The following is a 55,013-nucleotide window of genomic DNA, read 5'->3' as shown; positions in this document are numbered from 1 at the left end:
TGACGGTGGGCAGTTGCTGCCCCATGGCCCGGTACATCTTCTCCAGGGTCGGCGTCACATCGTGGGCGTCGCCGACGATGCAGGCGGCCGAGGTCGTCAGCCGGGAGGACAGCCGCACCTCCTTGACCTGCTCGGACAGGGTGGTGGTCAGCCACGGCAGCAGGGCGGCGAAGTCCTGCTCGCGCCGGTTCTTCTCCTCCTCGTCCTCCTCGCCCGCGCCCTCGGATCCGTCGAGGTCGACCTGGCCCTTGGCGATGGACTGCAGGCGGTGGCCGTCGAACTCGGAGACCCGGTCCACCCACACCTCGTCGATGGGGTCGGTCAGGATCAGGACCTCGTACCCCTTGGCCGCGAAGGCCTCCATGTGCGGGGAGTTCTCCACCATCGCCCGGGTCTCCCCGGTCAGGTAGTAGACGGCGTCCTGGCCCTCCTTCATCCGCGCGACGTACTCGGCCAGGGTGGTCGTCTTCTCCGGGTCGTGCGTGGAGGCGGCCGACACCAGCCGCAGCAGGGCCTCGGTGTTGTCCGTGTCCTCCACCAGGCCCTCCTTCAGGGCCCGGCCGAACTGCGCCCACACCTTGGCATAGCGCTCGGCGTCCTTGGACTGCATGTCCTTGACCGCCGCCAGCACCTTCTTGACCAGCCGGCGGCGCACGCCCCGGATCTGGCGGTCGTGCTGGAGGATCTCGCGGGAGACGTTCAGCGACAGGTCGTGCGCGTCCACGACCCCCTTGACGAACCGCAGGTAGTTCGGCATCAGCGCTTCGCAGTCGTCCATGATGAACACGCGCTTCACGTACAGCTGCACACCGCGCCTGGTCTCGCGGGAGAACAGGTCGAAGGGCGCCTGCGAGGGGATGAACAGCAGAGCCTCGTACTCGAAGGTGCCCTCGGCGCGCATGTGGATGGTCTCGGCCGGGGCCAGCCAGTCATGGCTGATCTGCTGGTAGAACTCGTCGTACTCGTCCTGGGCCACCTCGGCGCGCGGCCGGGCCCACAGCGCCTTCATCGAGTTGAGCGTCTCGACGCCCGAGCCGGCCCCGCCGCCCTCACCGCTCCCGTTGTCCTCCGTGGCCCCGCTGCTCCCGGCGGCCCCGGCGGCTTCGGTGGCCATCCGGATGGGCCAGCGGATGAAGTCGGAGTACTGCTTGACGATCTGACGGATCTTCCACTCGGACAGGTAGTCGGAGAGGCCGTCCTCGCTGTCGGCGGGCTTCAGGTGCAGGGTCACCGAGGTGCCGACGGGCAGGCCGTCGACGGGCTGGAGGGTGTAGGCGCCCTCGCCGTCGGACTCCCACCTGGTGCCGGAGTCGGTGCCGGTGCCCACCCGCCGCGTGTCCAGGGTGACCCGGTCGGCCACCATGAACGCCGAGTAGAACCCGACACCGAACTGTCCGATCAGACTCTCGGCGGCTCCGGCGTCCTTGGACTCCTTGAGCTTCTCCAACAGCCCCGCGGTCCCGGACTTGGCGATCGTGCCGATGAGCTCCACGAGATCGTCCCGGCTCATCCCGATCCCGTTGTCACGGACGGTCAGGGTCCGGGCGTCCTTGTCGACCTCCAGCCGGATGTGCGGATCGCCGCTCCCGGCGTCGCCGAGGCTGGAGTCGGTCAGCGATTCGAGCCGCAGCTTGTCCAGGGCGTCGGAGGCGTTCGAGATCAGCTCGCGCAGGAAGATGTCCTTGTTCGAGTAGATCGAGTGAATCACCAGACGGAGCAACTGGCGCGTCTCCGCCTGGAATTCCAGCGTCTCGACACTACTGCTCATGGGTGGGGCCCTCTCTTGGGGAACGTCGTGAACGAAGGGTAAGGAAGGAAGGTACGGACGGTACGGACGGTACGGACGGAAGGGGCGGGTCTCCTCGGGGAGTCAGTCTGCGGTGGCGGCGCGGTCGGCGGCCCTGGCCCGGCGGGTGGCCGTCACGCGCTGCTCCGCGTACTGCCGGCAGCACCGGGGCGACCGCGGAGATAGCGGCGCTCGGCGGCCTGGCGGCTGGCCACGCCCAGGGGAGGCGCGAGATCGACCCAGCTGGCGCCCGCGTCCCGGGCCGCTTCGATCAGCCCGGTCTCCCAGCCGGGAGGCAGGCCGGCTGCGGTCACGGACGCCTCCAACACCCTCTGTCATCCATCGGATGACAGAGTACAAGGGAACACCACCCGCTCGCTGCGGGCGCTCCTCTTCTGGTCCGGCAGGTGCGGGGTGACGTATCCGTACACCGCCTTGGCGTTCCGGGCCGCCGGCACGTCCACGACCACGGTGGCGGCCGCCCGGCCGCCCCGCCGGCCGGACTCCGGCCCTGTCGGAACCGGGCCCGTGGTGGTCGGGAGGTAGCGTCTGAGCCATGGACACTCGCACCCTCGTCGAGCGCGCGCAGCGCTTCCGGAACCTGCACGCGGAGCACCGACCGCTGGTGCTGCCGACCGTCTGGGACGTCTGGTCCGCACGGACTGCGGTCGGTGCCGGTTTCCCCGCGCTGACGATCGGCAGCCATCCGCTCGCCGACTCCCGGGGCGCCGAGGACCAGGAGGGCCAGACCTTCCAGGAGGTCCTCGACGCCGTCAGGCCGATCATCGCGGCGGTCGACGTCCCCGTGTCCGTGGACCTGGAAGCCGGATACGGGCAGGAGCCCGCGGACCTCATCGCCGGGCTCGTCGAGGTCGGCGGCGCCGGTCTCAACGTCGAGGACACCGTCCACTCGGAAGGCGGGCGCGTCCGCAGCACCGAGGAACACGCACGGTACGTCGCCGGCCTGCGGGCAGCGGCCGACGAGGCGGGGATCCCCCTCTGGGTCAACGGCCGCACCGACCTCTTCCTGCACGCCGAGAACCGCCCGGCCGTTCTCGACGAGGCGATCGAGCGACTGCTGGCCCTGGAGCGGGCCGGCGCCGACAGCGTCTACCCGGTGTTCATCCAGGACGACGACGATCTGCTCACGGCGGTGACCGGCGCCGTCACCGTCCCCGTGAACTCCACGGCCCATCCGGTCACACACGATCTGGAACGTTTCCGCCGTCTCGGCGTCGGCCGCATCACCTACGGTCCGCTGCTGCAACGCGCCATGACGGACGCGATGAACGACATGCTCGCACCGTGGGCGCCCTGAGGATCAGGGAATCGGTACGGGTGCGGTATCCGCCTCGTTCGCGGGAGGAGGTCGCACCCTGCACCTGCCCGTCACCGCCCGCACTGAGCCGAGGAGCCCGACCAGCGCACTACCGCGTCGGGTGGGGCGGGTGTGCCCCAAGAGCACAGGGGGAACACCGAGAGTAGGTCCTCGCGGCCTCCGAGGTCTCCGCGACGGGAAGGAGTGAGGAACGGTGAGCGCTCCGGTCCTCGATCGGCCGCTGCCCCGCAGCGGTCACCCCGTAATGTCGGCACGCGACGCCACCCGCCTGTTCCTCGCCCATGCCGCCCGGCTGCGCCCACCTCGCCGGGCGGAGAGTTTCGACGACGTCCTCCTGGTCGTCAGCGAACTGGTCACCAACGTGATGCGGCACACCTCCGGCCCGGCCGTCCTCCATCTCGAACTGGGCGGCGACCGGCTCACCGTCTGCGTCTCCGACACCAGCCCCCGGCAGCCCTGCCCCTGCCCGCCGCACACGGAGGGGACCGGTGGCTGGGGCTGGCAGCTGATCGACCGCCTGGCCGTGGAGACCTCCGTACGCCCCACCCCGGCCGGAGGCAAGACGGTCTGTGTCCGCATGCCGTGGTGACCGACCTGACCTTGCCCGTGGCACGGTCGGAGGCGGTCCCCCGAACGAACCGGGGGCCACGGGGCGAAGACCCGGACCGGTCCCGGGGTGGGATGTCCGCTGCGGGGGTAGCTTGGAGGAGCCGTTGGCGATTCCCGCGCTGCCGCGTCCTCCGGCGGAGGGCGCTTCCGGTACGGATCTCTCTCAGCGTGCGCCGCATCGTCCGCGCACTGCTTCTCCGCCGAGACCGGGAAGCGGAGGGCTCCGACCGACAGGACGGACACCATGGACCACCACATGCCCGCGAAACCGGGACGGGAACCCGCCGGCCCGGGACGACCGGTGCCGAGTCCGGGCCTGCTCATCCGCCATCCGGCCGGGCCCCCGGGAACACGGGTGCTGGCCGTGGCCGGGGAGGTCGACACGGACACCGAACCCGTCCTCGCCCGCGCCCTGCGCGAAGCCCTCGGCGCCCTGCCGCTGCCCCGGGCCGTCGTCGTCGACTGCTCAGGCCTGCGGTTCTGCGGATGCGCGGGCCTCAACGTGTTCCTGAGGTCCCGCAACAGGGCGGCCAAGCTCGGGATCACGTTCGCCCTCGCCGACCTGAGCGCCCGGACCGGGCGCCTCCTGGACCTCACCGACACCCGGGAGGCCTTCGACATCCTGCCCTCCGTGCCGACGCCCGGGCCGGCTCCCGCCCCGGACCGCACCCGCAGGCCGGGCCCGGGCCGCCCGTCCGGACGCAGCCCGCTGCCCCAGCGGGGCGGAGCGTCCGCCCGTCGGCCCGGGACCGCCCCGGCAGCGGCGGGGATGAGCGGACGGGCCGCCCTGCTCGCGGACCAGGCCCGCGGGCCGGCCGCCGGCGGGCAGTGGGAGCTCTCCCCGACCGATACGGCCCTGGCCCGCACCACGGCCGCCCGGCTGGCCGAGGCCGTGGGCCCGCCGGCGGAGCAGGAGGCGCTGCCCGGCATCGAACGGCTGGAACGCCTGCGCGAAGCCCTCGCCGCCCTGGCCATCGGCACCGCCCACACCCATGGCCAGCTCGCCTGGTTCCTCGCCCGCGCCACCACCACCCTCGCCCCGATCCTCCACTGGCGCGCCCTGACCGCCGCGGACGGTGAAGAGGCCTTCGGGACCGTCGTTCCCACCCTGGAGGAGTTCGTCGAAGCGGAGAACGCCGTCCGGCACCTGGGGGCGGTACTGGACCGGGCGGGGATCGGGGAGGACACCGCCGAGCCCGCTTCCCGGAGCACGGACGGCCCGTAGCCCGTAGCCCTCAGGCGCAGTCCGAATCCGGTGGCGGGCCGCTCAGGACGCCGGGTCGCCTCCCGCGCCGGGGGAGCCGCGCAGGGTGAACAGGTGCCGGGTGCCGGTGACATCGAGCAGACGGAGCGGCTGCGCCCGCAGGCCTCCCATACGGAGGGTGCCGGCTTCGGCGCCCGCCCGGGCGCGCAGGCCGAGGAGGGTGTGCAGACCGCTGGAGTCCATGAAGGCGACGCCGGAGAGGTCCAGCAGGAGGGTGTGGCCGCGCAGGGTGATGGTGTCGGTGACCGCGGCGAGGCGGCGGCCGGTGTCGAGGTCGAGTTCACCGGCCACGGTCACCAGGGTGCAGTCGGGGTGGGTGGCGACGGCGACGGTCAGATATGTGTCCATGGTGCGCTCCGCGCTTCTGACGGGGCCCGGACGGCCGGTGCGGAAATCGCCGACAATTCTTCGAACCTACCTGTGACGGGCGGCGACGACCTTCGGTAACGGCCAGGACGTCGCTGCGTGGACTGTGTTTCGTTTGCCGGCTGTCCCGCCCGCGCCGGCCATCCGCCGCGCCGGCCATCCGCCGTGTCGGCCGTGCGGGTCAGCCGGAGCTGGGCGGATGACCCTCCGGATGCTGGCCGGGGCCGCCCGGCGGTCCGGCCAGCGGAGTGGGGGAGAGGGCGCTGGGTTCCTCGCCGGGTTCCAGGAGGGTGTCGGCGGCGCCCACCACGAGCGGATCGGGCCGCCCGACCGCCTCGGGGTCCTTGCGGGCGTAGTCGATCCGCCAGAGCAGACTGCGCATCGCCTCCAGCCGGCCGCGCCGCTTGTCATTGCTCTTGACGACGGTCCACGGCGCGTCCGGGGTGTCGGTGGCCCGGAACATGGCGACCTTGGCGTGGGTGTAGGCGTCCCAGAGGTCCAGGGACGCCAGGTCGGTGGGGGAGAGCTTCCACTGGCGCACGGGGTCGACCTGCCGGATTGCGAACCGGGTCCGCTGTTCGGCCCGGGACACCGAGAACCAGAACTTGACCAGGATGACCCCGTCGTCCACCAGCATCTTCTCGAAGGCGGGACACTGCCGCAGGAACGTCCCGTACTGCTCCGGGGTGCAGAACCCCATGACCTTCTCCACACCCGCCCGGTTGTACCAGGAGCGGTCGAAGAACACGATCTCCCCGGCGGTCGGCAGGTGTGCCGCGTACCGCTGGAAGTACCACTGGCCGCTCTCCCGCTCGGTGGGCTTGTCCAGGGCGACGATCCGGGCGCCGCGCGGGTTGAGGCGCTCGGTGAACCGCTGGATGGTGCCGCCCTTCCCGGCCGCGTCACGGCCCTCGCAGATCACCACCACCCGGGCCCCGGTGTCCTTCACCCATCGCTGGAGCTTGAGCAGCTCGATCTGCAGGATGCGTTTGGCGCGTTCGTAGGCGCCGCGGCGGATCTTCCGGTCGTAGGGGTAGTTCTCCTGCCAGGTGCGGATCGGGGCACCGGAGGCGTCCAGCAGGACGGGCTGCTCCGGCCGCCGGTCGTCGATCCGCAGCCCCGACAGCAGATCGTCGGCGCCGGACTGTTCGGTCTTGGGGTCGCTCACGTTGTGGCTTTACCCACACATGACCTTCGAATGCGGGCTCGCCCCTCCGGGGATCGGCCGACCCGGCGGGAATTCGGGAGGGGGGCGGGTCGGCGGTGCGCGGGTCGACGGCCGGTCAGACGGCGCGCCGGTTGTTGCTGTCCTGACGGAGCCGGTCCAGCTGCCGGGACACGGCGTCGACGCGGTCGGCGAGGTCGCCGTCCTGGGCACGCAGATGGGGCCGGGTCCGGGCGAGGGGATGGACGAGACGGGTGGCGTCGTCGTCGCCGAGCGCCCGGTGGAGCTCGCCCAGGGCCTCGTCCGCGCCCGGCGCGAGCCCGTCGAGGCCGCTGACCTGCCCCGCGAGACGACGCAGGTCGGCGGCGTTGTCCCGGACCCAGGCGTTCACGGCCCGGTCGGCGGCCCGGAGATCACGGGTGGCCCGGACGCGCTGCTCGCCGGTACTGCCGGCGGCCCCGGGGCGCAGCCGCAGATAGCGGCGTTCGGCCGCCTGCCGGCTGGCGACACCGAGGGGTTCCGCCAGTTCGGCCCAGCTGGCTCCGTGACCGCGGGCCGTCTCGATCAACCCGGTCTCCCAGCCGGCGAGTTCCTCGCGGATCTCGCGGAGCGTCCGCAGCGCGGACAGCGCCGCTTCGGGGAGGTCCTCTCCGTAAGGAAGGTCCTCTCCGTAGGGAAGGTCCTCTCGGTGGGGAAGACCATCTCCGCAGGGCAGCCGCTCCTCCGGCGCCGCCCCGACGCCGGGGGCCGGGGCGGGGGTGGTGACGGGTGGACCGTCGCCACCGTTCGCCCGGTCCAGACCGGCGCGCAGGGTCAGCAGGGCCGCCGCCGTCGCGGCGAAGGGCATCCGGGGAGGTTCGGCGGAATCCGGTCGGGCCATCGTCGGCGCCTCCATGCGTCGTTGTTGCGCTGACATCGGTTGTGTCACCCTACCGTTGCCTGGCACATTGTCACCCGATGGACGACGCACTGGAACCATCGCACGCGGAAGCGCGCGGCGGCAGGCACAGGGCAGGGCGCGGAGCGCGGGAGGTGCTGGTGGTGAGCGGGGCGCTGTTCGTCAGCGGGGACCTGGCCGAGACGGAGGAGTTCCTCTCCACGACCTACACCCCGATGCGCATCGGGGGCCGGCCGGAGGACACCCGCGCCCGGATCGTGCGGCGGACCGCCGGTGAACTCTTCCTGGACGAGCTGGACTTCGGATACACCATGTCGTTCGAGGCCGGTCCGCTGGAGAAGGTCGTCCTGGCCGCCGTCGTCGGCGGGGTCCACACCACGGGCGGGCACGCCTTCGGCCCCGGGTCGACGTTCCTGGTGGCCCCGCCGGACCGCCCGTACTCCGGGGAGGTCAGGGCGGCACGGTACAGCCTGGCCACCTTCCCCACCCAGCTGCTGGCCGAGGCCCATGAGGTGGCGGCCGGCCCGGACGCCGGACCGGTGCCCCGGCTGGCGGGCAGCCGCCCCCTCAGCGCCGAGGCAGGCCACCGCCTGGCGACCACCCTCGCCTATGTGCGTGCGCTGGCCGACGACCCCCTCGCCGCGGGCTCCCCGCTCATCCTGGGCACCGCGACCCGGCATCTCGCCGCCGTCACCCTGGCCGCCTTCCCGACCGCGCCCGTCCGTGCTCCCGCCCACGCCCCGGGGGGAGGGCGGCGTGACTCCAGGGACGCCCACGACGACACCCTGCGCCGGGCCATGCGCTTCATCGACGACCACGCGCACCGGGACATCGGCCTGGCCGACATCGCCGCCGCCGTCCCGGTGACCCCGCGGGCGGTGCAGTACGCCTTCTCGCGCCATGCGAACACCACTCCGCTGGCCTACCTCCGCAAGGTGCGGCTGGCCCGCGCCCACGAGGACCTGAGGAGGGCCGACCCCGACCGCACCACGGTAGCCATGATCATGACCCGCTGGGGTTTCGCCCACTCCGGCCGGTTCGCGGCGGCCCACCGGGCCGCCTACGGCACCAGCCCCGGCGACGTGCTAAGAGCTCAGCTCTGAGTGCTCCGAGTCCTCGCCCGCCGCCCGGGCGCGCAGCGGCAGCACCGCCGTGATGGTCTTGCCGTCCTGGCGGGTGTGGATGGTGACCTGTGCGGCGATCCGCTGGATGAGGGGCCAGCCGAACCCGCCGGAGGGCGCGGATCCGGGCTGTCGCCGGGCCGGGAGCCGGACGCTGCGGTCGGCGACCGAGACGTGGAGCGCGTCGTCGACGACGGCGGTGGTGAAGGCGGTGAGGCCGCCGCCGTGGCGCGTCGCGTTGGTGACGAGCTCCGAGGTCATCAGAAGGGCGTCGGCGGCGACGGTGCTGTCGGCGCGGATCCCGGCCTCCCGCAGCAGGTCCTGGACCCGGGCCCGGGCGACCGCTGAACTGGCCGGGAGGTCGGCGTCCCGCGCGGCGTCCCGCCCGGTGTCCTCCACCGTCGACACCGGACCGTCCTCCACCGTCGACACCGGACCGGGTTCGCCGCGCCCGCCGGTGCCGGCATCCGAGGCCGGGGACCGTCGCGGCTGCGGCCCGTCCGGCTCGGCGGCCGTCAGCACGGCATCGCCGCCTCGACCGTGGCCGCCATCGGGAACAGCCGCTCCGTCCCGGTGACCTCGAAGAGACGGCGGACGGCTTCGGACAGCGGTCCGGCGATCACCAGGGCCGTGCCGGTGGCTGCGTGCGCGGTGCGGGCCCCGAGCAGCAGGTGCAGCAGGGCGGAGTCCGCGAACTCCGTCGCCGACATGTCCAGCACGGTCCGCCGGAAACCGCCGCGGGCCGCCGCGTCGAGCTCCACGGCGAGTTCGGGGGCGCCGGCCTCGTCCAGTTCACCCCGGGGGGTGAGGACGACGGTGTCGGCCCGGACGCTCACCGCCACCAAGGGGTCCGGGTGTTGGTCTCCTCCGCTCATCCGGGCATCCTACTGCCCCGCCCGAGGCGGGTGTTGACCCCTGTGCCGATCCGCACTCCCCGGGCCACGTCACGTCCCGTCGGGTCCGGGCCCGTCCGGGCCGGAGGTGATGGCGATGCATTCCACGTCGATGGTGTCGGCGAGCTCGTCGAGCATCAACGCCAGGCTGTCGACCGTGGGGGCGTCTATCGAGGGGTCGCCGTCCTGCACCGAGGCAACCCAGTCGTTCGCGATGGTGCGCAGCAGGGAGGTGACCTGGTCCGCCGGGATCAGCGGGCCGCCCTCGCCGGTCGGAACGAGTGGAATCGTGAGTCGGAACATATAGGTGCCTCCCTGGGGGTCCATCACTCCGGATACCCGATTCGCGGCGATTAACCTCGGTTGTCCATGGAGGGATCGAGAGTGAACAAGCCTCCGTCCGGATCCCGGGCGACCACCCCGTCACCCTCGGTGTCGGCCAGGACCACCGTCCCGCCGTTCTCCGCCACGGCAACGCGCGACCGCGCCAGGTCCGGTACCCGGAAGTGGACCATCCAGCGGGGCCGCAGGACGGGGACGTACGGGGAGTCCGGACCCGAGTCCGAGCCCGAATCCGAATCCGAATCCGAGTCTGAGCCCGGGTCCGGCTCCGCGGGCTCGACCGGGCCGCTGTCGAGCCGGGCCACGGCCCGCCCGGCCTGCCGCAGCACGACCTGGTCCTCCTCGAAGGACACCTCGCAGCCCCGGGCGTCCTCGGCCGCCCCGTTCGCTTCGTTCGACGTGTCCGGCCCCTGGGCCCCGTCGGAGCCCCACTCCAGGACCCCGCCGTAGAAGAGGGCCGCGTCGAAGGCGTTACGGGTGCGGAGCTCCAGCCAGGCCGGAGCCCCGCCGCCCACATGCCATTCGGAGGGCACCGGCCCCTGCCACAGGCCGAAGTGTGCCCCGTCGGGGTCGGTGGCCAGGGCAGCCCGGGCTTCCGGGGCGCAGGAGACCGGGCCGACGCCGACGGTGCCGCCGCGTTCGCGGACCCTGGCCACCGCCGAGTCGGCGTCGGCGACCGCGAAGTACACCGTCCACGCCACCGGTACACCCAGTTCGGCGGCCCGGGCGCGGATGCCCGCCACCGGAACCCCGTTCAGCTCCGCCACCGAGGACATCGGCCCGAGCACCTCCCGCCGGAAGGTCCAGCCCAGGACCGCGGAGTAGAAGCGCTCGGCGCTCTGGAGGTCGCGCGTCATCAGGCTCAGCCAGCACGGCCCACCCGTCACATCGGTCATCACGAGCGCCACGGCGTCCTCCTGACGTCACTCCGCCCGGCCCGTGCGGGGCGGGCCCGGGTCAATGGGCTCCGCGTTCCCTCCGCGAGCCCCCGGAGTCCCGGCCTCGGTCGGCTTCCTCGGTGCGGTCGGTGTCCCGGGAGCGGCCGATCACGGCACGCTCCGCTTCCTCCCGGGCCTCGGGGTCCCCGCCTTCCCCGATGGCCTCGGACGGCGGGGTCGGCTTCCGCTGACGGTGCCCGGCGCCCCGGGGATCCCGGTCGGCCGGGGCTCCGGAGCCGGTCCGGGCCCCGTGCCCGTCGTGCGGAGGAACGCCGCCCGCTCCACCTTGGTCTTCCATGGTCCACTCCTCACTCATCGGTAACCCATGGGCGGCGCCTACCCGGAATCACCCGCTCTGCACCTTCTCCGCATCGATCACGGTCGGGTCAGCGGGCGTGGCGGCGGATTCCCTGCTGGCGGGGAAGGGTGTTCAGTCGCGGCGCCCCGGTGCGGCGGCGGGTGGCGCGGTGCCGGCGGCCGGGGAGGGGGTTGCGCCGGGCCGGCGCGCTGGGGGCCAGGGCCAGCATGCCCACGAGTGCGGCGACCACGACGAGGATGAGGGCGGTGACGAGGGTCATGTTCCTGCCTTTCGTCGGGTTCAGACTGACTGTCACTACTCCTTGTCACCAAAAGAGCCGCCGATAAACACGATGGGTGATATTCGGGCGGGTTCGGGCGGGATCCGGCCGAACCCGACAGCCGGCCGGCACCGGCTCGCTCAGCCCACCAAGTCCCCTTCCAGCAGCGCGAGTTCCTCCGCGCTCAGCACCAGGTCCGCCGCCCCGGCGGAGTCCGCGGCGGACGCCGGGCGGCTGGCGCCCGGAACCGGGATCACCGCAGGTGAGCGGGCGAGCAGCCAGGCCAGGGCCACCCGCTGCGGACTGATCCCGTGCCCGTCGGCGAGCCGATGGAACGCGGTGCCCTCGGGAGTGGGACCGGAAGGGCCGTCCAGGGAGCTCCGCGAGATCCCGCCCAGCGGGCTCCACGGCAGGAAGGCCAGACCCAGCTCGGTGGCCAGCCGCAGCTGCGGCTCGCTCTCGCGGACGGCGGGGGAGTACTCGTTCTGTACGGACACGAGCCCCTCGCCGAGGATCCGGTGCGCCTCGCGGATCTGGTCCGTGGTCACGTTCGAGATGCCCGCGGCACGGATCGTGCCCGCGTCGAGCAGCTCCCGCAGCCCGCCGACGGAGTCCGCCCAGGGCACCGCCGGGTCCGGTTTGTGCAGCTGGTACAGGCCGATGGCCGCCATCCCGAGCCGTCTGGCCGAGGCCTCGGCGGCCCGCTTCAGCCGTGCGGGGTGGCCGTCGACGGTCCAGGTGCCGTCCCCGGGGCGGCCGCGACCGCCCTTGGTGGCGACCAGCACGCCGGAGGTGTCGCCGCCGTACCGGGCCAGGGCGCGGGCCACCAGGCGTTCGTTGTGGCCGGTCTCGCCGGCGTGCCAGTGGTAGCTGTCGGCGGTGTCGATGAGCGTGACGCCCGCGTCCAGCGCGGCGTGCACGGTTGCGAGGGCCCGGGCCTCGTCGGGCCGGTGCTCGATGGACAGGGGCATGGCGCCGAGACCGATGGCGCCGACCGTGGTGTGGGCGAGCGTGCGGTACCGCATGGGGGATTCTCGGCTCCTCAGGGGGCGGGCGGAGGGGGAGGGGACGGTTACGGGTACGGCTGGTTGCCGGGGCCGGGGCCGGGGCCGGGGCCGGGCCTGGCCCCGGCCGGTCAGGTGAGGCCTTGCGCGGCGATCGCCTCGTCGATGGCGCCCGGAAGCCAGTCCGCCGTCCGCGAGAACGCGAATCCGAGGTCCTTCGCCCGCGCGTTGCTCATCGCGTAGTGGCGCGGGAAGGAGAAGGGGGAGGCGGGTTCCCCCGAGGCCTCCCCGACCTTCCGGTGGACGGCCTCCCGGCCCACCCGTGCGGCGACGGCCGAGATCAGCGCGTACACGTCCAGCAGTCCGTCGGAGCAGGCGTTGACCGGCCCGGTGAAATCGGCCCCGGCCGCCCACACCAGCAGGTCGGCCAGCTCCGCGTAGTGGATGAACACCGTGGGCAGGGCCCGCTCGTGCACGGCGATCGCCTCACCGCGCGCGACACGCCCCACGTAGTGCGCGAGCCGCCCGGTGAACTCCTGCGCCCCGCCGCCGAGCACATGCGCACTGCGCACACTGGCGAAGTCGAAACCCTCCGCCCGGCTCAGGACCGCCTCGGCCTGCCGTTTGCCCTCGCCGTAGTGCGCCTCCAGGTACGCGTCCTCGTGCCATGGCAGGTCGGCGGACACCTTCCAGCCCGCCAGGTCGACCGTCGACTCAGGCACCGGCGTGCCGGGCGGTACGGCCGGGAGGGCGGCGCTCGCCGGGTCGTAGACCTCGATCGTGGACGTCATGACATAGCGGCGGGTGCGCCCCGCGAAGACCCGGGCGGCGATCGCGGCCTGCACCGGGGTGTAGCAGACCTGGTCGACGACCACGTCGAAGTTTCGGGCGCCGAGGGCGGCCGCGAGGGCGGCTTCGTCGTTCCGGTCGGCCACCAGGTGCTCGACCCCGGCGGGCGGCACGGACGAACCGCGGTTGACGACGCTGACCTGATGGCCCGCGGCCCGGAGCCGTTCGACCAGGAGTTTTCCGAAGTACCGGCTTCCGCCGATGACACAGACCTTTTGCATGCCCCCATCCTGGGCACCTATCGTCACCAGCAGAAGTGATCATCTGCTGTTCCGGCATTAAGGAAAACTGTTGATCGATGTGCAGCGGCTCCGCGTCCTGCGGGCGGTGGCGGACCACGGCAGCTTCAACCGGGCCGCCACCGCCCTCCGCCTCACCCCCTCCGCCGTCTCCCAGCAGGTGGCCGCCCTGGAACGCAGCCTCGGCACCCCGGTGGTCGACCGCAGCACCCGCGGTGTCACCCTCACCGCCGCCGGCCGGGTCATGGTCGGCGCGGCGGAATCGGTGGCCGCCGAGCTGGAACACGCCCGCAGGGAGGTGGCGCGGCTCAGCACCGGCCGTACCCAGCTGACCGTCGCCGCGTTCACCAGCGGCGGCCGGCTGCTCCTGCCCGGGGCCCTGGCCCGCCTCACCGCCGCACACCCCGACACGGTGATCCACATCCGGGAGGGCGAACCGGAGGACGCCCTCCCGCTGGTCCGCCAGGGCGCGGTGGACCTGGCCCTCGCCTACCACTTCGACGGCCCCCTGCCCACCGGCCCGCGACCGGCCGCCGCGGGGCCCGCGGGCGAGGGTCCCGCACCCGGCGGGCCCCTATCCGGCGGCTCCCCGGCCCCCGGCCTGGCGTGGACACCCCTTCTGGAGGACCCCCTCCACGTGGTCCTCCCGGCCGACCACCGCCTCGCCGACCGTCCCGTACTCGACCTCGCGGAACTGGCCGGCGAGCCCTGGGTCCTCGGCTGCCTCAAGACCGAGGCGTTCCTGCGCCGCTACGCCGAACGCGCCGGATTCGACCCCGAGGTCCGCGGCACCACCACCGACTACTTCTTCGCCCGCTCCCTGGTCGCGGCCGGGCTGGGCATCTCCCTGATCCCCTCCATCGCCCTCACCCCCGCACTCCCGGGCCTCCGCACCGTCCCCATCACCTCACCCGCCCCATCCCGCCACATCGGTATCGCCACCCTCACTCGCCCCGACCGCCCGCACGTCGCCGCGCTCATCACCGCCCTACGGGAGGAGGCCGCCCGGCACTCAGGCGCACCCACCCCACCGGCCGGCGGGGGCGGCGACGCCACGCGGCGGTGACGGCGGCCTCGAACGCCGGGTCGCCCGGGGTCAGTGGACCAGGACTCCGATGAGGCAGGTGTCGTCGTCGGTGTCGGAGGCGCTGTAGGTGAGGAGGTCGTCCAGGCGCCGGTCGAGGGAGTCCGCGGGCCGCGCCGCCACGTCGAGGAGATGCGTCAGGGAGTCCGACATCGACAGGTCGCGGCGTTCGACGAGGCCGTCGGTGTACATCAGCAGGATGTCCCCCTCCTCCAGCTTCACCTCGACCTCCTCGAAGTCCGCGTCCGGGATCGCGCCGAGGAGTATTCCGGACGGCATCGGGAAGGCGCGCGCCTGCGCACCCCGCACCAGGACCGGCGGCAGGTGCCCGGCGCGCGCCCACCGCAGGGTGCGGGAGGCGGGGTCGTAGACGCCGCAGACCGCGGTCGCCGTGAGCTGGCTGGTGAGGTGGTGTGCGACGCGGTTGAGCCAGGAGAGGAGCTGGGCCGGTCCGGCTCCGGTGACGGCGAGACCGCGCAGGGCGTTGCGGAGGATCACCATCCCCGTGGCCGCCTGGATTCCGTGCCCGGCGACATCGCCGACGCTGATGAGGATCCGGCAGTCCGGGAGGACCACCGAGTCGTACCAGTCACCGCCGACCAGGGCCTGTGATTCGGCCGGGCGGTAGCGCACGGCGATGCGGATGCCGGGGACCTCCAGCGGGGCGGGGGCGGGCGGCATGATGGCCTGCTGGAGCTGCAGGGCGAGCCTCGTGCGGTCGGCGGACTCCGCCTCGCTGTCGGCGAGCTGGTCCCGGGTGGCCGCCAGCGCGACCTCGGTCCAGTGCTGCGAGGAGATGTCCTGGCACGCCCCGCGGACGGAGTTGAGCCGCCCGTGATGGTCGAGCACGGGCTCGGCGACCATGCGGATGTGACGGATGATGCCGTCCGCGCGCTTGAGCCGGAAGTCCACCGAGGACTCCCGGAGCCGGTGCAGCAGGGTCCGCAGGAACCGCCCGACCGAGTTGACGTCATGCGGGTGGACATGACGGGTCAGTTCCTGGAGCGGCACCGGCGCGGCCGTCGGCGGAAGGCCGAAGAGGGAGAACAGCTGGCCGTTCCAGCTGATCTCGCCGGTGGCGGTGTGCTCCTCGAAGCCGCCCACCCGGCCGAGCCGCTGGGCGTGCTGGAGCAGGGTGGCGAGCCGCGCGGTCTCGTCCTCGACCTTCCAGATCAGCAGGAGCGCCGTGCCGTGCCGGGTGATGCTGATGTCGGCGACGGTGGTGAGGGGGATCTGGTCGACGACCGTCTCCAGCGTGGTGCGCGGCGCGTGGCAGGGCTCGCCCGTCGCGTACACGCGTTCCAGCATGGAGAAGAGGCCGTTGTTCTCGGCGGCCGCCGGAAACGCCTCCAGGAAGGGGGTCCCGGTGAGCGTCGCGCGGGGCCGGCCGGCCGGATCGGCGAACCGGGGGTTGGTGTGGTGGATCCGGAAGTCGGCCAGGCGGCCGGCCGGGTCGAGGCTGGGGGTGAGGATCAGGACCGGGTCGTACAGGTGGTCGGCCAGGTCCGTCAGCTCCGCGACCCCCGCGAGCTGGGCGGCGGGGGGCGCCAGGGCCGGCGCCGGGTCCGGGGACCGGTCCTCCAGGGTGTGCGCGCACAGCTCGGCCAGGGCTTCCAGCTGGCGGAGGACCGGGGGCGGCAGGGGCGGCAGCGGGTTCGCCCAGCCGACCTCCAGGACGCCGATGATGCGTCCGCCGGTCCCGGCGGGAACCATGACGCGCCCGCCGTCCGGGTGCCGGCGACGGCCGATCGTCGGGACGCCGGAGGAGGAGAGGGAGTCGACCACGGTCAGTTCCCGGCGGGTGATGGCCAGCCGGGCGCAGGTCGTGACCTCGGGCGGGACATGACGCCAGCGGTCGGCGTCCTGTGCGGTGAAGCCCGCCTGCCCCGCCAGCGCGAGCGAGGAGTCCGGCCCCACCGACCAGATGGCCACCCCGTTGGCCCCCAGCGCTTCGAGGGCGTTGTCCAGCAGTGCGGTCGCGACGGCCTGCGAGTCGCCGGCCGCGAGCATCCCGCTCTCCGCCGACCTGAGCCGCAGCAGGGGTGCCGCGGCCCCGGCCCCGGTGGATACGGTCCCGGCCCCGGCGATCGCGCCCGCTGCCTCGGCTTCGCCTTCGGCGGTGTGCAGGAAGTGCTGTGCGAGGTCGCTGACATGGTCGCGGGCGGCCTGGTTGATCACGTCGACGGCCAGGGCGAGGACCGTCGAGTTCGACTTCTCGGCCAGCGTGCTGAGCTGCCGGGAGGCTTCGCCCGGCCCGCACCCCAGGCGTCCCACGAGGATGCCCTTGGCCAGTTCGATCAGTGCCCGGCCGTCGGCGGCCTCCTGGGCCTGCAACGCCTCCTGCCGCAGCCGCTCAACCGTGGCGGCCAGGCGGCCGACGTCGCCCGCCGCGCCGGGCCCGCCCGGCGCCGCCCCATGGGCCGATGCCGATGCCGGTGCCGGTGCCGGTGCCGGTACCGGTGCACGGTCCGGGTCCGGCTGTCGTCGTGGCTCCGGGGGCCCCGCGGCCCGCATGGGTTCTGAGAAGGACCGGTCAGCCACGGAAGGCCCCCGAGCTGTCCTTGGGCAGCAGCCACTGGCGCAGGCTGGCCACCAGGTCGTTGGCGTCGACCGGCTTGGTGATGTAGTCGCTGGAACCGGCGGCCAGGCTCTTGTCGCGATCGCCGGGCATCGCCTTCGCGGTCACCGAGATGATCGGCAGGTCGGCGTACTCGGGCATGCCCCTGATCTCCGCCGTCGCGGCGTACCCGTCCAGTTCGGGCATCATCACGTCCATCAGGATCAGGTCGATGCCCGGAGTGCTCGTCAGGGTTTCGATGCCCTTGCGTCCGTTCTCCGCGTGCAGGACCCGGATGCCGTGGAGTTCGAGGATGCCGCTGATCGCGTACAGGTTGCGCGGGTCGTCGTCGACGACCAGGACGGACTTGTCCGCCAGGTTCGCGTTCCCCTGCGCGGGGAGCGGGGCGGTCGCCCCGCCCTCCGGCCGGAGCAGGGGCAGGACGTCCTGGAGGCCGTCGACCGACAGGTGCAGGGTGATCCGCTCGCGCAGTTCGTCCAGGCTGGCCAGCACCTCCAGGCGCCGGTCGGAGGCCTGCCGGTGGACCTCCTCGGCCAGGTCCCCCGACACCCGCCGGTTGTCGTGCGCGAGTACCGGCAGGGAGGCCAGGGCGGCATCACCGGCCAGGGCCCGCAGGAACCCCAGGGCCACGTCGCCGGCGCCCAGGTCGAGGACCACGCAGTGGAACGGGGACTGGGCCAGGATGGTGGCCGCCTCCGCGGCGGTGACCGCGCTGACGACCTCGACCCGCTCGACCGGGTCCACCGCGGCCGGGCCGACCGCCAGCTCCGATGCGGCGCTCTCGGCGACCAGGCTCAGCAGGCCGTTGCTCCGCTCCTCGATGACCAGGAGCCGGCGCGACCGCCCTTCCCCGGCCGGACCGGCCGGGGCGCTCGCGTCGGCCGTCTCCTCCACGGTGCCGTCGGGGCCCTCGGCCGACCCGCCCGCCCTCGCCTCCAGGGCCGGGGCGTTCCGTTCCGGCAGCTCGCCGGAGCGGGTGACGGGCAGGTACAGGGTGAACGTCGATCCGGAGCCCGGCACGCTGGTGGCCGTGACCACCCCGCCCAGCAGCCGGGCGATCTCCCGGGTGATGGACAGGCCCAGCCCGGTGCCCCCGTACTTGCGGCTGGTCGTGCCGTCCGCCTGCTGGAAGGCCGCGAAGATCACCTCCAGCTGCTCCTCGGCGATCCCGATGCCGGTGTCCGAGACCTTGAACGCCACCACCGACCCCGCACCGGACAGCTCGGGCGGAAGCTCGGCGGCGTTCGCCGGCTCGATCCGGACCTGGACCCGGCCGCTCTCGGTGAACTTCACCGCGTTCGACAGCAGGTTGCGCAGGATCTGCTGGAGCCGCGCGTCATCGGTGAGCAGGTCCACCGGCACACCCGCCGCCGTCGTGATGTCGAACTCCAGCCCCTTCTGAGCGGTCTGGGGGCGGAAGGAGGCCTCCAGATAGCCCAGGAGCTTCTTGAGGGAGACCCGCTCCGGATTGACGTCCATCTTGCCCGCCTCGACCTTCGACAGGTCGAGGATGTCGTTGATGAGCTGCAGCAGGTCGGACCCGGCCGAGTGGATGATGCCCGCGTACTCGACCTGCTTGGGGGTGAGATTGCGCGAGGGGTTCTGGGACAGCAACTGGGCCAGGATCAGCAGGCTGTTGAGCGGAGTGCGCAACTCGTGGCTCATATTGGCCAGGAACTCGGACTTGTACTTCGAGGCCCGGGCCAGCTCCTGCGCACGGTCCTCCAGTTCCTGGCGCGCCTGCTCGATCTCCAGGTTCTTCGTCTCGATGTCGCGGTTCTGGCTGGCGAGCAGGGCCGCCTTCTCCTCCAGCTCCGCGTTGGACCGCTGCAACTCGTACTGCTGGCGCTGCAACTGCTCGGACCGGGCCTGGAGTTCGCCGGTCAGACGCTGCGACTCCTGAAGGAGTTCGTCGGTACGGGCGTTGGCGACGATGGTGCTGACGTTGACGCCGACGGCCTCCATCAGCCGGGCGAGGAAATCGCGGTGCACCGAGGTGAAGGAGCTGAAGGAGGCGAGCTCGATGACCCCGAGGACCTGGTCCTCGACCAGGATGGGCAGCACGATCAGTGTGGCGGGGTTGGCGGCGCCCAGCCCGGACGAGATCAGGTACGTGGGCGGCACATTGGTGGTGGTCAGGATGCGGCGGCTGCGGGCCGCCTGGCCCACCAGGGTCTCGCCGTTGCGGACGCGCCGGGTGGCAGGGCTCTCGGCGGGCCGGCCGAAGGAGCCGATCAGGGTGAGCCAGGTCTCGCGCTCGCTCTCCTCCGCGAGGTAGAAGGCCCCGTAGCTGGCCTCCACGAGCGGGGCGAGTTCGTCCATGACCAGTTCCGCGACGACCGCCAGATCGCGGTGCCCCTGCATCAGGCCGGAGATCTGGGCCAGGTTCGACTTGAGCCAGTCCTGTTCCTGGTTGGCCCGGGTCGTCTCGCGCAGGGAGCCGACCATGGAGTTGATGTTGTCCTTGAGTTCGGCGACCTCCCCCGAAGCGTCCACCGTGATGGAGCGGGTGAGGTCGCCCTCGGCGACGGCGCTGGCGACCTCGGCGATGGCCCGGACCTGCCGGGTCAGGTTCCCGGCGAGCTCGTTGACGTTCTCGGTGAGCCGCTTCCAGGTCCCCGAGACCCCCTCGACCTCGGCCTGGCCGCCCAGCCGGCCCTCGCTCCCCACCTCCCGGGCCACCCGGGTGACCTCGGCGGCGAAGGCGGACAGCTGGTCGACCATCGTGTTGATCGTGGTCTTCAGCTCCAGGATCTCCCCGCGGGCGTCGACGTCGATCTTCTTGGACAGGTCGCCGTTGGCCACCGCCGTGGTCACCAGGGCGATGTTCCGGACCTGGCCGGTCAGGTTGTTCGCCATGGAGTTGACGTTGTCGGTGAGGTCCTTCCAGGTGCCCGCCACGTTGGGGACCTGGGCCTGGCCGCCCAGCCGGCCCTCGGTGCCGACCTCGCGCGCGACGCGGGTGACCTCGTCGGCGAAGGCGGAAAGGGTGTCGACCATCGTGTTGATCACCCCGGCCAGGGCCGCGACCTCGCCCTTCGCCTCCACGGTGATCTTCTGCGACAGGTCGCCGCGGGCCACCGCCGTGGCCACCTGGGCGATGGAACGGACCTGGCCGGTCAGGTTCGACGCCATCACGTTGACGTTGTCGGTGAGGTCCTTCCAGGTCCCCGACACCCCGCGGACGGTCGCCTGACCGCCGAGGTTGCCCTCGGTGCCGACCTCGCGGGCCACCCGGGTGACCTCGTCGGCGAAGGCGGACAGCTGGTCGACCATCGTGTTGATGGTCTCCTTCAGCTCCAGGATCTCGCCGCGTGCGTCCACGCGGATCTTCTGCGAGAGGTCTCCCTGGGCCACCGCCGTGGTCACCTCGGCGATCGAACGGACCTGCGCGGTCAGGTTGTCGGCCATGAAGTTCACCGAGTCGGTCAGGTCGCGCCAGGTGCCGGAGACGCCCTTGACGTCGGCCTGTCCGCCGAGCCTGCCGTCCGTGCCGACCTCCCGGGCGACCCGGGTGACCTCGTCGGCGAACGCCGACAGCTGGTCGACCATCGTGTTGATGGTCGTCTTCAGTTCGAGGATCTCGCCGCGCGCGTCCACGCGGATCTTCTGGGAGAGGTCTCCCTGGGCCACCGCCGTGGCGACCTCGGCGATCGAACGGACCTGCGCCGTCAGGTTCCCGGCCATGAAGTTCACCGAGTCGGTCAGGTCCCGCCAGGTGCCGGAGACACCCTTCACGTCCGCCTGCCCGCCGAGCCTGCCGTCCGTGCCCACTTCCCGGGCCATCCGGGTGACCTCGTCGGCGAAGGCGGAGAGCTGGTCGACCATGGTGTTGATCGTGTTCTTGAGCTCCAGGATCTCGCCCCGGGCATCCACCGCGATCTTCTGCGACAGGTCGCCCCGCGCGACCGCCGTCGTCACCTGGGCGATATTGCGCACCTGGTCGGTCAGGTTCCCCGCCATGAAGTTCACCGAGTCGGTGAGGTCGCGCCACACCCCGGCCACACCCGACACCTCGGCCTGACCGCCGAGCCGCCCCTCGCTGCCCACCTCGCGGGCCACCCGGGTGACCTCGTCCGCGAAGGACGACAGCTGGTCCACCATCGTGTTGACGGTGTTCTTCAGCTCCAGGATCTCACCCCGCGCCGCCACGTCGATCTTCTGCGAGAGATCCCCGCGCGCGACCGCCGTGGCCACCTGCGCGATGTCCCGGACCTGGGTGGTCAGATTGCCCGCCATCGCGTTGACCGAGTCGGTCAGATCCGCCCAGGTGCCGGACACTCCCGGCACCTCCGCCTGCCCGCCCAGCGTCCCCTCGGTCCCCACCTCGCGGGCCACCCGGGTCACCTCCGAGGTGAACAGGGACAGTTGGTCGACCATGCCGTTGAAGACGGTGGCGATCTCGCCCAGCAGACCGTCGGTCTCCTCCGGCAGACGCGTTCCGAAGTCCCCGTCACGCACGGACGTCAGCCCCGCCAGGAGCTGTCGGAGCTGCTGCTCGCCGACCGCCCCCGCCGAGTTCGCGCCCACGGTGCCCACCGGCTCGACCATCCCCGCCCCATCTCCGTCCGAGGGGACGAACCCGCGTCGTCCAGCTTCCCCCGGCTAGGCTAGACGACTCCGCAGCCGTGCCCCGGCCGGGCGGCCGGCCGCGGACCTGATGCGCCGTACGGGAGCATGAGCCGCCGGAACGGGGGTACGCGCGTCGCATGCACGGACATCATGCGCGCCCCACGAGCACCTTGTTCCGTACGACCCGGACCCGCGAGGAGTCCCCGGCAGGCGCGGGGCGGCACGCGGGCGGGAGAGGGATGGTCCGCAGGCTGCGCCGCCGGATCCTGACCTACCGGCACGTCGAACTGCTGTCCTCGCGCATCCCCGGGGACACCGGCAGCGGGGACGAGGTCCTGCTCCTCGTCCACGTCCGCAAGGTCGTCGGGGAGGTCCACTACCGGATGTGCCTCGGCTGCGCCCAGGCCGAGATCGCCGCGATCGACATCGACTCGCGCTTCCTCGGCACCGGCCTGGACACCCGGGCCCTGTCCCATCTGCGGGCACGCCATCCGGGACTCGCCTGGCACAGCACCCTGGACCTGCGACGCACCCGGGGCCTGCTCCGCCGGTCACGCATCCGCCGGGGCACCGCGGGCTGCCACCACCTGAGCGCCCGGCCGGCCCCGGCGGACCGGGGGAAGCGGGTCACCGCCACCTGATCGTCACCGGGCTGCGCTCGCTCCGGCCTCGCCCGAGCCGTCCGCGGCCACCCGGCCGGTGCCGGCGCCGGGGCGGACAAGAGGACCGATCCTGCGATGCGCAACGCTCCGTTCCGTTCCGCTACCCCTCCATGGCCCCCGGACCCCGACTGCCGCAAGATCATCGGGTGATGATTCGACACGAGGACCTGTCCGAAGAGTTCGAGGGGCACCGGCCCCGACTGCGCGCCCTGGCCTACCGGATGCTGGGCTCCTTCAGCGAGGCCGAGGACGCCGTCCAGGAGACCTGGCTGCGCCTGGAGCGCACCGACCGAGCCGACCGCGCCGGGATCGACAACCTGGGCGGCTGGCTCACTACCGTGGCCGCCCGGGTCTGCCTGAACCTGCTGCGCGCCCGCGAGACCCGGCGGGAGGACCCGCTGGAGACCCGGATACCGGACCCGGTCGTCAGCGGGCCCCGCGGGCTCGACCCCGAACAGGAGGTCCTGCTGGCCGACTCCGTGGGCCTCGCCCTGCTGGTGGTCATGGAATCCCTCTCGCCGGCCGAGCGCCTCGCCTTCGTGCTGCACGACATGTTCGCCGTGCCCTTCGACGAGATCGCGCCCCTGGTCGAGAAGACCCCGACCGCCACCCGCCAACTCGCCAGCCGTGCCCGCCGCCGCGTCCAGGGACAGGTGCCGCCACCCGACCCCGATCTCACCGCCCAGCGCAAGGTCGTCGACGCCTTCTTCGCCGCCTCGCGCGACGGCGAGTTCGACACCCTCCTCACCCTCCTCGCCCCGGACGTGGTCCTCCGGTCCGACGGCGGAGTCCGCCGCGCCCGCCACACGGTCGTACTCGACGGCGCCCGGACCGTCGCGGCCCAGGCCGTCACCTTCGGCGGCCTCTACCCGTACCTGCGCCCGGCGCTCATCAACGGCACGGCCGGAATCGTCTGCGCCGCCGAGGGCAACCCCCTGTCCCTGATGGCCTTCACCGTCACCGAGGGCAGGATCACCGCCATCGACGTCATCGCCGACCCCGACCGGCTCCGCGCCCTGGACCTGACCCCGGTCCTGGGCTGACCCCGGTCCTGGGCTGCCCCCGACCGCGCCGCCCCTCCCGCTCCTCCACCCGCCCCTCCCGCTCCTCCGGCCCCAGGGGCCCCGGAGCCCCCGGGACCCGCCGTGGACTCACGGCGGGTTCCGGCGTTTCCCTGGTTCCCCGCGCTTTCCTGGTTCCCCGCGTCCGCGGGACACCGGGCCTCCGGGATCGCCGAAAGTTTCCTCTCCCGCGCTGTCACACACTCCCGACCCCGCGGGTCATGGGGGTGAAACCGAAGAGGCCGCCGGAAGACCCCCGGGCACCGGCCCAGCGACAAGGAGCACCCCATGTCCGTCACCGCCACCGTCGTCACCGTCATCGCCGCCCTGATGGCCGGCTACTCGGGCTACGCGATCCTCTCCGGCGCCACCTGGGTCCTCGACTCCCTCACCCAGTACGGAGTCCCGCGGTCCTGGTGGACCTGGCTCGGCGCGGCCAAGGTGGCGGGCGCCCTCGGGCTCCTCGCCGGCCTGCTGATACCCGTCCTCGGACTGGCGGCCGCGATCGGCCTGATCCTCTACTTCACCGGCGCGGTCATCACCGTCGTCCGCGCCCGCTCCTACGGCCACATCCCCTTCCCGCTCCTCTAAATGGCCCCGGTCGTCGCCGCCCTCGCCCTCGGCTACCCCGGCTGAACCCGCCCCGCCATCCCCGCCCGCCCCCGCGAGTTTTCCGTGTTCGGGTGTACGGGCCTCGGGGGCGCGGGATGCTGGACGGGTGGAGGAACAGCAATGCGCGGCCTGCGCCGGCCTGCGGGTGACGGAGCACATCGAGCACTCCGTCGAGACCGACGACAAGGGCCACCAGCGGCCGGTGGTGCGCCACTGGACGGGCCCGTGCAAGGCCTGCAACGGCAGCGGTACCACCTACCGCTGAAACCATGAGGAGGACGACATGCGGACGGTCCACGTCTGTCTCGGATGCGCGGCGCAGTACCTGCCGCCGGAATCGATGACCTACCCGGCCTCCGGCCTCCAGGCGTCACCAGTGCACTGCTCCCTGCCGGCCTGCGAGAGCAGCGCCGAAGAGGCGGCGCGGACGATGGCCGTACCGGAGGAGGAAGTCGCCGCATGGGCCCGCCGGGCGATGGGCCTGGACGGCCCGGTTCGCCGCCCGCGCCCCGGCCGCCGGGCCCGCGGAGGACGGGCGGCCTCGGCCCCCGCCTCGGCCCGCCACCGGCTCGGATAGCCGCTTCCGCACCGACCGGTCCGCACGCCGTCACGTCCCCACGGCCGTCACCACCGCCACGGCGCTGTGTACGGCCGGACCCCGGGGGAGGGCGGAGCGGGACGGGCGGGCAGGCTGGGCGCATGCAGCTCCCCGCCGAAGCCGTAGCCGCCACCGCCCTGCTCGTGGTCGTACGCATCACGTCCCTGCCGGCCCGGCGGGGAGACCCGTACCCCGGCACGGCCGGTGCCCACTGGGTCGGGGCGCAGGCGGCCGACGCGCTGGAGCTGGTCGGGAGCCTGCCCGGCAGCGAACGGCACCGCTGCGGGTTCTCGCCGGGCTGGAGCATCCGGGCGTACCCGGACACCCTCGAACTGGCCTTGTTCGAGGCGGCGTTCTGCTTCCGCTGCCATGAGGTCCGCATGCACGGACCCGCCGTCCCACCCGCCCTGGCCGTGCAGTTCTTCGACCCGGACACCGCGCGGGCACAAGCCCTACTGGCCCGCTTCCGCGAGACCGCCCCCTAGCCGTCCGGTCGGCTCCTTCTGTCGGGTTTCACCGTTCGGACGACACGGCCCCGCCCGTGTGGCTACGGTTGCACCAGCGAGTCCGGGTCCAACCGTCGGCCTTCACACGAAGCCCTCCAAGGATCCAGGTCGCCGATGGAACCGCGCGGGATCCGGATGTCCCACACGTCCCACCGGTGGGCCCGAGGATCCGCAGCTCGACGGGCATGGCCATGCCCCGCTTCACACGTTCCGAACAGCTCGACCAGCGACGACAACGAACGACTACGCCTGAGTCTCCAGTCACCGGCACGGGAACTCGGTTCAGCCACACGATGTGGCCGAACTGAGCAGCCCTGCCCGGTTCGGCCCCGTATGCAAGGGAAGCCGAACGGTGGATTCAGCAATCATTCTCTGGGTTCTGGCCTGGTCCGGTGTCGCGACCTTCACGGTCTGGGCGGCCCGCGAACTCCTGATGCAACTGCTGCCGCTCATCGAGGCGTGGCGACGGGTGAGGGAAGTGATCCGCCGGGACGACGACTCCCGGGAATGAACCGGGCCGCCCTCGTGCCAGCCCGGCCGCCCCGGCCCGATGCCGATCCCGGTGGCGGCCCCCGTGCCGGTCAGCCCGTGAGGATCCAGCCGTGCTGCCCGCCGATGGTCTGGCCCTCGCAGTTGACGTCGTAGGAGAGGAAGTTGTCCTTGCGTACGACGCAGTGGTAGATCGGGATGGTGCCCTCGCGGGGGCTGGTGTACAGCTGCCCGAGGCTGCCCTCGACCGTGTAGCCCGGGGGGACGTTCCAGATGGTGGAGATGTGCTCGCCGCTGGGGCCGATGAGGCGGGTGAGGCTGCGGGTCGGGGCGGTGACGGTGGGCTCCCCGCTACAGGTGGCCTTGATCATGGCCTGCCAGTAGGTGGTCGTGACGCGGATGAACTCGGGGCCCGCCGCGATCCGGCACTGCGAGGCGGCGAAACCCAGCTCGGCCGCCTGGCTGGTGATGCTGGCGGCGGCCGCCTGGGCGGCGATGTTCTGCGGGCCGCCGCCGATGCCCGTCAGATGGACGTTGACCGGGCCCACGTTGGTGACCGCGGCGGGAGCGGTAGCCGGTGCCGCGGCCGGCCCGGCCGGCAGCGGGGCCGCCCCGGCCGGAGCCACGGCGGTCGCGGCCGCGGCGAGCGCGGCGGCAGCGGAGAGAAGGGTCGTACGCAGCCGGGAAGTGCGGCGCAAAGCGGGCTCCTGAGGTGCTCGGCCGCAGGGCCGGTCGGCCGCCGCGGGGTGGCGCGACAGTACGTACCGCCCCATAGGCGGCATGGGCGGCGTCATTCCACACGTCCGCCCCACGGCCGGACCAGTCGGTCTTCGGACGATCCGCCGAGTACGCTCCAGCCACCCGGCGGTGGCCGGCACCTCCGTTTCCGTTCCGCCTCCGTTCCGCTTCCCGGGCCGGCCGCTGCCCCGCCGGCACACCAGCGGATCGCTCATCCATACGAAGTGCACACTTCGGGGTGAACAGTCGCTGATCCGGCGAAAAAACCCGTGGACCGGGCGGTTCGCGATACGGAAAACTGCGGGCTTCTCCCCGACCGGGGACACTCCCGAACACCACACATCCGAGGCCGAGATGACTTCATCCGAGGCCCGCGCGAGCACGCCCTCCAAGGGGGCCGTCACCCTCGCGCTGCGCCACTACGCCCGCGAACTCCTCCGTCTGCGCCGCCTGGCCGTCCCCGCCCTGGCCCTGCCCGCGCTCGGCAACATCGCCATCTTCTACCTGGCGCCCCTGGTGGTCGCCAAGCTCGTCGGTCGGCTCGCCGACGACGATCCACCCTCAACCACCGATCTGCTGCCCCAACTGGCCCTCTTCGCCGGCGCCGTGCTGCTCGGCGAAGCCCTCTGGCGGATCGGTCTGCACTGCCTCAACCGACTCGACGCGCGCGGCATCGAAAACCTCCACATCACCGGAATGGAGGAACTCGTCGGCCGCGACGCCACGTTCTTCCACGACAACTTCGCCGGCTCCCTCACCAAGCGCGTCCTGAGCTACGCCGGCCGCTTCGAGGAGTTCGTCGACACCCTCGCCTTCGCCGTCTTCGGCAACCTGATCCCGCTGCTCTTCGGCTGTGTGGTCCTGTGGCGCTACGACCCGCTCCTCGTCCTCGTACTCCTCGTGATGATCACCCTGACGGCCGTCTGCGTGACCCCCCTCATCCGACACCGGCAACGCCTCGTCGACCGCCGCGAGGAGGCCGTCGCCCACGTCTCCGGACACGTCGCCGACACCCTCGCGAACATGGACACCGTCCGCGCCTTCGCCGCCGAGGCCCGGGAAAGCGCCGAACACCGCGCCCGCGTCGCCACCCTCACCCGGCTCTCCCTCCGCTCCTGGGACTACGGCAACCTCCGCATCGACACCCTGGTCGCCCCCGCCTCCGTCCTCACCGGCACCCTCGGACTCTTCCTCGCCGTCCTCCTCGTCGGCGAGGGCCACGGGGTCGAGGCCATCGTGGTCGCCTTCACCTACTTCTCCAGCGCCACCCGGATCATGTTCGACTTCAACCAGATCTACCGGCGGCTGGAACGGTCGATGACGGAGGCCGCCCAGTTCACCGAACTGCTGCTGACCCCGCCGACCGTGCTGGACCCGCCGCACCCCGAGCCGCTGCTGCCGCAGCCCAAGGCCGCGGTCGCCTTCCGGTCGGTGCGGTTCACCCACGCCGGAGCCGACGAGCCGCTCTTCCACGACCTGGACCTCGACGTCCCCGGCGGTACGAAGATCGGCCTGGTCGGCCGCTCCGGCGGCGGGAAGACCACCCTGGGCCGCCTGCTGCTGCGGATGACGGACATCCAGAGCGGCCGGATCCTGATCGGCGGACAGGACATCGGCCGGATCCGCCAGACCGACCTCCGCTCACTCATCGCCTACGTCCCGCAGGAACCCGCCATGTTCCACCGCACCCTGCGCGAGAACATCGCCTTCGCCCGACCCGGCGCGAGCGTGGCGGAGGTGCGCAGGGCCGCCGAGGCCGCCCACGTCACCGAGTTCGTCGACACCCTCCCCGAAGGCTTCGACACCCTCGTCGGCGAACGCGGGATCAAGCTCTCCGGCGGCCAGCGCCAACGCGTCGCCCTGGCCCGGGCGATCCTGCGCGACGCCCCCGTACTCCTCCTCGACGAGGCCACCAGCGCCCTAGACTCCGAATCCGAACTCCTCGTCCAGGACGCCCTGTGGCGCCTCATGGAGGGCCGCACCGCCCTCGTCGTCGCGCACCGGCTGTCCACGGTCGCCGGCATGGACCGTCTCGTCGTCCTCGACAAGGGCAGCATCGTCGAACAGGGCACCCACGCCGAACTGCTGGACCGCGCAGGCCCCTACGCCCGCCTCTGGCACCACCAGTCCGGCGGCTTCCTCACCGACGACCCCGGCACCCGCCCCGAACCCCTCGGCCCAGCCGCACCCCGCTCCCACGACTGACCGTCTCCCGTTCACACGGCCAGTCCCACGAGCCGGACCGGGGCCGGGCGCCGCTCTCCGTGTACGGATGCGCGGCGCCGTACACGGCGCCGGTGCGCCACGGCGGCCCCGCCCCGGCATGGCCCGTTCCGGCCCGGGCGGCGGCCCGGACGGCCTCGACGACCAGCTCATGGGTGCGGACATGGTCCGGATGCCCGGAGGAACCCGTGGCGTCATGGGTGACGACCACCTCCGGCCGGAAGGCGCGTACGTGCGCCACGAGACGGCCCACCGCTTCCTCCCGGGGCACGTCGCACAGCCGCGGCCGGCCGGGCGCCGAGTCGGACACCCGCAGGTCGGCGTAGCCGAGCATGCGGGGTTCGCCCGCGAAGAGGACGTGCTGATCACCGACCTGGAGCCGGGCACGTACGAGATCTCGCTCAGCAGCTCCAACAGCCGCAAGACGGGCGGGTACTGGTGGGACGAGCACCTGTTCAACGGCCGTACGGACCGTGAGTACTGGACCGAGTTCCCGCTGAGCCGCTGCACGGCGACCATCATGATCTGACGGCCCCCGCGCCGACGGGCCCGACGGGTTCGGGGCTTCCTGCCCCGGACCGGTCGGCCGTCTCGTCGTGTCTCGACGGATACCGGCCATGGCGGCCTTGCTCGACTGTGTTCGGAGGCCGGGGTGCTCAGGACCGCAGGACTGCGTCCGCGAGCGCGACCAAGATTTCGTCCGACGGGCAGGAGACGCCGTCGCCGATGTCCGCGTCGATGCTGAGCTTGATCACGCCGGAGATGTCCACCGTCACCGTCTGGGGACGGTTCATCTCCAGCATGATGTTCTTGCGCTCCTTCCCATCACCCTCGACCGAGAGCCTTCCGGGCGCGGCCACACCGTTGTCGTCGAGTCCGACGGTGAAGGTGAGCGTCTTGTATCGCTGGTTGATGCTGTAGTCAGCGCCGCCCTGACATGGGTAGCGGAAGACCATGGCGTTCGAGAAGGTCTTGCCTCCCATGGTGGCGGAGCTCAGGTTGAACACCTCGTCCCCGTAGGGGCCGAGCGGCGCCAGGTCCTTCAGCGCGACTTCCCCCGTCGGCAGCGGGGCGGGGCTGGAGGGATTCGGTGTGCTGCCCGCGTCGGCGGGTGGTGGCGCCGTGACGGTGACGGTCTCGGTCGCACGCACGGTCTCGGTAACCGTGACGGTGCGGGCGGTGGGTGAGTTGACCACGGCCGGCAGACCGAAGAAGCCGAGCAGCAGGCCGATGACGGCGGTGACGGCGGAGACGAGAGCCGCGATCTCCCCCAGCCGGCGGCGCGGGCGTTCCTGGTCCGGGGCCGCACCGGTCGGCGGTGTGGCGGGTAACGGCGGGATTCCCCCGCTCTCTGGTGGTGTACTCACGACACGGCCCTCCTGCACGCTTGGGTGGAAGGGGAATTGAACTCGATCACCAGGTCGTAGCGCCAGACATCGGGGCGGTTGACGGTACCGGTGGGGTGGGAGGTCGTCAGTTGGTGAACCGGGTTCGGAAGGCGAGCCGGTTGGGGGAGTCGGCGGAGCGGTCCCAGACGGCGAAGGTCACGCGGGTGAACGGGGCGCCGTGGGTGCTCAGGGCCTCGGCGAACGCGTCCGCCACCTCGGCCGGATCGTTGCGGAACACGCCGCAGCCCCAGGCGCCGAGGACGAGCTCGCGCACGCCGTGGTGCGCGGCCACGCCGAGCACACGGCGGGCGCGTTCGGTGAGGACGTCGGCGACATCGACCTTCTCGCCCGGCGAACGCAGTGCCAGCTGACCGGCGTTGGGGGCGGGGGAGGTGAGGAAGGAGACCTGGTGCGGCGGGTCGAGGAGGGTGCGGGAAGCGTCGCGGATCACCGGGACGTGCGGGGAGAAGATCACGCGGTGGCTGTAGTGGAGGTCGGTGGACTCGCGATGGGCCGCGTAGTAGTCGGGGGCTTCGCGCAGGCATGCGTAGAGGAGGGCGCTGCGGCAGAGGTCCTCCTCCTGGGCCTTCGCCCCGCGCAGGTATCCGCCGCCCGGGTTGCGGGCCGAGGCGAAGTTGAGGACGGCCAGGTGCTCGACGCCTTCGTCGGTGAGGCGGCGGGCCGCGCCCATGCTGTCCTCGTCGGTCACCTCGGTCCGGCCGGTGAAGGGGCCGGTGGGTGCGGGGGCGAAGTCGGGGGCGTGGGAGACGGTCCCGGAGCGGGCGGCCGCGAGGGCGGCGGAGACGGAGACCAGGGTGCCGGTGTCGGTGGTGTAGGTCCCGGTGCTCGCGATGTGTTCGTTCTCGGTGGCGAGGTTCTTCAGACGGTTGCTCATGCGGGTGATCCTAGCGAGGAATTAGTGTCAGAGTGACTATTTTTGGGGGGAGCGGTTTCGGGCGGAAGACGGCGCTGCCGGGAGACGATCTTCAGTACAGTGACGGGCAGTTGGCTGGTCCAGGTACTGCTCAGGTGGGAGAACCATGCAGATCGCCATCACGGCGGGGGACGACGGCGGTCGGGTCGGTACGGACGACCTCAGGGCCTGGCTCGGAAAGCAGCGCGAGCTGCGCGGACGCGTCCAGCGCGCGGCCGGTGCCCCGCCGGCGCCCGGAACCATGGGGGCGGCCACCGAGTTCATCACGGTGCTGCTGGAGCCGGGCGGCATCGTGACCGTCCTGGTGGCCGCGGTGGTCACCTGGGTGCAGAACCGCAGCGGCAGCCAGACGGTCACCATCACCCGACCCGACGGCACCGAGGTGACGGTGACCTCCGACCGGGTCAAGGGCCTCGACGCCCAGCAGGCCGGCGCGCTCGCCCAGGAGATCGCCGGGCAGCTCGGCATCCCGATGCCGCCCCGGGACCCGGCCGCGCCGGAACCCGGAGCCTCGGACCGTACCCCCGACCGGGCCCCCGGGGGCGTACGGGAAGAACCCGACCCCGAGCCCGACCCGGAACCCGGCGCCGACCCCGACGCGGAACCCGACCCCGGAGCCGGGGGCGACGGCCGCCGGTCGTGAGCGCGCCGCCGCGACGCACCAGCGATCTCGCGGGCCCCGGTGTCCGGGCGGTGATCGTCGGCACCGGTGTGCACGGCGGCGGGTCGCAGCTCCCCGATCTGCCCGGTGTCGAAACATCCGCCCGGGACCTCGCCCGTGCCCTCCACGAGATCTGCGGCATGGACCCCTCGCAGATCGAGCTGCTCCTCGACCCCGCCGACGGCGCCACCGTCGTCGAGGCCGTCGAGCAGGCCGTCGCCGACACCCGCGGCCTGGTCCTCTTCGCGTTCATCGGCCACGGGCTGCTGGGCCCGCAGGACCAGCTCTACCTCGCCACCGCCACCAGCTCCGCGCAGGGCATCGCGCGGTCCATCCCGTACCAGGTGGTCAGGGACACCCTGGGGAACAGTGCCGCCCGCGTCGTCGTGCTGCTCGACTGCTGCTTCTCCGGCATGGCACAGGGCACTTCGCGGGGATCCGCCCGCGACCCGTACGTCACGGCCAGGCCGGACGGCAGCTTCCTGCTGACCTCCGCCTCCCACTACGCCGTCTCCTTCGCCCCCGAGGGCGAGCGGCACACGCTCTTCACCGGGAAGCTCCTCGACCTCCTCCACGAGGGCGACCCCTCCGCACCCGCCTGGCTCACCCTGGACGGCGTGTACGCCCATCTGGACCGCCGGTTCCAGGACGGGCCGGTGCGCCCCCACCGGCAGAGCGAGGACCGGGCGGGCGAACTCGTCGTCGCCGCCAACCGGGCCTATCCCACCGACTCCGGATCCACTGCCGAGCCCGCGCATCCCGCCGACGGCACGGCCTGCCCCTACCCGGGCATGGAACCCTTCCGGGCCGAGGACCACGGGCGCTTCTTCGGCCGGGAGGAACTCGTCGCCGGCCTGGTCGCCGAAGTCGCCCGGACCGCCGGGACCGCCGGGACCGCCGGGACCGCCGGGAGCGTACGGCAGGCAGGGCCGCCGGAGGCGGAGTGCTCCGCCCCGATCGTCCTCGACGGCGCCTCCGGAGTCGGCAAGTCCTCCCTCCTCCGGGCCGGTCTCCTCGCAGGCCTCGAACGCCGCTACGAGTCGGACCCGGCCACACCCTGGCCCGCGCTGCTCCTCGCCTCCCCCGGACCGCATCCGCTGCGCGCCCTCGCCGACCTGTGGTCCCGGGCCTCCGGCACACCGCGGGAGGAGGTCGAACGGCAGCTCCGTGACGGGCGGCTGCCCGCCGACGGGGCCTGCCGGGTCCTGGTCGTGGACCAGTTCGAGGAGGTCTTCACCGCCTGCACGGACGCCGACGAGCGCGCCCGTTTCATCCGTGCCCTGTGCGGCGGCGCGACCGCAGCCCCCGACGGCGCCCCGGGCGGCAGCCCCCAGGTGGTCCTCGGCCTGCGGGCCGACCACTACGTCAGCTGTCTCCAGCACCCCGAACTCCGTCCCGCCTTCGCACGCCGGTGGACCGTCTGGCCCATGGGCGAGGGCGCCCTGCGCGCCGCCATCGAGCACCCGGCCCACGACGCCGGACTGCGACTGGAGACCGGTCTCGTCGACCTCCTGCTGCGCGACACCCGCGAGGGCGGCGGCCGCGACCACGGCTCGGCGATGCCCTTCCTCGCCCACGCCCTGCGCGAGACCTGGACGCGCCGCAGCGGCGCGACCCTCACCCTCTCCGGATACACGGCCACCGGCGGCATCTGGGAATCCGTGGCCCGCACGGCCGAGGAGATCCACGAGGGTTTGGACGAGCCGGGCCGCGAAGCCGTCCGGGAACTCCTCCTCGCGATGGTCACCCTCACCGGCACCGGCGCCGGCACCAGTACGGGGGACGAGGTCGTACGCCGCCGCATCAGCCTCGGCGAACTGCTCGAAGGGCGCTCCGAGGCCCGGCGGCGCACGATCACCAGCGTCTGCGACCGGCTCGCCCGGGCCCGCCTGATCACCGTCGACCAGTCCACGGCCCAGATCTCCCACGAGGCGCTGCTGCGCGCCTGGCCCCGGCTCCGGCACTGGATCGACGAGGACCGGGCCGGACTGGTGACCCGTCAGCGGCTGGCCGATGCCGCCGACGCCTGGCACGACAAGGGGCGCACCCGCGAGTACTGCTTCCGGGGCACCCGCCTTTCGGAAGCCGAGGACTGGCTGCGCGATCAGCGGCACACACCCCTGGTCCGGCCCCTCGACCGGGCGTTCATCGCGGCGAGCCAGGAACTCGACGCATCCGAACGCCGGCGCGAACGACGCCAGTTGGAGGTGGAGAAGCGCCGTACGCGGGAGCTCCGGGAGGCGCTGAAGCGGGAGCACGAGCACGCGGAGAACCTCAGGAAGGCGGGTGTGCGGCTGAGTCGGCAGGCCCGTCGGCTGAAGCAGTTCGCCGCAGGGATCGGCGCGGTCCTCTGCCTGGCCCTGATCGCCGCGGGGATCGCGCTGCACCAGCGCTCGAACGCCCGGGCCAACGGCGAACGGGCCCAGAACCGCCAACTCCAGGCGGCCGCCCGTGCCGGTATCGGAACCGATCCGCGGCAGGCCCTGCTGCTCGCGGTCGCCGCCCACCGCGAGGAGCCCTCGTCGCAGACCCGCGCCACCCTCATGGACGTCCTGGGCGGAACGCAGTACGCGGGCTCCCTCGACGCCGGCTCCCCGGTCGAGTCGATGGCGTACAGCGACGACGGCCGGACCCTGGCCGTGGGCCTGTACGACGGGGTCGTCGGCCTGTGGGACACCTCCCAAGAGGCGGGCACCGGTGGAGGCGCGGGAGGCGGCGGCGAGCCCCGCAGGCTAGCCGAGGTCGTCGCGAAGGAGTCGGGTTTCCTCGGGGAGCCCGCCCTCTGGATCGGCGACGGCAGGACCCTCCTGCTCACCGGGGCGGACGACGAGAGGTCCGTCGGCGCGTTCTCGCTCCCCGCCGACCGGGGGCGCCCGCAGCCGCGCGGCAGGACCGCGCTGCCGATGGAGGGGTTCGTGGAGCAGGCGGAGTTCAGCCCCGACGGCCGCCTGCTGATGACCGCCTCCTCCTACGAGCCGAGGCTCTGGTCCGTGGACCCCGGACGCGGGGCCGCCCGCGCCCGCGCGGTCCTCCCGCAACGGGAGAGCAGCGTCCAGGCCGCCGCCTTCGGGCCGGGCGGCGACCTTCTCGCGCTGGCCTGGCAGGACGGCACGGTGGAACTGTGGGACACCACCGACCCCGACCGCCCGCGCAGCCGTGGCACCCTGGAAGGCGTCGGCGGCCCGGCCCGGGACATGGCCGTCAGCTCCGACGGAAGCACCCTCGCCATCGGCTCCGACGACGCCCAGGTCCGTCTCTGGGACATCTCCACGGCAGCCGGCCGAGGCCTCGCCGGCACGGACCGCCGCCCCACCGCCGTGGTCAGCGGCCACAGCGGACCCGTCGTAGCCGTCGCCCTCAGCCGGGACGGCCGCCACCTCGCCCTCGGCAGCATCGACCACTCGGCGACCGTCTGGGACATCTCCGCGAGCAGCCCGGTCCGTACCGCCGTCCTCTCCGGCCACGGCACCACCGTCACGGCCCTGGCCTTCGCACCCGATGGCCGCACCCTCGCCACCGCCGACCGGGACGGGGACGTACGGTTCTGGTCGCTGACGGACCGCCTGCTCCCCACCGTCGCCGCGCGGCCGTTCACCGTCCCCCCGGCCAAACGCCGCCTGTGGCTGGAATCGGTGGTCCCGCACGCCCTGTCCGCCGACGGAAACCTCCTCGCCACGGCCACCGCCAACGACCGGCTCGCACTGGTCCCGCTGACGGGCCTGTCCGCCGGCCACCCGGCGGGCACCGTCCGGCTGGAGGCGGGCGCAGAGTTCCGGAACACCGCACTGTGGTTCTCCACCGACGGAGGCCGGCTGGCAGCCGAAGGCCCGGCCGGCGTCCTGACCGTGTGGAACGTCAAGGACCCCGCCCGCCCCCGGCAGGAGTTCCGCGCCCGGGTGGGCGCGGCGGGCGACACGTACGACCTGAAGGTCTCCCTCCGGGACGGCCTCCTGGCGGTCGGCTCCAAGGCGGGAGCCGGCCTGTGGGACCTCTCCCGGCCCGGCCGGCTGGTGCGCCTCGGCTCGATGGCACGGCAATGGAAGGCAGCTCCGAACGTCCTACTCGCCCAAGGTGCCCCTGTCCTGGCCGTTGACGGCGACCTGTACGACATCGGCGACCCGGGTAAGCCCACCCAACTGGCCACCCTGCCCTCCGCCGACGGGAGCCGCAACTATCCGACGCCGCAGGCGTTCTCCCCCGACGGCACCCAACTGGTGGTGACAGACTTCGGCGCGACGGGAGGTTTCCTCTACGACGTCTCCGACCCGGGCCGGCCCCGGTTCAGAGGTCGCCTCGCGCAGGGCAGCGGACTGGGGCCGTACGCGTTCAGCGCGGACGGCCGGCTACTCACCGCAGCCGGCCCCGGCACCCGGCTCCTGGCCTGGGACGTCTGGGACCCCACCGCTCCGCACCCGGTCGCGACCCTCACCCTGGACGACGAGGCCCGCGCCCTCGGCATCTCCGCCGACGGCGCCACCCTGACCACCTACAACTATCCAGGTCAGGCGATCCGCTGGAACATCGGTCAGCTCGGCGCCACCCTGCGGGACCCGGTCGCCCGCGCCTGCCGCCTCGCCGCGGCCAACCCCACCCGCGCCGAATGGGAGCGGATGGCCCCGGGCATCCCCTTCCGCCGCGTCTGCCCCACCCTCGGCCCCGCCCCCTCCCCGTCCCCCGAGGCCCTCTTCCCGACCATCCCGAACCGCCGGACCGCACTCCCCGCCGGCAGCTGAGACCGGGGGGAACGATCAGCACGCGCAGCCGGCTGCCGGCGGCGGTGATCTCCCGGACGGTGCCCTCCCATACGTTGCGCGGGCTGCCCGTGGGCCGCTCCCGGTGGAGGGAGACGGCTTCGGGGGCGACGATGGCCGGCCAGGGACACGGCCTCGACGGGGGTGGCCGCGGCAGGTTCGGGGGTGTCGGCGACGGGGTCCTCGGTGGGCGCGCGCTGTAGCGGGCCTCGCGGACGGAGTGGCCCGAAGTCCAGCGGCCGCGCAGCCCGATGAGGACCACCATCCCGATGGCGAGGAGCAGCAGGGACAGCGACCGAAGCGGTGACGCACCAGCGAGGCGCCGTCTCCTCGTGGCCCGGCCGGACCCGCCCGGGCCGATCCTGTACGGGTTCCCGGGCGTGGTCGCGATGACCAGGCGGTTCTTCCCGCAGGCGGCGCCGGCCTGCTCGAACACACCGGTGAGGGAGGCGGCGGGCCACGGCGGATTCTCATTCTTCGGGCGGTCATGAAATAACCCCGGCAATTTCGAGAATTCACGGGGGTGTTCCCGGTATTTACTGTTCCGGCGTACCCGGGGCGGCTGCATCTGCCGTCCTTCGAGGTGGTGGGCGTGTTCCTGTCGACTGATGTCCAAAGGTCGAATGTCCCAGGTGGAGGCAGCAAGGGTTGCGGAAAGCAGGGGACCTGGGGCCTCCTCGAATACGCCATGAGGATGCGGCTGTTCGGTTGGTAAATACGAAGTGCCGTCCACGGCGGTGAATTGCCTCATGTAGGGTCGTTCGTAACGCAGGTCACACCCGATCCGCGTTCTGAATTTGTCCCCCGAGTTTGTTGAGGCGTGGTTTTCTATGAGCCTGTCCATCCGTAACCAGATCGCCGGTACCGTCACCTCCGTCACGGCCGGCGAGGCCATGTCCTCGGTGAAGGTCCGCCTGGAGGGTGGTCAGGACATCACCGCGGCGATCACCACCGACGCCGTCAAGGACCTCGGCATCGCCGAGGGCTCCGCGGTCACGGCGCTGGTCAAGGCCACCGAGGTCTCCCTCGCCACCGCCCCGGTCGCCGGCGTGTCCATCCGCAACCAGATCGCCGGTACCGTCGTCGACGTCGCCGCCGGCCCGGCCATGGCCTCGGTCAAGGTCGACATCAACGGGGGCGGCCTGACCGCCGCGATCACCGCCGACGCCGTCCAGGACCTCGGCCTCGTCGCCGGCACCTCCGTTGTCGCCCTGATCAAGGCCACCGAGATCTCCCTCGCCGCCGCCTGATCCCGTCCGAGAGCCCCGCACCCCTCCCGGTGCGGGGCTCTCGGCATACCGGCCGTCGGTCGCCGTGTCCGCCGTGTCGGCCGTGTCCGCCGATCAGTGCGGATCGTCCTCCTGGCAGGAGTGGCGCTGGCCGAGGAAGGGGTCCGCGAGGTTGTGGTAGCCGCGCTCCTCCCAGAACCCGCGCCGGTCCTCGGTCATGTACTCGATGCCGCGCAGCCACTTGGGGCCCTTGTAGCCGAAGAGGTGGGGGGCGACCAGCCGGAGCGGAAATCCGTGCTCCACGGTGAGGGGTTCGCCGTCGTGATGCGTCACCCCCGGCAGCGGCGGGGCCAGCTCCAGCAGATGGGCGGCCGGTACGCCGAAGAACTCGTGCCCCAGCGTGCTGGTCCCCGACGCGCAGTGCAGGTCCGCGACCACCGTCGTGGACGGCCAGCCGGCCGGCTCGCCGAATGACCAGACCCTGGAGCGGCCGTCGGCGGTCGCGCCGAACACCTGGAACGACCACTTCTCGGGCCGGAACCTGGGCACCGGCCCGTAATGGGAGACCGGCCAGCCCCGCGCCGGCCGCTGTCCCGCCGGCAGCATGCCCTCGCCCACGTGCGCGTCACCAGACCCGGCCCCTGGCATCTGCGGTGATGGAATCGGTGTCGGTGTCGGTGTCGGTGCCGTTGTCGGTGCCGTCGGTGCGGGCTCAGAAGAGGTCGAGGAGCTCGCTGTGGACGCCGGCGTGGCCGTGACCGTCGTCGACGAGATGGATCCGGAGGACCCAGTGGGCCGGGTAGCCGTCCGGGAGGGTCCGCCGGAGCGGGAGGTCGTTGCCCGGGGCGATGAACCGTTCCGCCGCCTCAGCCCCGTCTCCGGCCGCCGCCGGAGCACCGGTCATCCGACCGGCGTTCCAGGACCCCAGGGACCAGCCCGACCGGCGCGCCGAGGACTGGATCTGCGCGTGCAGGTCCCGGCCGGTGAGGAACTCGTCGGCCCGGTACATGTCCTGCGCCGCCGCCGCGATGGCCGCCAGATCGTGGACGAGCCGTCGCCGCTCCCCGTCCGCCCCCAGGGCCACGGTCCGGGCGAACTCCGTCTCGCACGGGCGCACCAGCGCCCCGAAGTCCAGTACGACGACGTCCTCGGTCCCGATCACCCGGTCCGGTCCCGGCTCGCCGACCACCGTGTTCGGCCCGGATCGTACGAACCTGCGCCCTGCCTGCCCTGCCTGCCCTGCCTGCCCCGCCTGCCCGGCCTGTCGGCCGAAGACCTCGCGGGCGAGCGTCAGGATCCGGGCGTCGGCTTCCCACTCCCGGTCACCGGGCATGATCAGCTGTCCGGAGATGATCTGTGCGAACAGGCGCTGCGCCATGCGCTGGCCCTCGACCAGGCGCAGGGTCCGCAGTCGTATGTCCATCCGGTCCAACGTCGCCATCACGTGCTTCCTCGTCCTGCCATGGGGGTGGGGCCCGGTCCGGCGGGGGCGGCCCGCCGAAGGCCCGGGTCCGGCGGGCGTGGGAAGGACCGCCCGCAGGACCCGGATACCTGACCGGAGCCGGCCACCGGACCTTCGAGTGGGCCGCGGCGCCGGCTGGGTGCCGGGGGAGCGACCACCGACCCCCTCGTGCAGGACCGACGGTAACAACGGCCGAGAGGCCGAAAGCAGTGGTCGATCTACCAGCGCTGGCCCGGCCTGCGGCCGCCCCGCTGGTCGGACCTACGAAACCGGGCGGCCGACGCCACCGGGCGGCGCCCGGCGGGCGAGCACGTCATCCGCAGCGGGTACCTGGACCGCCGAGGCGGGGCGGCCCGGGCGCTGTACAGGTCGGGGGCGGCGGTCAGCGGGGCATCCGGCGCCCCAGCTCCATGGCCCTCTCCCGCATGCCGGCAGCCCAGGCCGCACCCCGTGGAACGGCCTCGTGCCGCTCCCAGTCCACCGCGATCCCGGCGCGCTGCGCCAGTACCAGCACGGTGGCGGCGAACCCCTCGGAGAGCGCCAGCCAGATGGCGTGGCCCGACTCCCGATGCCGGGTCAGAAGGGCGTCGGCGAAGGTGGCGAGGACGTCCGGGCTGATCTGGCACTCGTCGTTCTCCATCGGCCCGATGCCCGAGGGGAGCTCCAGCTCCGCCTCGAAGACCGCCACCTGACGCAGGAACAGCCGGGCGGCGCCGTTGGACGGGTTCCACAGGGTGTCCTCGCCGAGGTCGAAGTACTGGCTCATCGGGACACCCTTCGTGTGGTCATGACAGGCCAGCGTATCCAGCCCATCAGGACGTCGACACCTTCCGGTCCGGTCGTCGGGGTCGTGGGCTGAGCGGACCCCGCGCCAGCGTGTCGGGGGCGGCCTCCCGGCCGTCGGCGGTCGTCGGCACCACCTTGGCCCGTACCCGTACCCGTGCCCGTGCCCGTGGGCGTATCTGTGACCGCACCCCTGACCGGGTACCCCTGCCGGATTCGACCGAGGAGCCCCGTGGACCACCGCCGCCCGTTGCTGGAGCCCGCCGCCCAGGCTTTCGCCGACGCCACCGCCAACCCGCCCTACCTCTACGAGATCCCCGTCGCCGAAGGCCGCCAGGCCGTGTCCGAGGTGCAGAGCGGGGAAGGCGTCCCGCTGGCTCCCGTGGACGAGGAGTGGATCACCGTGCCCGGCGGGCCGACCGGGGAGGTCCGCACCCGGATCGTACGCCCGCGGGATGTCACAGGCACCTTGCCCGTGGTGCTCTACATCCACGGCGCGGGCTGGGTCTTCGGTGACGCCCACACCCATGACCGGCTGGTGCGCGAACTGGCCGTCGGCGCTCACGCCGCCGTGGTGTTCCCGGAGTACGACCGCTCACCCGAGGCCCGCTACCCCCTGGCCATCGAGCAGAACTACACGGTCGCCCGGTGGATCACCACCCAGGGCCCGGAACACGGCCTCGACCCCGCCCGCATCGCCGTCGCCGGGGACTCGGTCGGCGGCAACATGAGTGCCGCACTGACCCTGATGGCCAAGGAACGCGGCGACGTACGTCTGACCGCCCAGGTGCTCTTCTACCCCGTCACCGACGCCTCCTTCGACACCGGCTCCTACCAGGAGTTCGCCGAGGGCTACTTCCTGCGCCGCGACGCCATGCGCTGGTTCTGGGACCAGTACACGACCGACCCGGCCGACCGCGTCCGGATCACCGCCTCGCCGCTGCGCGCCACCACCGAGCAGCTCACCGGGTTGCCGCCCGCCCTGGTCGTCACCGCCGAGGCCGATGTCCTGCGGGACGAGGGCGAGGCGTACGCCGCCCGGCTGCGGGAAGCCGGGGTCCCGGTCACGGCGCTCCGTGTGCTCGGCACCATCCACGACTTCGTGATGCTGGACGCGCTGCGCGACACGCGGGCCGCCCGGCTCGCCGTGGGCCTGGCCGTCGACACCCTGCGGGAAGCCCTGGCGTGACCGCCCGCCGTATGTACGTCCACCGTCCGCGCGTCCGCCGTCCGCCGGGTGCTTCAGGCGCGCTGATCTTCCGCAGCCGGCCAGGCGCCCCGCGCGGACAGGTGGAGGACGAGGGCCCCGATGTTCCAGGCGTCGTCCTCGCCCCGGTGGTGGCGGCCTTCGAGCGGCAGCCCCGCGATCTCCAGGGCCTGTGCCATGCCGGGGCGCTTGCGCAGACCGTGGGCCTCGGTGAACACCGCCTTGGCGTTGGTGTGGTGCCGGCCGAACGGGTAGGGCGCCCGGGTGGCCTCGCACTGCCGGGTGAACTGGTGCCGGTCGTAGTCGCCCCAGCTGGCCCAGGGCCGGACGCCGGCCTGGTGCTCGGCCGCCAGGAGCCGGCACGCCTCGGTGAAGGTGACCCCCTGGTCGACCTCCTGCTGGGTGAGGCCGGTCAGTTCCGTGCAGAACTCGCTGACGGCGGACCTGGCGGGCTTCACCAGGATCCGGTGCCGGCCGACGCGCTCACCGGCGTACGGATCGATGACCGTCAGCCCGATCTCGATGATCTCGCTGACCGACCCGGGCGGCGGGGAACCGGTCCAGCACGTCGCTTCGACGTCCACGACGTTGACGAGGCCCGCGGCCCGGTTGTTGTCCATGCCGGGAGCGTAGGGAGCCGCCGCGGCCGGCGCACCCGGATTTCGGCGCACCCCGCCGCCGCGGCGGCCGGTCGGCCCGAGAACTGAGTGGCGATCACTCATGTGCCCGAGAGGCCGGCGGCCGAAGCTGGTTCTCGCCGTGCCACGGACAGTCCGGCCGCGCCGCCTCCGACTGCGGGGGGAGAGGCGGCGCACAGACCTGCCCGGCGGGTGCGTCGCACGGCATGGCCGGTGCCGTCCAGGGGAAAGGCGGCACCGGCCGGATCCGGCGGCTCGGCCGGCCCACCCCCCGATCGGATGACTCCGGGGACCCGCCCGGAGGGATTCCCTGGACCGTACGCCCTCCTCCCCGAGGCCCTCAGCAGGCACCGGAAGAGGTCCAGGTAGGCACAGGCACAGGCACAGGTAGAGCAGATGAGGCGAACCGGCGGGATCGACGGCCTGTGGCCGCTGACCGGGCGGGACGCGGAGCTCGCGTCCTTCGCGGCCGCGCTGCGCGATCCGGCCTGCGAGGGATTCCTGGTGTTCGGTCCGGCCGGGGCCGGCCGGTCCCGCCTCGCGATGGAGTGCGGCCGGACCGCGAGCGACGCGGGCCACGCCGTGTCCGTCGCGCGGGCCACCGAAGCCGGTTCCCGGGTCCCGCTCGGCGCCCTGGCCCACCTGCTGCCCCCGGGCGCGGGCCCGGCCGATCCGCTGCCGCCGGACGCGTCGTACGGGCGGGGTCCGGACCGTACCGGACGCGGCGCCCGGAGGGTGCTGCTCGTCGACGATCTGCACCACCTGGACCCGGCATCGGCCGTGGTCCTGCGCCGCCTCATGGACGACCGGCAGGTCTTCCTCCTCGCCACCGCGCGCACCGACCCGCACGGCACCCCCACCGCCGCCGTCCGGGCGGCGACCGCGGCCCCCGACTGCGTCCGCCGGGCGGACCTCGCCCCGCTGGACCGGGCCACCGTGGACCGGCTGCTGCGGAAGGTCCTCGGGCAGCCGGTCACCGGGAGCACCGTACGGCGCCTCCACCTGCTGACCGGGGGCAGCCCGCTGCTGCTGCGGGAACTGGTCCCGGCGGCGGTCGCCGCGGCACGGCTGACCAGCGACGGCCGGGTCTGGGACCTCGACCCGGGCGACACCGTCCTCACCCCGGGCCTCACCGCCCGGCTGCGCACCGAGCTCGCCGCCTCCGGCTGCCCCCGCGAACTGGAGGTCATGGCGGCCTGCGGGCCGGTGGCGCTGGCCTACCTCCTCGAACGGATCGACCATGACCGGCTCGACGCCATGGAGCGCGACGGCCTCCTCACGGTCACCCGGGACGGCCGCCGCACCGCGGTCCGGCTGGCACACCCGCTGCACGCGCTCCAGCTCCGCGCCGACCTCACCCAGCTCCGCCACCGCGACCTGCTGCTGCGGCACGCCGACTGGATCGAGCGGCGGGGCGCCCGCCGGAGCGGCGACCCCGGCCTGGTGACCGCGCACACCCTCCAGGCCACCGGCGACGGCCGGCCCGCCCTGCTCGCCTCCGCCGTCCGGCACACCGCCGACACCCATGACCTGGACCGGGCCAGGCATCTGCTGGAATCCGTCCCGCCACCCCAGCGCGGCCACGAGTCCCTCCACCTGCTGGGCCGGGCCCGGATCCGGGCCGGGGACCACGAGGGAGCCGAGGAGGCACTCGGCCGGTCCGCCGCACTGGCCCGCACCGAGACCGAGGCGCTCGGGGTCCTGGCCGCACGGGTGCACAACTTCGTCTACGGGCAGGGCGACTCCGCCGACCGCTGCCGGGCCGTCATCGAGCAGGCCCTCCCGCTGATCGGCTCCCCGGCCGGCCGGCGCGAGCTCCGGCTGCTGCGGGCCACGGCCGCGTACGGGGAGGGGGACTACCGCCGGGCCGCCGAGCTGTGCGACGGGCTGGCCCGGGAGGAGGCCGGGAGCGCCGGGCCGCAGCCGGCGGTTGTCCTGCGGAGCACGGTCCTGGAGGCGATGTCCCTCGCCGAACTCGGTCGGACGGAACGGTCCGTCGACCTCGCCCGCGAGGCCGTCGCCGCCGCCCTTCCCGATCACCCGGACGCCTACACCCGGCTCACCCTCGCCGTCGCCCGCGACACCGCACTGGTGCACGCCCTCACCCTGGCGGGACGGCCGCGCGAGGCGCTGGCCCACGGCGGCCGGGCCCGCGCCCAGGGCCACCGGCGCGACGCGCACGACAGCCGCTGGCTCGCCATGGCCCTGGGCCGGGCCGCACTCGCGGCCGGACGGCTGGGCCTGGCGCACCGGCTGTTCGCCGAGGTGGCCCGGACCGCCCGCGGACAGCACACCGTCCTCCTCGCCGACGCCCTCTCCCTCCTCGCCGCCACGACGGCCCAGCAGGGCGACCTCGACGGGGCGGCCCGGGCCTTGGCGGAGGCCGGAAGTACGCCGCCCCCGACCGGCGGGACCCGCCCCGACCTGGGGCTGGGGAGGGCCTGGACGGCCGCCTGCGGAGGAGAGTTCGGCCGGGCCCAGGAACTCCTGGGCGACGCGGCCGAGGAAGAGCGCCGCCTCGGGCACACCGCGCGCGAGTCCGCCCTGCTCACCGACCTCGTACGGCTGGGCGGAGCGGGCCGGGCCGCCCCACGGCTGGAGGCGATCGCGGCCGAGGTCCCCGAGCCGTACCACCGGGGCCGCGCCGCCCTCGCCCGCGCCTGGCAGGCCCACGCCCCCGAGGAACTGCTGGTCCTGGCGGCGGAACTGCACACCTCCGGCGCGAGCCTGCTCGCCGCCGAAGCGGCCACCGACGCCGCCGACACCCTGCGGCGCTCGGGACAGCCACGGGCCGCCCGGGCGGCGGAACGCACGGCCGCGGACTTCCTCGAACGCTGCGACCGGCCGTTCACGCCGGGGCTGCGCGATCTGCGGCCCGGCGGGCTGCTGACCGCCCGCGAGGCCGAGATCGCCACGTTCGCGACCCGCGGCCTGGCCAACAAGGACATCGCCGCCATGCTGCACATCTCTCCCCGCACGGTGGAGAACCACCTCCACCGCGTGTACACCAAGCTCGGCATCCGGGGCCGGTCCGAGATCCCGACGGGCACCCCGGCCCATCCGGCGGGAGCGGACGCCCCGGACGCCTGCTGAACGAGGCCGGTGGCCGGCCGAGGGAATGGCCCCGCACCTCGATCGATCGGACCAAGCGGGGCGCACCCGCGATGCCGTTCGCTGGAGGGATGACCAGCCTCCAGAGCCCGCATCCGAACCAGGGCCCGAACCCGCTGCCGAGCCCGAACCCGCTGCCGGACGCGAACCCGCCGGACCGGGCAGGGCCACCGGCGGCCCTGCCCGCCGCGCCCGTGTCCGTCCGGGGGACCCCGGCGACGACGGCTACAGCAAGCGGCTCAGACCCCGCCACATCACCATGATCGCGATCGGCGGGGCCATCGGCACCGGGCTGTTCCTCGGCGCGGGCAGACGCCTCGCCACCGCCGGCCCCGCGCTCGCCCTCGCCTACGCCCTGTGCGGGGTCTTCGCCTTCCTGGCCGTCCGCGCCCTGGGAGAACTGGTCGTCCACCGCCCCTCCTCCGGAGCCTTCGTCAGCTACGCCCGCGAGTTCCTGGGCGAGAAGGGCGCCTACACGGCCGGCTGGGCGTACTTCCTGTGCTGGGCCACCACCGGTATGGCCGACATCACCGCGGCCGCCACCTACGCGCGCTTCTGGCCAGCCTTCGCGCACGTCCCGCAGTGGGTGCTCGCGCTCGGCGCCCTGACCCTCGTCCTCGCCACGAACCTGATCTCGGTGCGCTTCTTCGGCGAGACGGAGTTCTGGTTCTCCGTCGTCAAGGTGGGCGCCCTCACCGCCTTCATGGTCCTCGCCGTCGTCCTGATCGCGACCCGCCACCCCGTCGGCGGCCATGTGCCCGGTCTCACGACGATCACGGACCACGGCGGGGTCTTCCCCGCCGGTTTCCTGCCCGTACTGCTGGTCATGCAAGGGGTCGTCTTCGCCTACGCGGGCCTCGAACTGTGCGGGGTCGCGGCCGGCGAGACCCCGGACGCCCGCCGGGTCGTCCCCAAGGCCCTCCGGACGATCATGTGGCGCATCGTGTTCCTCTACGTCGGTTCCGTCGTCCTCCTGACGCTCCTCCTGCCGAGCTCCGCCTACTCGGCGGACCAGAGCCCGTTCGTCACCGTCCTCACCCGGTTCGGCATCCCCGGGGCGGCCTCCGTGATGAACCTCGTGGTCCTCACCGCGGCGCTGTCCTGTTCGCTGCTGTTCTGGAACCGGGCCCGGCGCGGGCTCGCCACCCGCCCCGCTACCGGCTGCCCGGGGCTCCCTACACCCAGCTGCTCACCCTGCCCTTCCTGCTCGGGATGCTGGCCCTGATGGGCGCCGACCACGGGGTGGGGACGATGACCGTCCTCGCCCTGCCGGCCGTGGCCGCAGCGCTCGTCGGCGGCTGGTTCCTGGTCCGACGGCGGGTCGGAGCCCGTGCGGGCCTCCCGGCGGGGGCGGCCCACCGCGGGCGGTATGGTCGCCGCATGGACGCGAGCGGAAGGGTCTGGGGAGCCACGCGCGAGGAGGGGATCGCGCCGTACCCCTGCGACCGTCTCGTGGCCGAGCCGACCGAGCGCTGGACCCGGGCCGTCGACATCGCGGCCCCGCCCCCGCACGTCTACAGGTGGCTGCGCCAGCTGACCGTCGCCCCGTACAGCTACGACTGGATCGACTTCCGCGGCCGCAGGAGCCCACGGGTGCTCCTCCCCGACCTGCCGGACCTCCGGGTCGGACAACAGCTCCTGGTCTTCGAGATCGCGGGCTTCACCACGGACGAGCACATCACCGGCATCCTCCCCGAAGCCCTCGCCCGGCGGCACGGCCCCATGGCCGTCAGCTACCGCGTGCACGCCCGGGGGACGGGCACGCGCCTGGTCGTCAGGGTGGCCACCCAAGCCGGGGGCACGGCCGGACGACGGCTGCGACGAGCCCTGCTGGCCTGGGGCGACCTGATCATGATGCGCAAACAGCTGCTGACCCTGAAGGGGCTGGCCGAGGACACCGCGCCGGGGTGACGGGTCAGGGTGCGGTCAGGCGGTCGACCAGGAGGGCGAGGCGTTGGTCGGCTTCCGGTGGGGGGAGGCGTCCGGCCCGGGTGGGGTCGGCCAGGCCGTGCGGGGCGGCCCAGACACCTCGGTGAACAGCCCCGGGGTGGACGCCCTCGCCGGTGACCTCGGCGAGGCTCTCCAGCAGGGCGGCGAAGGCGTCCTTCAGGGGTTCCGGGGTGTCCTCGACCGCGAAGGCGAGTCCGCCGTCGAGCCGGAGCATGGCGTCGTAGACGGCCGGGTTCTGCTCGGCGAAGTCGAGGTAGGCACGGGCGAGGGCGGTGACCCGGGCGTGCGGGCCGTCCGCGGTGGCGGTCGCGGCCCGCAGGGCCGTGGCCGTCTCGGAGGCGCCCTGGAGGGCGACGGCGCCGATGATCTCGCGCTTGCCGCCGAAGTGGCTGCAGAGGACGGGCTGGCTGTACTCGATGCGCTCGGCGAGCCGGCGGGTGGTGACCGCCTCCCAGCCCTGCGCGCTCCCCGGCGACGGCGGTCAGCTCGGCCGGGCCCACGGGGGCCGGATGCTCGGCGCCGTGATGCCGGTGCAGAGCCCGTACCAGCCGCACTGGCGCCCGTGCGGGCCCGGGCCCGGCGGTCAGAGGATGTTGGCCAGGAGTCCCGTCACCGGAGTCAGTGCGCCGGGCTGGCCCAGTGCCCGGAAGTCCGCCTCGACCTCGGCCAGGTCGAGCACCCCGGCCCGGATGGCGTGGAAGCGGACGAGGGTCCAGACGAACACGTCGAGGTTCTCGAACTGCGTGCCCGCCTCGATGACCTCCTCCTCGTGGAACCACACCGCGACCCGGCCGTCGGCCAGGACGACGAAGTAGTTGCCACCGCCGTCCGCGCAGAGCGACCACACATCGTCGTCCGAGAGCTCCGTCTCGTAGTCGGAGTCCAGGATCCGGCAGTCGTTGCCCTGGAAATCGAAGGCGTACGACCAGTCCGCTATGTCGAGCACGGCCGGCAGGGTGCCGGCGCGGACCTTGAGGTCGAAGGCGGCCAGCGCGGTGGCGGAGGGGCCTGGGAGCCGGGCCAGGAAGGGGTCGACCGGGCGGGTGGTGGCCGGGACGTCGGCTCGCGGGGCCTCGGGGAACCAGCGCGCCACATCGGCGTCCAGGTCCCGCACCACATATCCGGTCAGCTGATCAACAGTGAGTGCCATGCGGTGAGGTTAACGGGGGCCGCCGACAGCGCCGCGGGGGGCCGGGCGGTCGGTGACGGACCGCGCGGATCCGGGGACGCGGCCTTGACCGGGGAGGGTGGTCGCGCGGGAGCATGGGGGGTATGACCATGGCAGAGCAGCGGCGGACATCCGCCGATACGGGGACGGGCACCGGGCCTGGGACGGTCACCGGTACGGGGAAGGCCACCGGTACGGGGCCCGGGATCCGGGAGCGGATCGGGGCCGGGTTGTTCTCGCGCGTGGCCGGACCCTCCGGGGCGGCCAACCGCGCCCGGATCCACGGCACGCCCGGACCGCGCTGGTTCGGGCCCGAACGGCCCGTCCGCACGGTGCACGGCGATGCCGCCATGTTCATCGGCGGCCTCAGCGCGCTGCTGCTCCAGTCACTGCACCCGGTCGCCATGGCCGCCGTGGCGGCGCACTCCGGGTTCCGGGGCGACCCGTGGGGACGGCTCCACCGGACCAGCACCTTCCTCGCGGTCACCACCTACGGCACCGCCGAGGACGCCCAGCGCGCCGTCGAGCGGGTCCGGGCCGTCCACGAGCGGGTGAGCGGCACCACCGCCGACGGGACGCCCTACCGGGCCGCCGACCCGCAACTGCTCGGCTGGGTCCACGTCGCCGAGGTGGACAGCTTCCTCCGCGCCCACCAGCGGTTCGGGGCGCATCCCCTGGACCCTGCCGGGTGCGACGGGTACCTGGCGGACACCGCCATGGTCGCCCGCGCCCTCGGGGTCGTCGACCCGCCGCGGAACCGGGCCGAACTCGCGGACCGGCTGGCCTCCTACCGCCCCGGCCTCCGGGCCACCCCGGAGGCCCGCGACGCCGCCCGCTTCCTGCTGCGCGAACCACCGCTCCCGCTGATCGCCCGCGCCCCCTACGGGGTGCTGGCCGGCAATGCCGTCGCCCTGCTGCCGCCATTCGCGCGCGAGATGCTGGGGCTGCGCGTCGGCCCGCTGCTGCCGGAGCCGTGCGTACGCCTCTCCGGGCTGGCCATGACGGGTGCCATCCGCTGGGCCCTGGGAGCGCTGCCGCCCCCTCCCACACCGCTCACACCGCCCGAACCGAACCCGCCGGAGCCGCCGGAAGCGGTGGACGCCCGGGACTGAGCGTCCACCGACACGGCCGTGCGCCGGGGCCCGCGGCCGCGCCCCGGGCCCGCTCAGATGCCGATGTTGGCGAAGCTCACACCGATGTTGCGGAGCGCGGCGGACAGTGACGGGTGGTTGACCTCGAAGCGTTCCGCGGCCCGGTTCAACGCCTCGGGGAGCCGTGAGTCGGCCGCTTCCCGGTCGGCCTCGGTCTTGTCGAGCAGCGCCTCCAGATGGGCCAGCTCCTCCGGGGTCAGCAGCGGGCTCCGTGAGTGGATCTCCTCGCGCAGCGCCAGCAGCCGTTCACGGGACAGTTCCCTCGGCCGCATAGGGTCCATCGACATCGCCACCATGACTCCTCACGCAGGTCGGTCCGTACCGCCACGTCTGCCCCGTCCGCGCCGCCCTACCCGTGGCACCGAGCCGGTCGGTGCCGGGTGTGGATGGGGGTGGATGGGGGCGGATGTTTTCCATGGGGAAGGGTTTGGGTCGGTTCGTACGGGTCAGACGCACGACACCGAACGCATGGGCAGCACGACCCCTGATCTGAAGGAGCTCGCCATGACGGACAAGGCCAAGGGCAAGATGGACCAGGCCAAGGGCAAGGCCAAGGAAGCGGCCGGCAAGCTCACCGGCAACGACCGGCTGAAGGCCGAGGGCAGGACCGACCAGGCGAAGGGCAAGACCGAGGAGGCCATGGGCGAGGTCACCGACCGTGCGCGCGGGGTCAAGGACTCCCTGAAGGGGCGGCGCCACTCCGGCTGAACCCGCTGGACATGCCTGCGCCCGGCCGCCCCGCCTGTGGAAGGCGGGGCGGCCGGGCGCCGTAAGGGGTAGAGAGGGCCGGTGGGGTCAGGCGTGGCTCGAACGGCGACCGCCGGTGACCACCCGGTACAGGACGAGCAGGATCACCGAGCCGGCTATCGCGGCGATCCAGGTGGACAGGTCGAAGAACCCGTCGATGGAGTCCACACCGAAGATCACCTTGCCGAGCCAGCCGCCGAGCAGACCGCCCGCGATGCCGATCAGCGTGGTGATGATGAAGCCGCCGGGGTCCTTCCCGGGAAGCAGTGCCTTGGCCACCAGGCCGGCGAGAAGACCGATCAGAATCCAGGCCACGATGCCCATGGGCGTTCTCCTTGTCGCGATGTGACGGTCCGAAAGTCGCCGTCCTCCCCGCGTGTGCGCTGTTCGGGCCGTTCCAAACCCGGCCGACGCCTCGAATCGAGGATCAGCCCGCGTCGTTGTCCTCGTCCTGGCCCTCGTCCCAGCGTTCGTTGTTCCGCTGCACGGTCTCGGGGGCCGCGGCGGCGTCCGCCCGGGTGGGGAAGGGGCCGAGGCGGTCCTTCGCCGGGCACCCGGCGCCCTCTTCGGTGGTCTTGTGCTCAAGGCAGTAGTACCAGTCGCTCATCGTGCTGCTCCTCCTGTGCTTCTGTGCTTCCGTGCTTCCGCTCATCGGTACGGGCGGTGTCAGACTGGACGGGTGAGGGACCACACCGCCGAGGACCCGCTGGAGCGGGCCATCCTGGAGCTGCTGGCGCGACGCGGCCCCACCGCCTCCATCTGTCCCTCGGACGCGGCACGCAGTGCGTACGGCGGCGAGGGCGACGGCTGGCGCGCCCTCATGGAACCGGTCCGGCAGGCGGCCCGCAGGCTGGCCGCGGCCGGCGAGGTGGAGATCACCCAGGGCGGCAGGACCGTGGACCCGGACCGCGCCCGGGGCCCGATCCGCATCCGGAGCCGCACCGGGCGCCCCCACTGAACCCGGCCGGGGGCCGGGAGGCACTCAGGTGGCTTCCGCCATCGATCTGGCCATCCGCTCCGTCTCCCCGCCCGCCTCCGCCGGCCTCGCGGCCGTGGACCCGGGAGCGCCGTCGAGGGGGACCAGGACGTCGATGCGCTTGCCGCCCTGCGGGGTCGGGGTGATGGCGATGTCGCGGGCCACCCGGCGGATCAGCGGCCAGCCGAAGCCGCCGACCCGGACCGCGCCGTCGATCCGGGAGAGCGTCTCCGGGCCGGCGCTGCTGGCGTCGGTGGCCCACAGCAGCAGTCCCTCGGGGCGGACCTCGGCGCCGAAACCGACCAGCCCGCCGCCGTGGCGTATCGCGTTGGTGACGAGTTCCGAGGTCACCAGCAGTGCGTCGGTCAGGATGTCCTCCGCGAGCTCCTCCGCGGCGGCCGTCCCGGACGGCAGGATTCCGGCGGACTCGATGAGCGACCGCACACGGTCGCGGGCCTGTGCGACGGTCGGCGCGGGCGGACCGGCCGCGCCGCTCTTCCCGTACGGCACCGGTGACCTCCTTGTGGGTGTCGTGGCGGACGGACCGTTGTCGTCTGCCCGGCGAACGCGCGGGCAATCGCAGAGGCAAAGACCCCGGCCCGGTCCGCGCAAGGGTTTCGGCTTCGGTCTCGGCTCAGTCGGACCTGGGCGGGAGGGGCATCACGGTGGCCCCGGCCACGTCCGGGGCCAGGTGGAACGCCCGGTCCGCGCCGGTGAGTTCCAGCAGTCGCCGCACCCGGCGCGGTATGGTTCCGGCCAGGACCACGGGCCGGTCCAGGGCCGCCTGCAGCAGGATTCCGAGGGCCGTCGAGTCCACGAAGGTCACGCCCGAAACCTCCAGGACGAACCGGTCCGGCGCCGCGGCGTCCGCTGCGCCGTCCGCCGCGTCGCCCGGGGCGAGTGCCGTCCGCAGCTCCGCCACCGAGTCCATGTCGAACTCGCCGGTCAGCACGACGACCCGCGCCCCGCCCTCCGGCCGGCTCTCCACACCGTTGCGCGGCTCGGCGTCGTACCCCTGCTCCGAGCCCGTCTCCCTGTCCATCCGCACCACGTTTCCTCGTTGCTCCCGGCCCTGGTTGTCGATGGCTGCCGCCCGGCCCTCAGAGGGTCTTGGGCAGCTTCACCACGGTGACGAAGAAGTCGTCGATCTGCTGGATCGCCCGGATGAACTGGTCGAGGTCGACGGGCTTGGTCACGTACGCGTTGGCGTGCAGCTTGTAGCTGCGCAGGATGTCCTCCTCGGCGGCCGAGGTGGTGAGCACGACCACCGGGATGTGGTTCAGATCCGGGTCCGTCTTGATCTGCTCCAGGACCTGCCGGCCGTCGTACTTGGGCAGGTTGAGGTCGAGGAGGATCAGGTCGGGCCGCGGCGCGTCCACGTGGTCGCCCCGGCGGTAGAGGAAGTCGAGGGCCTCCAGGCCGTCCCGCACCACGTGCAGCACGTTGCCGATCTTGTTGTCCTCGAAGGCCTCGCGGGTCATCAGCTCGTCGCCCGCGTCGTCCTCGACGAGCAGGACTTCCGCGGGGGTGGCCTGGGGCCGGTCGGTGGGGATGCTCATCGGTTCGTTCCTTCTTCGGCTACGGCGCCGGCGTCGGCGGCGGTGTCGGCAGGCGCGCCGGGGGCGCCTGCCGTACGTACGGTACCGAGCGCGCGGGGGCTGTCCTCGGCGCGGGCCGGATCGGGCTCGGCGGCCGGATCCGGCTCGGCCGCCGGCAGCGTGAACACGATCCGGGTGCCGCCGGTGTGCCCGGTGTCGATCCGGATGCGGCCCCCACCGTGCTCCACGATCTTCTTGCAGAGGGAGAGGCCGATCCCGGTCCCGCCGTAGGTGTCGCGCCCGTGCAGCCGCTGGAAGATCACGAACACCTTCTCCGCGAACTCCGGTGCCACCCCGATCCCGTTGTCGGTGACGGCGAAGGCGTGGAACCCCGGCTCCGCTTCGCCCGCACCGTCCAGCTGCTCGACGGCGATCCGCGGAGGGCGTTCGGGGGAGCGGAACTTGACGGCGTTGCCCACCAGGTTCTGCCAGAGCATCGTCAACAGGGTCGGATCGCCCACCGTGCCCGCGAGGCGCTCCGGCCGGCTGATCTCCGCCCCGCTCTCCTCCACCGCGGCCGCCAGGTTGCGCAGCGCCCGGTCGAGGGTGCCGTCCAGGTCGACGTTCTCCCGGGCGTCCTGCACCCGGCCCACCCGGGAGAAGGTCAGCAGGTCGTTGATCAGGACCTGCATCCGCTTGGCCCCGTCCACGGCGAACCCGATGTACTGGGCGCCGCGCTCGTCGAGCTGGTCGCCGTAGCGCTTCTCCAGCAGCTGGCAGAAGGAGGCCACCTTGCGCAGCGGTTCCTGGAGGTCGTGCGAGGCCACATAGGCGAACTGCTCCAACTCCGCGTTCGAGCGCCGGAGTTCGGTAGCCGTGGCCTCCATCTCGGCTGCTGCGCGGTTCAGCCGGCCGGCATAGTGCCGGGAGGCTTCCAGGTCGGCCACGGTCCGGTGCCGCATGGCCTCCACCGATGCCGCCAGCGCCCGCAGGTCCGAGGGGCCGCGCTGCGGGATCTCCTCGTCGAACTTGCCGTCCGCCACCCGCTGGGAAGCCCTGCGCACCAGGGCCAGCGGCCGCAGCACGGCCACCCGGAGCAGGACCGCGAGGGCGGCGGCGGTCAGCAGGAAGGCCACCACGACGCCCAGCAGGATCCGGTCCCGCTGCACCCGGGCCTGGCCGAAGGTGCTGCGGGCCTCGGACTGGATCGCGTCCAGCCTGGTCTGCTGGGCTTCGAGCCGTCGGCGGACCTCGTCGAACCGGGCCTTGCCCGCCTGGACGCTGGGCGCCGGCCGGCCGGCACGCACGGCGGCGATGGCGGGCTCGGCGAAGTCCTCGCGCCACAGCCGGGCGGCCTCGGACACGCCGGTGAGGTCGGCGCGGACGTCGCGGTCCGAGTCGCGCGCTCCCGCGAGCCGCCGCTCGGCCCGCGCCTCGCTCTCCTTGCCGCGTTCGTACGGTTCGAGCAGGTCCGCGTCCCCGGCCAGCAGATAGCCGCGGATCCCGGTCTCCTGGTCCAGCAGCGCGGTCTCCAGGCGCAGGGCGTCCTGCCGGGCGGGGAGGATCCCGTCGACCAGCCGGTTGCCGGCCTCGGTGGTGTGCGAGAGGAGGGAGGCGCCGAGCGCACCGGTGCCGATGATCATGACGGCGAGCAGGGCCAGCACGGTCGTGAGCCAGCCTTGCAGGCTCATCCCGCGCCGCTTCGCCGTACCGGCCCTCGGGGCGGCTGCGGGCTCCGGCGCGGGGGGCTCCGCTACGGGCGGCTGTTCCGCGGGGCTCTCGGGCGACGGAGCCGCCGCGGGGTCTCGGACGCCGTCCGCGGACTGTCGGGGGAGGGTCACTTGGGGGTGTTCCATTCGAGGTGGAGGACGGCGACGTCGTCGGCGAGGCCGCCCCAGTCCGCGGCCAGGCCCTGCGCCGTGCGGATCAGGGTGTCGACGAAGGGTTCGGCGGGCAGGTCGTGGTGACGGCGGGCTATGTCGAGGAGCCCCTGCTCTTCGAGGCGTTCGGAACCGGGCCCGGTCCGCCCCTCGATGAGGCCGTCGGTGAAGAGCATCACGGCACCCCCCGCCTCCAGCGGCACATCGGTGACGGGCCAGACCGTGTCCGGTCCGGGGACGATGCCCAGGGCCGGGCCGCCCGGAACCTCCCGCAGATCGACCCCGGCGGCGGACCGGATCAGGAATCCGGGATGCCCGGCCCGCTGTACCGCGAGGTCGGCGGACGCGGACGGACGGGTCACGGACACCAGTGTGGCGAAGATCTCCGGGCCGGACCGTTCCGCGAGCAGGATCCGCTGGAGCAGCTGGAGGAGCTCCGCGCCCCGGGCGCCCGCCATCACGAAGGCCCGCCAGGCCACCCGCAGGCACACCCCGAGCGCCGCCTCGGCCGGGCCGTGCCCGGAGACGTCACCCACGACGGCGTGGGTGGCCCCGTCCGGGGTCTGCACCACGTCGTAGAAGTCACCGCCGAGCAGCGACTGGGCGCGCCCGGGCTGGTAGCGGGCGCACACCGCGACCGAGTCGTCGAGGAGGAGCGGGGTCGGCAGGAGTCCGCGTTCGAGACGCGCGTTCTCCTCGGCGCGCAGCCGTCCCGCCTGGAGGGCGACGGCGGCGAGCTCGGTCCGCTTGCGCTGGATGGCGTAGCGGATGGCCCGCATGAACACGTCCGGCTCCAGCCGGCCCTTGACCAGGTAGTCCTGGGCGCCGGCGGCGACGGCGCCCAGTCCGGCCTGCTCCTCCGAAAGCCCGGTGAGGACGACCACGGCGGTCTCGGCGGAGGCCGCGAGCACCTTGCCGAGGCCGT

At 73.1% G+C, this 55,013-nt stretch carries 52 protein-coding genes and 5 pseudogenes (2 of these 57 only partly in view); 23 read left to right on the top strand and 34 right to left on the bottom strand.

What is annotated here, in order from left to right; translation table 11 throughout:
• A protein-coding gene (htpG, locus tag ACZ50K_RS28405; RefSeq protein ID WP_468908098.1) for a molecular chaperone HtpG crosses the window boundary here: on the bottom strand, positions 1 to 1,768 show its 5' portion. 200 nt of this gene lie to the left of the window's left edge; only the first 1,768 of its 1,968 coding nucleotides appear in the window; its start codon is at positions 1,766 to 1,768; its stop codon lies off the left edge, out of view.
• Positions 1,769 to 1,882: 114 nt separating this feature from the next.
• Positions 1,883 to 2,076: pseudogene (locus ACZ50K_RS28400) on the bottom strand (type III effector protein); the annotation flags it as partial.
• 266 nt (positions 2,077 to 2,342) lie between these two features.
• On the opposite strand from ACZ50K_RS28400, the gene ACZ50K_RS28395 reads away from it, so the two are divergent.
• The 3 genes from ACZ50K_RS28395 (at position 2,343) to ACZ50K_RS28385 (ending at position 4,959) form a co-directional block, all read left to right on the top strand.
• Positions 2,343 to 3,104 carry an isocitrate lyase/PEP mutase family protein gene (locus ACZ50K_RS28395; RefSeq protein ID WP_468908096.1) on the top strand — a complete coding sequence of 254 codons (762 nt, stop codon included), beginning with the start codon at positions 2,343 to 2,345 and terminating at the stop codon, positions 3,102 to 3,104.
• Positions 3,105 to 3,369: 265 nt separating this feature from the next.
• Positions 3,370 to 3,714, top strand: coding sequence for an ATP-binding protein (locus tag ACZ50K_RS28390; RefSeq protein WP_468908094.1), 345 nt, complete (start codon positions 3,370 to 3,372; stop codon positions 3,712 to 3,714).
• Positions 3,715 to 4,035: 321 nt separating this feature from the next.
• Positions 4,036 to 4,959 (top strand): STAS domain-containing protein, encoded by a 924-nt coding sequence (locus ACZ50K_RS28385; RefSeq protein ID WP_468908093.1) that lies wholly within the window; start codon positions 4,036 to 4,038, stop codon positions 4,957 to 4,959.
• Positions 4,960 to 5,001: 42 nt separating this feature from the next.
• Here ACZ50K_RS28385 and ACZ50K_RS28380 read toward each other — a convergent pair whose 3' ends face one another.
• The 3 genes from ACZ50K_RS28380 to ACZ50K_RS28370 all read right to left on the bottom strand — a co-directional run bounded on the left by ACZ50K_RS28380 (position 5,002) and on the right by ACZ50K_RS28370 (position 7,376).
• Positions 5,002 to 5,346 carry an STAS domain-containing protein gene (locus ACZ50K_RS28380; protein ID WP_468908092.1) on the bottom strand — a complete coding sequence of 115 codons (345 nt, stop codon included), beginning with the start codon at positions 5,344 to 5,346 and terminating at the stop codon, positions 5,002 to 5,004.
• A 199-nt stretch (positions 5,347 to 5,545) separates the two neighbouring features.
• On the bottom strand, positions 5,546 to 6,532 hold the full coding sequence (ppk2, locus tag ACZ50K_RS28375; RefSeq protein WP_468908091.1) for a polyphosphate kinase 2: 987 nt from the start codon (positions 6,530 to 6,532) through the stop codon (positions 5,546 to 5,548).
• 115 nt (positions 6,533 to 6,647) lie between these two features.
• Complete coding sequence (locus tag ACZ50K_RS28370; protein ID WP_468908090.1) at positions 6,648 to 7,376, bottom strand: HSP18 transcriptional regulator; 729 nt, start codon at positions 7,374 to 7,376, stop codon at positions 6,648 to 6,650.
• A gap of 110 nt (positions 7,377 to 7,486) precedes the next feature.
• Between ACZ50K_RS28370 and ACZ50K_RS28365 the strand changes: the two genes are divergently transcribed.
• Positions 7,487 to 8,530 carry a helix-turn-helix transcriptional regulator gene (locus ACZ50K_RS28365; protein ID WP_468908088.1) on the top strand — a complete coding sequence of 348 codons (1,044 nt, stop codon included), beginning with the start codon at positions 7,487 to 7,489 and terminating at the stop codon, positions 8,528 to 8,530.
• Here the strand turns inward: ACZ50K_RS28365 and ACZ50K_RS28360 are convergent.
• The 8 genes from ACZ50K_RS28360 to ACZ50K_RS28325 all read right to left on the bottom strand — a co-directional run bounded on the left by ACZ50K_RS28360 (position 8,513) and on the right by ACZ50K_RS28325 (position 13,373).
• Positions 8,513 to 9,070, bottom strand: coding sequence for an ATP-binding protein (locus ACZ50K_RS28360; RefSeq protein ID WP_468908086.1), 558 nt, complete (start codon positions 9,068 to 9,070; stop codon positions 8,513 to 8,515). The genes ACZ50K_RS28365 and ACZ50K_RS28360 overlap by 18 nt on opposite strands.
• The gene (locus tag ACZ50K_RS28355; RefSeq protein WP_468908084.1) at positions 9,064 to 9,423 is read right to left on the bottom strand and encodes an STAS domain-containing protein; all 360 of its coding nucleotides are present in this window, start codon (positions 9,421 to 9,423) and stop codon (positions 9,064 to 9,066) included. Before ACZ50K_RS28355 ends, ACZ50K_RS28360 begins: the two co-directional genes overlap by 7 nt.
• A gap of 69 nt (positions 9,424 to 9,492) precedes the next feature.
• Positions 9,493 to 9,744 (bottom strand): DUF6213 family protein, encoded by a 252-nt coding sequence (locus tag ACZ50K_RS28350; RefSeq protein WP_468908083.1) that lies wholly within the window; start codon positions 9,742 to 9,744, stop codon positions 9,493 to 9,495.
• A 50-nt stretch (positions 9,745 to 9,794) separates the two neighbouring features.
• Positions 9,795 to 10,691, bottom strand: coding sequence for a VOC family protein (locus tag ACZ50K_RS28345; protein WP_468908081.1), 897 nt, complete (start codon positions 10,689 to 10,691; stop codon positions 9,795 to 9,797).
• Between the two features lie 49 nt (positions 10,692 to 10,740).
• Entirely contained in the window at positions 10,741 to 11,019 is a 279-nt protein-coding gene (locus tag ACZ50K_RS28340; RefSeq protein WP_468908080.1) for a hypothetical protein, read from the bottom strand.
• Positions 11,020 to 11,107: 88 nt separating this feature from the next.
• Complete coding sequence (locus ACZ50K_RS28335; RefSeq protein WP_468908079.1) at positions 11,108 to 11,335, bottom strand: hypothetical protein; 228 nt, start codon at positions 11,333 to 11,335, stop codon at positions 11,108 to 11,110.
• 104 nt (positions 11,336 to 11,439) lie between these two features.
• Entirely contained in the window at positions 11,440 to 12,324 is an 885-nt protein-coding gene (locus ACZ50K_RS28330; protein ID WP_468908077.1) for an aldo/keto reductase, read from the bottom strand.
• A 110-nt stretch (positions 12,325 to 12,434) separates the two neighbouring features.
• The gene (locus ACZ50K_RS28325) at positions 12,435 to 13,373 is read right to left on the bottom strand and encodes an NAD-dependent epimerase/dehydratase family protein (RefSeq protein WP_468908075.1); all 939 of its coding nucleotides are present in this window, start codon (positions 13,371 to 13,373) and stop codon (positions 12,435 to 12,437) included.
• A gap of 70 nt (positions 13,374 to 13,443) precedes the next feature.
• Here ACZ50K_RS28325 and ACZ50K_RS28320 point away from each other — a divergent pair, with 70 nt between their 5' ends.
• The gene (locus ACZ50K_RS28320; RefSeq protein ID WP_468908074.1) at positions 13,444 to 14,457 is read left to right on the top strand and encodes a LysR family transcriptional regulator; all 1,014 of its coding nucleotides are present in this window, start codon (positions 13,444 to 13,446) and stop codon (positions 14,455 to 14,457) included.
• Positions 14,458 to 14,487: 30 nt separating this feature from the next.
• On the opposite strand, the gene ACZ50K_RS28315 is transcribed toward ACZ50K_RS28320, so the two are convergent.
• Together ACZ50K_RS28315 and ACZ50K_RS28310 are read right to left on the bottom strand one after the other, a co-directional pair.
• Positions 14,488 to 16,989 carry a SpoIIE family protein phosphatase gene (locus ACZ50K_RS28315; protein ID WP_468908107.1) on the bottom strand — a complete coding sequence of 834 codons (2,502 nt, stop codon included), beginning with the start codon at positions 16,987 to 16,989 and terminating at the stop codon, positions 14,488 to 14,490.
• Positions 16,990 to 17,008: 19 nt separating this feature from the next.
• Positions 17,009 to 21,604 carry a HAMP domain-containing protein gene (locus ACZ50K_RS28310; protein ID WP_468908072.1) on the bottom strand — a complete coding sequence of 1,532 codons (4,596 nt, stop codon included), beginning with the start codon at positions 21,602 to 21,604 and terminating at the stop codon, positions 17,009 to 17,011.
• 260 nt (positions 21,605 to 21,864) lie between these two features.
• On the opposite strand from ACZ50K_RS28310, the gene ACZ50K_RS28305 reads away from it, so the two are divergent.
• From ACZ50K_RS28305 to ACZ50K_RS28275, 7 genes are all read left to right on the top strand, one after another.
• Positions 21,865 to 22,266 (top strand): hypothetical protein, encoded by a 402-nt coding sequence (locus ACZ50K_RS28305; protein WP_468908070.1) that lies wholly within the window; start codon positions 21,865 to 21,867, stop codon positions 22,264 to 22,266.
• Positions 22,267 to 22,436: 170 nt separating this feature from the next.
• A complete protein-coding gene (locus ACZ50K_RS28300; protein ID WP_468908068.1) occupies positions 22,437 to 23,330 on the top strand; it encodes a sigma-70 family RNA polymerase sigma factor in 894 nt (297 codons plus the stop codon).
• A gap of 306 nt (positions 23,331 to 23,636) precedes the next feature.
• Complete coding sequence (locus ACZ50K_RS28295) at positions 23,637 to 23,939, top strand: DoxX family protein (RefSeq protein WP_468908066.1); 303 nt, start codon at positions 23,637 to 23,639, stop codon at positions 23,937 to 23,939.
• Between the two features lie 127 nt (positions 23,940 to 24,066).
• Positions 24,067 to 24,225 carry a hypothetical protein gene (locus tag ACZ50K_RS28290; RefSeq protein ID WP_468908065.1) on the top strand — a complete coding sequence of 53 codons (159 nt, stop codon included), beginning with the start codon at positions 24,067 to 24,069 and terminating at the stop codon, positions 24,223 to 24,225.
• An 18-nt stretch (positions 24,226 to 24,243) separates the two neighbouring features.
• Positions 24,244 to 24,537: a hypothetical protein gene (locus ACZ50K_RS28285; protein ID WP_468908063.1), complete on the top strand. Its 294-nt coding sequence runs from the start codon at positions 24,244 to 24,246 to the stop codon at positions 24,535 to 24,537.
• A 122-nt stretch (positions 24,538 to 24,659) separates the two neighbouring features.
• Positions 24,660 to 25,043 carry a hypothetical protein gene (locus ACZ50K_RS28280; RefSeq protein ID WP_468908061.1) on the top strand — a complete coding sequence of 128 codons (384 nt, stop codon included), beginning with the start codon at positions 24,660 to 24,662 and terminating at the stop codon, positions 25,041 to 25,043.
• Positions 25,044 to 25,359: 316 nt separating this feature from the next.
• Complete coding sequence (locus ACZ50K_RS28275; RefSeq protein WP_468908060.1) at positions 25,360 to 25,575, top strand: hypothetical protein; 216 nt, start codon at positions 25,360 to 25,362, stop codon at positions 25,573 to 25,575.
• Positions 25,576 to 25,645: 70 nt separating this feature from the next.
• Here the strand turns inward: ACZ50K_RS28275 and ACZ50K_RS28270 are convergent, their stop codons facing one another.
• Positions 25,646 to 26,251 (bottom strand): hypothetical protein, encoded by a 606-nt coding sequence (locus tag ACZ50K_RS28270; protein WP_468908058.1) that lies wholly within the window; start codon positions 26,249 to 26,251, stop codon positions 25,646 to 25,648.
• A gap of 394 nt (positions 26,252 to 26,645) precedes the next feature.
• Between ACZ50K_RS28270 and ACZ50K_RS28265 the strand changes: the two genes are divergently transcribed.
• Positions 26,646 to 28,496 carry an ABC transporter ATP-binding protein gene (locus ACZ50K_RS28265; protein ID WP_468908056.1) on the top strand — a complete coding sequence of 617 codons (1,851 nt, stop codon included), beginning with the start codon at positions 26,646 to 26,648 and terminating at the stop codon, positions 28,494 to 28,496.
• Here ACZ50K_RS28265 and ACZ50K_RS28260 read toward each other — a convergent pair.
• From ACZ50K_RS28260 to ACZ50K_RS28250, 3 genes are all read right to left on the bottom strand, one after another.
• Entirely contained in the window at positions 28,432 to 29,133 is a 702-nt protein-coding gene (locus ACZ50K_RS28260; protein ID WP_468908054.1) for a PIG-L family deacetylase, read from the bottom strand. The two genes, ACZ50K_RS28265 and ACZ50K_RS28260, sit on opposite strands and share 65 nt — an antisense overlap.
• 37 nt (positions 29,134 to 29,170) lie before the next feature.
• On the bottom strand, positions 29,171 to 29,881 hold the full coding sequence (locus ACZ50K_RS28255; protein WP_468908053.1) for an NPCBM/NEW2 domain-containing protein: 711 nt from the start codon (positions 29,879 to 29,881) through the stop codon (positions 29,171 to 29,173).
• 106 nt (positions 29,882 to 29,987) lie between these two features.
• Positions 29,988 to 30,797 (bottom strand): TIGR02452 family protein, encoded by an 810-nt coding sequence (locus ACZ50K_RS28250; RefSeq protein ID WP_468908052.1) that lies wholly within the window; start codon positions 30,795 to 30,797, stop codon positions 29,988 to 29,990.
• Between the two features lie 145 nt (positions 30,798 to 30,942).
• On the opposite strand from ACZ50K_RS28250, the gene ACZ50K_RS28245 reads away from it, so the two are divergent.
• On the top strand, positions 30,943 to 31,479 hold the full coding sequence (locus ACZ50K_RS28245; protein WP_468908050.1) for an effector-associated constant component EACC1: 537 nt from the start codon (positions 30,943 to 30,945) through the stop codon (positions 31,477 to 31,479).
• Complete coding sequence (locus ACZ50K_RS28240) at positions 31,476 to 36,230, top strand: caspase, EACC1-associated type (protein ID WP_468908048.1); 4,755 nt, start codon at positions 31,476 to 31,478, stop codon at positions 36,228 to 36,230. Before ACZ50K_RS28245 ends, ACZ50K_RS28240 begins: the two co-directional genes overlap by 4 nt.
• 13 nt (positions 36,231 to 36,243) lie before the next feature.
• Here the strand turns inward: ACZ50K_RS28240 and ACZ50K_RS28235 are convergent.
• Positions 36,244 to 36,366: pseudogene (locus tag ACZ50K_RS28235) on the bottom strand (TOBE domain-containing protein); the annotation flags it as partial.
• A gap of 712 nt (positions 36,367 to 37,078) precedes the next feature.
• Here ACZ50K_RS28235 and ACZ50K_RS28230 point away from each other — a divergent pair.
• Positions 37,079 to 37,498: a TOBE domain-containing protein gene (locus ACZ50K_RS28230; protein WP_468908047.1), complete on the top strand. Its 420-nt coding sequence runs from the start codon at positions 37,079 to 37,081 to the stop codon at positions 37,496 to 37,498.
• Between the two features lie 93 nt (positions 37,499 to 37,591).
• Here ACZ50K_RS28230 and ACZ50K_RS28225 read toward each other — a convergent pair whose 3' ends face one another.
• From ACZ50K_RS28225 to ACZ50K_RS28215, 3 genes are all read right to left on the bottom strand, one after another.
• Complete coding sequence (locus ACZ50K_RS28225) at positions 37,592 to 38,125, bottom strand: molybdopterin-dependent oxidoreductase (protein ID WP_468908045.1); 534 nt, start codon at positions 38,123 to 38,125, stop codon at positions 37,592 to 37,594.
• 64 nt (positions 38,126 to 38,189) lie between these two features.
• Entirely contained in the window at positions 38,190 to 38,918 is a 729-nt protein-coding gene (locus ACZ50K_RS28220) for a M24 family metallopeptidase (protein ID WP_468908043.1), read from the bottom strand.
• 403 nt (positions 38,919 to 39,321) lie between these two features.
• Positions 39,322 to 39,705 (bottom strand): DUF6086 family protein, encoded by a 384-nt coding sequence (locus tag ACZ50K_RS28215; RefSeq protein WP_468908042.1) that lies wholly within the window; start codon positions 39,703 to 39,705, stop codon positions 39,322 to 39,324.
• Positions 39,706 to 39,954: 249 nt separating this feature from the next.
• On the opposite strand from ACZ50K_RS28215, the gene ACZ50K_RS28210 reads away from it, so the two are divergent.
• Positions 39,955 to 40,911, top strand: coding sequence for an alpha/beta hydrolase (locus ACZ50K_RS28210; protein ID WP_468908041.1), 957 nt, complete (start codon positions 39,955 to 39,957; stop codon positions 40,909 to 40,911).
• 53 nt (positions 40,912 to 40,964) lie between these two features.
• Here ACZ50K_RS28210 and ACZ50K_RS28205 read toward each other — a convergent pair whose 3' ends face one another.
• Complete coding sequence (locus ACZ50K_RS28205; protein ID WP_468908039.1) at positions 40,965 to 41,549, bottom strand: 3'-5' exonuclease; 585 nt, start codon at positions 41,547 to 41,549, stop codon at positions 40,965 to 40,967.
• A 414-nt stretch (positions 41,550 to 41,963) separates the two neighbouring features.
• Between ACZ50K_RS28205 and ACZ50K_RS28200 the strand changes: the two genes are divergently transcribed.
• On the top strand, positions 41,964 to 44,660 hold the full coding sequence (locus ACZ50K_RS28200; RefSeq protein WP_468908037.1) for a helix-turn-helix transcriptional regulator: 2,697 nt from the start codon (positions 41,964 to 41,966) through the stop codon (positions 44,658 to 44,660).
• 277 nt (positions 44,661 to 44,937) lie between these two features.
• Positions 44,938 to 46,007: pseudogene (locus tag ACZ50K_RS28195) on the top strand (amino acid permease); the annotation flags it as partial.
• A gap of 586 nt (positions 46,008 to 46,593) precedes the next feature.
• Here the strand turns inward: ACZ50K_RS28195 and ACZ50K_RS28190 are convergent.
• Positions 46,594 to 47,088 (bottom strand): annotated as a pseudogene (locus ACZ50K_RS28190) (TetR/AcrR family transcriptional regulator); the annotation flags it as partial.
• Between the two features lies 1 nt (position 47,089).
• On the opposite strand from ACZ50K_RS28190, the pseudogene ACZ50K_RS28185 reads away from it, so the two are divergent.
• Positions 47,090 to 47,161: pseudogene (locus tag ACZ50K_RS28185) on the top strand (DUF1772 domain-containing protein); the annotation flags it as partial.
• Positions 47,162 to 47,211: 50 nt separating this feature from the next.
• On the opposite strand, the gene ACZ50K_RS28180 reads toward ACZ50K_RS28185, so the two are convergent.
• Positions 47,212 to 47,778, bottom strand: a complete 567-nt coding sequence (locus ACZ50K_RS28180; RefSeq protein ID WP_468908035.1) for a hypothetical protein — start codon at positions 47,776 to 47,778, stop codon at positions 47,212 to 47,214.
• 122 nt (positions 47,779 to 47,900) lie between these two features.
• Between ACZ50K_RS28180 and ACZ50K_RS28175 the strand changes: the two genes are divergently transcribed.
• A complete protein-coding gene (locus ACZ50K_RS28175; protein ID WP_468908034.1) occupies positions 47,901 to 48,908 on the top strand; it encodes an oxygenase MpaB family protein in 1,008 nt (335 codons plus the stop codon).
• A gap of 53 nt (positions 48,909 to 48,961) precedes the next feature.
• Here the strand turns inward: ACZ50K_RS28175 and ACZ50K_RS28170 are convergent, their stop codons facing one another.
• Positions 48,962 to 49,234, bottom strand: coding sequence for a DUF4404 family protein (locus ACZ50K_RS28170; protein ID WP_468908033.1), 273 nt, complete (start codon positions 49,232 to 49,234; stop codon positions 48,962 to 48,964).
• 217 nt (positions 49,235 to 49,451) lie between these two features.
• Here ACZ50K_RS28170 and ACZ50K_RS28165 point away from each other — a divergent pair, with 217 nt between their 5' ends.
• On the top strand, positions 49,452 to 49,655 hold the full coding sequence (locus tag ACZ50K_RS28165; protein WP_468908105.1) for a CsbD family protein: 204 nt from the start codon (positions 49,452 to 49,454) through the stop codon (positions 49,653 to 49,655).
• Positions 49,656 to 49,742: 87 nt separating this feature from the next.
• Here the strand turns inward: ACZ50K_RS28165 and ACZ50K_RS28160 are convergent, their stop codons facing one another.
• Both ACZ50K_RS28160 and ACZ50K_RS28155 read right to left on the bottom strand, forming a co-directional pair.
• The gene (locus ACZ50K_RS28160) at positions 49,743 to 50,018 is read right to left on the bottom strand and encodes a GlsB/YeaQ/YmgE family stress response membrane protein (protein WP_468908031.1); all 276 of its coding nucleotides are present in this window, start codon (positions 50,016 to 50,018) and stop codon (positions 49,743 to 49,745) included.
• A gap of 103 nt (positions 50,019 to 50,121) precedes the next feature.
• The gene (locus tag ACZ50K_RS28155) at positions 50,122 to 50,301 is read right to left on the bottom strand and encodes a hypothetical protein (protein WP_468908029.1); all 180 of its coding nucleotides are present in this window, start codon (positions 50,299 to 50,301) and stop codon (positions 50,122 to 50,124) included.
• Positions 50,302 to 50,373: 72 nt separating this feature from the next.
• Between ACZ50K_RS28155 and ACZ50K_RS28150 the strand changes: the two genes are divergently transcribed.
• The gene (locus ACZ50K_RS28150; RefSeq protein ID WP_468908027.1) at positions 50,374 to 50,652 is read left to right on the top strand and encodes a DUF3253 domain-containing protein; all 279 of its coding nucleotides are present in this window, start codon (positions 50,374 to 50,376) and stop codon (positions 50,650 to 50,652) included.
• A 24-nt stretch (positions 50,653 to 50,676) separates the two neighbouring features.
• On the opposite strand, the gene ACZ50K_RS28145 is transcribed toward ACZ50K_RS28150, so the two are convergent.
• The 5 genes from ACZ50K_RS28145 to ACZ50K_RS28125 form a co-directional block, all read right to left on the bottom strand.
• Positions 50,677 to 51,180 (bottom strand): ATP-binding protein, encoded by a 504-nt coding sequence (locus ACZ50K_RS28145; protein ID WP_468908026.1) that lies wholly within the window; start codon positions 51,178 to 51,180, stop codon positions 50,677 to 50,679.
• 124 nt (positions 51,181 to 51,304) lie between these two features.
• Entirely contained in the window at positions 51,305 to 51,712 is a 408-nt protein-coding gene (locus tag ACZ50K_RS28140; RefSeq protein ID WP_468908024.1) for an STAS domain-containing protein, read from the bottom strand.
• Between the two features lie 58 nt (positions 51,713 to 51,770).
• Positions 51,771 to 52,229 (bottom strand): response regulator, encoded by a 459-nt coding sequence (locus tag ACZ50K_RS28135; protein ID WP_468908022.1) that lies wholly within the window; start codon positions 52,227 to 52,229, stop codon positions 51,771 to 51,773.
• The gene (locus ACZ50K_RS28130; RefSeq protein ID WP_468908020.1) at positions 52,226 to 53,899 is read right to left on the bottom strand and encodes a sensor histidine kinase; all 1,674 of its coding nucleotides are present in this window, start codon (positions 53,897 to 53,899) and stop codon (positions 52,226 to 52,228) included. The genes ACZ50K_RS28135 and ACZ50K_RS28130 overlap by 4 nt, the downstream gene beginning before the upstream one ends.
• A 146-nt stretch (positions 53,900 to 54,045) precedes the next feature.
• On the bottom strand, positions 54,046 to 55,013 hold the 3' portion of the coding sequence (locus ACZ50K_RS28125; protein ID WP_468908104.1) for a PP2C family protein-serine/threonine phosphatase. The gene runs 325 nt beyond the window's last position; only the last 968 of its 1,293 coding nucleotides appear in the window; its start codon lies beyond the right edge, outside the window; it ends in the stop codon at positions 54,046 to 54,048.

This window comes from Streptomyces sp. NPDC033845, from assembly GCF_055576225.1.
This window is presented reverse-complemented; position numbering and strand designations above follow the sequence as displayed.

Excerpts from the sequence above, each read along its gene's own strand:
- ACZ50K_RS28395 (WP_468908096.1), top strand. The coding sequence starts at position 2,343 with ATGGACACTCGCACCCTCGTCGAGCGCGCGCAGCGCTTCCGGAACCTG.
- ACZ50K_RS28390 (WP_468908094.1), top strand. The coding sequence starts at position 3,370 with ATGTCGGCACGCGACGCCACCCGCCTGTTCCTCGCCCATGCCGCCCGG.
- ACZ50K_RS28380 (WP_468908092.1), bottom strand. The coding sequence starts at position 5,346 with ATGGACACATATCTGACCGTCGCCGTCGCCACCCACCCCGACTGCACC.
- ACZ50K_RS28370 (WP_468908090.1), bottom strand. The coding sequence starts at position 7,376 with ATGCCCTTCGCCGCGACGGCGGCGGCCCTGCTGACCCTGCGCGCCGGT.
- ACZ50K_RS28365 (WP_468908088.1), top strand. The coding sequence starts at position 7,487 with ATGGACGACGCACTGGAACCATCGCACGCGGAAGCGCGCGGCGGCAGG.
- ACZ50K_RS28355 (WP_468908084.1), bottom strand. The coding sequence starts at position 9,423 with ATGAGCGGAGGAGACCAACACCCGGACCCCTTGGTGGCGGTGAGCGTC.
- ACZ50K_RS28350 (WP_468908083.1), bottom strand. The coding sequence starts at position 9,744 with ATGTTCCGACTCACGATTCCACTCGTTCCGACCGGCGAGGGCGGCCCG.
- ACZ50K_RS28340 (WP_468908080.1), bottom strand. The coding sequence starts at position 11,019 with ATGGAAGACCAAGGTGGAGCGGGCGGCGTTCCTCCGCACGACGGGCAC.
- ACZ50K_RS28330 (WP_468908077.1), bottom strand. The coding sequence starts at position 12,324 with ATGCGGTACCGCACGCTCGCCCACACCACGGTCGGCGCCATCGGTCTC.
- ACZ50K_RS28325 (WP_468908075.1), bottom strand. The coding sequence starts at position 13,373 with ATGCAAAAGGTCTGTGTCATCGGCGGAAGCCGGTACTTCGGAAAACTC.
- ACZ50K_RS28315 (WP_468908107.1), bottom strand. The coding sequence starts at position 16,989 with ATGCGGGCCGCGGGGCCCCCGGAGCCACGACGACAGCCGGACCCGGAC.
- ACZ50K_RS28310 (WP_468908072.1), bottom strand. The coding sequence starts at position 21,604 with ATGGTCGAGCCGGTGGGCACCGTGGGCGCGAACTCGGCGGGGGCGGTC.
- ACZ50K_RS28305 (WP_468908070.1), top strand. The coding sequence starts at position 21,865 with ATGGTCCGCAGGCTGCGCCGCCGGATCCTGACCTACCGGCACGTCGAA.
- ACZ50K_RS28300 (WP_468908068.1), top strand. The coding sequence starts at position 22,437 with ATGATTCGACACGAGGACCTGTCCGAAGAGTTCGAGGGGCACCGGCCC.
- ACZ50K_RS28295 (WP_468908066.1), top strand. The coding sequence starts at position 23,637 with ATGTCCGTCACCGCCACCGTCGTCACCGTCATCGCCGCCCTGATGGCC.
- ACZ50K_RS28285 (WP_468908063.1), top strand. The coding sequence starts at position 24,244 with ATGCGGACGGTCCACGTCTGTCTCGGATGCGCGGCGCAGTACCTGCCG.
- ACZ50K_RS28280 (WP_468908061.1), top strand. The coding sequence starts at position 24,660 with ATGCAGCTCCCCGCCGAAGCCGTAGCCGCCACCGCCCTGCTCGTGGTC.
- ACZ50K_RS28265 (WP_468908056.1), top strand. The coding sequence starts at position 26,646 with ATGACTTCATCCGAGGCCCGCGCGAGCACGCCCTCCAAGGGGGCCGTC.
- ACZ50K_RS28260 (WP_468908054.1), bottom strand. The coding sequence starts at position 29,133 with ATGGCCGGTATCCGTCGAGACACGACGAGACGGCCGACCGGTCCGGGG.
- ACZ50K_RS28250 (WP_468908052.1), bottom strand. The coding sequence starts at position 30,797 with ATGAGCAACCGTCTGAAGAACCTCGCCACCGAGAACGAACACATCGCG.
- ACZ50K_RS28245 (WP_468908050.1), top strand. The coding sequence starts at position 30,943 with ATGCAGATCGCCATCACGGCGGGGGACGACGGCGGTCGGGTCGGTACG.
- ACZ50K_RS28230 (WP_468908047.1), top strand. The coding sequence starts at position 37,079 with ATGAGCCTGTCCATCCGTAACCAGATCGCCGGTACCGTCACCTCCGTC.
- ACZ50K_RS28225 (WP_468908045.1), bottom strand. The coding sequence starts at position 38,125 with ATGCCAGGGGCCGGGTCTGGTGACGCGCACGTGGGCGAGGGCATGCTG.
- ACZ50K_RS28220 (WP_468908043.1), bottom strand. The coding sequence starts at position 38,918 with ATGGCGACGTTGGACCGGATGGACATACGACTGCGGACCCTGCGCCTG.
- ACZ50K_RS28215 (WP_468908042.1), bottom strand. The coding sequence starts at position 39,705 with ATGAGCCAGTACTTCGACCTCGGCGAGGACACCCTGTGGAACCCGTCC.
- ACZ50K_RS28205 (WP_468908039.1), bottom strand. The coding sequence starts at position 41,549 with ATGGACAACAACCGGGCCGCGGGCCTCGTCAACGTCGTGGACGTCGAA.
- ACZ50K_RS28200 (WP_468908037.1), top strand. The coding sequence starts at position 41,964 with ATGAGGCGAACCGGCGGGATCGACGGCCTGTGGCCGCTGACCGGGCGG.
- ACZ50K_RS28180 (WP_468908035.1), bottom strand. The coding sequence starts at position 47,778 with ATGGCACTCACTGTTGATCAGCTGACCGGATATGTGGTGCGGGACCTG.
- ACZ50K_RS28175 (WP_468908034.1), top strand. The coding sequence starts at position 47,901 with ATGACCATGGCAGAGCAGCGGCGGACATCCGCCGATACGGGGACGGGC.
- ACZ50K_RS28170 (WP_468908033.1), bottom strand. The coding sequence starts at position 49,234 with ATGTCGATGGACCCTATGCGGCCGAGGGAACTGTCCCGTGAACGGCTG.
- ACZ50K_RS28165 (WP_468908105.1), top strand. The coding sequence starts at position 49,452 with ATGACGGACAAGGCCAAGGGCAAGATGGACCAGGCCAAGGGCAAGGCC.
- ACZ50K_RS28160 (WP_468908031.1), bottom strand. The coding sequence starts at position 50,018 with ATGGGCATCGTGGCCTGGATTCTGATCGGTCTTCTCGCCGGCCTGGTG.
- ACZ50K_RS28155 (WP_468908029.1), bottom strand. The coding sequence starts at position 50,301 with ATGAGCGACTGGTACTACTGCCTTGAGCACAAGACCACCGAAGAGGGC.
- ACZ50K_RS28140 (WP_468908024.1), bottom strand. The coding sequence starts at position 51,712 with ATGGACAGGGAGACGGGCTCGGAGCAGGGGTACGACGCCGAGCCGCGC.
- ACZ50K_RS28135 (WP_468908022.1), bottom strand. The coding sequence starts at position 52,229 with ATGAGCATCCCCACCGACCGGCCCCAGGCCACCCCCGCGGAAGTCCTG.
- ACZ50K_RS28130 (WP_468908020.1), bottom strand. The coding sequence starts at position 53,899 with ATGAGCCTGCAAGGCTGGCTCACGACCGTGCTGGCCCTGCTCGCCGTC.